This is a genomic window from Streptomyces sp. NPDC014733, assembly GCF_043083385.1.
Lineage (GTDB): Bacteria > Actinomycetota > Actinomycetes > Streptomycetales > Streptomycetaceae > Streptomyces.
The window spans coordinates 57,672-115,061 of the sequence record NZ_JBIBYO010000016.1 but is presented as its reverse complement, the minus strand read 5'-3'; the positions used below and the strand labels follow the sequence as shown (position 1 = coordinate 115,061).

Here is a 57,390-nt window from a genome sequence, read left to right as displayed (position 1 = left end):
GGTCACGACCCAGAAAAGCCAGTAGGTCCAGCCGGTCACAAAGCCGATGAAGGGGCCGAGAAATTCGCGTCCGTACTCCGAGAAGGAGCCGGAGACCGGGCGGTACATGAGCAGTTCGCCCAGCGCCCGCATGATGAAGAAGATGACGAGACCGACGATCGCGTAGGCCAGGATGATGCTGGGCCCCGCCTTGGATATCGCCTTGCCCGCCCCGAGGAACAGGCCGGTACCGATGGCGCCACCAATGGCGATCATCTGGATCTGGCGGTTTCCCAGACCCCGCTGGTAGCCCTCTTCCGGGCCTTTTCCAGCGGCCTCATTGCCGTCGTGTTGTTGATCGACCTGCACAGAGGTCATGAGTGGTGCGCCTTTCTCCATACCGACCCGGTCTGTCCGGATCGGGTTCCGATCCCCCCGGATGGAGTTCCTGCACGCCGGCGGTGGCCGGCTCAGCGCTCCCGCAGCGACAGGGGTGGCGTCGCTCACGGCAGGTCGTGAACATCTATCACGGCGCCTCGGAGGGCGACCAGGGACGTGGTAAGGCAAGGTCGCGCGAAAATTAGGACAAAGTCCTAAACAATCGGCAAGGCGCACGCGTGCGAGATGGGATCGTTATCCGGATTTGAGCATTCTCTGAGCGAACGCCTGAGGAATGGTAACCAGGACTCAGGACATGAGCGATTCGACGAGCGTTTCCTGGAGACCGCCGAGCCAGAGGTAGGCCAGCACCATCGGCTTACGGGGGTCGGACTCCGGAAGGCGCAGCAGTTCCCCGCCGTCGTCCTCGTCGGTGACCTCCAGGCGGGTGCCGATGGCGAGCCGGAGGTCGTTGAGCCCGCCGAGCCAGCGGCGGCACTCCTCGGGGGTGAGCCGCAGCACGGCGCCGGTCTCCGGCTCGGGGTGCAGCGCGTCGAGCGACCGGATCAGCGCGAGCGCGTCGTCGCGTTTGCGGGCGCGCAGATCGTTCTCGGTGTAGCGGCGGAACTCCGCGGAGGCGGCGCGTACGTCGTCGTCCGGCACCCGGTCCGGACCGCCGTACGCATCCGGGAAGAGGCGGGCGAGGACGGGGTCGGCGGGCGGTTCGCTCGGGCCGTCCCGGAAGACGGAGGCGAGCAGGTCGTCCGCGGCGTCGCCGCTGTCGTCGCCGGGGCCGACCAGCTCCAGGAGCTGCACGGCGAGGCTGCGCAGGATGGAGATCTCGACCTCGTCGAGGGTGACGGCCGCACCGCCGCCGGGCCGGGGTTCGAAGTGGCCGGCCATCAGCGGTCCTGCTGAAGGGTCGCCCACAGGCCGTAGCCGTGCATGGCCTGCACGTCGCGCTCCATTTCCTCACGGCTGCCGCTGGAGACCACCGCGCGGCCCTTGTGGTGGACGTCGAGCATGAGCTGGTGCGCCTTGTCCTTGCTGTAGCCGAAGTAGGACTGGAAGACGTAGGCGACGTAGCTCATGAGGTTGACGGGGTCGTTGTGGACGACCGTGACCCAGGGAACGTCGGGTTCGGGCACCTCGTAGGGTGCCTCGCTCGACTCGGGGCGCTCGATCTCCACTGGGACACTCACACGCCCCATGCTGCCACCCGGGGCCGGGCCGCGCACAAACGCCCCTGGGCGGGTGAGTCGGACGGGGGTCCGCGGCGGGCGCCGGACACCCGCGTCCGGGGGCCGGCGGGCAGCGCCGCGGCAGGCGCCCGCGGCGGGACGCGGCGCCCGCCGTGAGCGGTATCACGGGCCCGGCCACCAGAAATCGTCAATCTGACGAGTAATGGGGGTAGCATCTTCCGCATGAACACAGCAGACCTGGGGCTGCCGGTGGCGGTGCCGTCGACGGCACTCTTCACCGACCAGTACGAACTCACCATGCTGCAGGCCGCGTTGCGGTCCGGGAACGCCGACCGGCGCTCGGTCTTCGAGGTCTTCACCCGGCGCCTGCCCGAGGGCCGGCGTTACGGCGTGGTCGCCGGCACCGGCCGGGTGCTGGACGCGGTGGAGAACTTCCGCTTCGACGAGACCATCCTGAGCTTCCTGCGCGACCGCGGCATCCTGGACGAGCCGACGCTGGAGTGGCTGGCCGGCTACCGCTTCCGCGGCGACATCTGGGGCTACCCGGAGGGCGAGGTCTACTTCCCCGGCTCCCCGGTCATGCGGGTCGAGGGCACCTTCGCCGAGGCGGTGCTGCTGGAGACGGTGGTCCTCTCCATCCTCAACCACGACTCCGCGGTGGCCGCCGCGGCGTCCCGGATGTCGGTCGCCGCCGGGGACCGCCCGCTGATGGAGATGGGCGCCCGCCGCACCCACGAGCTGGCCGCGGTCGCCGCCGCCCGCTCCGCCTACGTCGGCGGCTTCCACACCACCTCGGACCTGGCCGCCGGGTTCCGCTACCACATCCCCACCGTCGGCACGAGCGCGCACGCCTTCACGCTGCTGCACGACACCGAGCGGGACGCGTTCACCGCGCAGGTCGACACGCTCGGCCGCGGCACCACGCTGCTGGTCGACACCTTCGACGTGACGGAGGCGGTGCGGCTGGCCGTCGAGGTCGCGGGCCCGGAGCTGGGCGCCGTCCGCATCGACTCCGGCGATCTGCTGCTCGTCGCCCACCGGGTGCGCCAGCAGCTGGACGAGCTCGGCGCGGTGAACACCAAGATCGTGGTGACCAGCGATCTGGACGAGTACGCCATCGCCTCGCTCGCCGCCGCGCCCGTGGACGCATACGGCGTCGGCACCCAACTGGTGACCGGCAGCGGCCATCCGACCTGCTCGATGGTGTACAAGCTGGTCGCCCGCGCGCAGAGCGACGACCCGGACGCGCCGCTGCGGCCGGTCGCGAAGAAGTCGCTGGGCGGCAAGTCGTCGGTCGGCGGCCGCAAGTGGGCCGCGCGGCGGCCGGACGAGAACGGCGTCGCCGAGGCGGAGGTCGTCGGCACCGGCGAGGTCCCCGCGGAGCTGGCCGGCCACCAGCTGCTGGTGCCGCTGGTCACCGGCGGCAAGGTGGTGGCCCGCGAGCCGCTGGACGCCGCCCGGGACCGGCACATCGCCGCCCGCGCGCGGCTGCCGCTCTCGGCGACCCAGCTCTCCCGCGGCGAGCCGGTGCTGCCCACCGAGTACCACTGAGCCACCGGCCGCGGCGGACACCCGCCGCGATCCGCCACCCGGGTGGCGCACACCCCCTCCCCGGGTGGCCGGGGCGTGGCTACGCTCGGCCCTACGGGCCCCACGCCTCACCGCTGTCCCGGCCGTTCCGGCCGTCACTCCCTCCGTCGGAAAGGCACCGACCATGCACCGGGCACTGATCGTCGTCGACGTACAGAACGACTTCTGCGAGGGCGGCAGCGTCCCGGTGCGGGGCGGCGGGGACGTCGCCGCCGCCATCACCGATCTCGTGGGCCGCGCCGGGGACACGTACCACCATGTGGTGGCCACCCGCGACTACCACATCGACCCCGGCGCGCACTTCTCCGACCACCCGGACTTCGTGGACTCCTGGCCGGTGCACTGCGTGGCCGGGTCCGAGGGCAGCGGCTTCCACCCCAACTTCGCCCCGGCCGTCTCCTCCGGCGCCGTCGACGCCGTCTTCGACAAGGGCGCGTACGCGGCCGCGTACAGCGGTTTCGAGGGGGCGGACAACCAGGGCACCAAGCTGGCCGACTGGCTGCGCGCCCATGACGTCACCGAGGTGGACGTGGTCGGTATCGCCACCGACCACTGCGTCCGGGCCACCGCGCTCGACGCGCTCCACGCCGGGCTGCACACCCGGGTGCTGCTCGGTCTGACCGCGGCGGTCGCCGCCCCCACCACCGAGCGGGCGCTGGCCCAGCTGCGGGCGGCGGGGGCGGAGCTGACCGGTACGCCGGTGCTGGCCGGGGGCTGACGGGCCGCTCCGGCGCCCGCCGCCGCTGTCGGTCGCGGTGCGGGTCAGGCGGCCCGTGCCGGGCGGAGCAGGGCGCGTATCGGGTGCCAGGACTCGGTGTCGTCGTCCAGGGTCTGGCGCCAGACGACGCCGTCGGGGTGGTGCAGGACGGCGGTCACCTCGTCCGGGGTGGGCGGGCGCATGTTGCCGCGCAGGTAGACGGCGCGCAGGCCGAGGTTGCGCAGCCTGGTCAGGGCGCGCTGGCGGTTGGCGGCGTGGACGAGGACACGCACCCGGCGGTCGTCGCCGCCGGGTCTGGGCAGCGCCAGGGCGACCACCACGCTTCCGCCGGGAAGCTTGATGAAGCCGCCTTGGGACATCTGCATTTCTCCCCCGTGAGGCTGGGTGTCAACAAGAAGTGGTCTCACGCATCTAAACGCGATCGGCCGCCGCCCGCTAGAGGGCGACGGCCGATCATGGTTTGACCTGCGGTTCTCTTACTTCTTTGTGGCGGGGCCCACCTGGAGGGTCACCGTGGAGCCGTCCTTGGCCTCCTTGGTGATCTTGATCCGGGTGTTGGTGTCAGGAACGAGCACCCCACCGGTCGGGTTGGCCTTGTCGTAGTAGACGCCGCTGTGGTCGTCGAAGAGCGTCACGCCCTTCTTCGAGGCGATCTTCACGGCCTTGCCGTCCTTGTGCAGCCGGACGGCGTCCGTGCGCTGTGCGGTGAAGGTCGCGTCGTACGTCTGGAAGCGGTTGCGCATCAGCTTGCCGTCGGCCCACTTCTCGGCCTTCGGGTGCGCGTCGACCGGGAGGATCTGGCCGTGGCCCGGGTGCTCGCCGACGTTGTTGTCCGCCTGCGAGGTGTCCCACAGCCAGATCAGGACGCCGTTCTGGAACGGGAAGTGCTCCACCCAGCCGGGCCGGTCGGTGGTCCAGCCGAAGTTGTACGGACCGGTCTTCAGCGTCTTGTCGTACGAGACGTACTGGCGGTTCTCGGCGAGGTAGTACTGCGGGTAGTCCTTGGTGAAGGACGCGCCGATGCGGGAGAAGCCCTTGGCGGTCCAGCCGTTGTCGTCGCCCTCGGCACCGTCGGTGAAGACCGGCTTGCCGTCGGCGGTGACGGAGAGCGCGTCGGCGGCGAAGCCCTTGAGGGCCAGCCCGCCGTCGGTCTGGTAGCGGAACCGCAGGTCGATCTTCTTGCCGGCGTAGGCGTCGAGCGGGAAGACCAGGTCGCGGTAGGCGCCGGAGGTGCCGGTCAGGCCAGGCTTGTCGCCGCCGTCGCGGGGGATGGCCTTGCCGTCGGCGGTGCCGTCCAGCGCGGTCCAGTCGGCGCCGCCGTCGGTCGAGACCTCGGCGTAGAGGAAGTCGTAGTTCTCCTCGATGTCCCACCAGCCCTTGAGGGCGAGCTGCGCCTTCGTCGCGCCGGTGAGGTCGACCTGGCGGGTGAGGGTGTTCTTGAGGTCGTTGCCCATGTCGCTCCACCACTGGTGGGAGCCTTCGGCGGGCTGGACGATCTCGGTCTTCACCGTCTTCGCGGGCAGGTCGACGACGAGCGCCTGCTTGTCCTTGGTGTTGTACTCGGCGACGCCCAGCTTGTGGGTGGAGGCCGTCGCGGCCTTCGCCTTGCCGTAGTTGAGCCAGCCGAGCTGGAGCTTGTCCCAGGCGCTCATGTCGCCGGGCAGGTCGCCGATCGCGTCCTTGCCGGTGCCCAGCCAGGAGCCGGACGACATCAGCGACCAGAAGTCGACGGAGGACTCACCGCTGCCGGTGGTGTCGTACTCGTCGGGCAGTCCGAGGTCGTGGCCGTACTCGTGGGCGAAGACGCCGAGGCCGCCGTTCTCCGGCTGCATGGTGTAGTCGCCGACCCAGATGCCGGTGTCGCCGATCTGCGTGCCGCCGGCCTTGTTGTCGGCCGGGCCGGTCTTGCCGGCGTCGGTGCCGTACGCGTACCAGCGGTGCGCCCAGATGGCGTCGGTCTTCTGCGCGCCGCCGCCGGCCGACTCGTCCTCACCGGCGTGCACGATCTGGAAGTGGTCGATGTAGCCGTCGGGCTCGTTGAAGTCGCCGTCGCCGTCGTGGTCGTAGCGGTCCCACTGGTCGTACTGGGCGAGGTCGGCCTTGATCTGCTCGGCGGTGCGGCCGGCGGCCTTCTGCTGCTCGGCCCACTTGTTGACGCCGTCGCGGACCAGGTCCCAGGCGTTGGCGCAGTTGGTGTCGCCGCAGTAGTTGGAGCCGTAGCGGGCCTCGTTCCAGTCGACCTTGACCCAGTCGGTGACCTCGCCGTCGACGGAGTAGCGGCCGGACGACTGCTTCTCGTAGTACTTGGCCAGCGACTCCTTCTTCTTGTCGTGCGAGAAGTAGAGGTCCTGGAAGTGCTGGCGGTTGAAGTCCGGCTGCCAGGCGGTGCTGTTGTCGTCCTTGCGGTCCGGCTGCGCGATGGTGTTGTGCGCGGGGCCCGGCGTGCCGCCGTACTTCTTCACGGGCGGCTGGGGGCCGTCGCCGTCCGGGTCGTACACCGTGGTGTCGTCGACCTTGTCGCCGAAGTCCACCAGGATCGTGAAGATCTTGTCGGTCTTCTCCCGGGCCAGCTCGACGTACTTGCTCTTCCCCAGCTTGACGACCTGTGAGGCGCCCTTGCGGGTCGGCTTGGCGTCGCCGTCCAGGACCTGCTTGACGGCCTCCTCGCGGCGCGCGGCCTGGCGCTCGCTGAACGGGCCCTTGAGGTCGTGGTCGGTGCTCCGCTCGGGGGCGGGGTCGTGCCGGCGGGCGGCGGCCGGGTGGGTGTCGGGGGCGGCGACGGCCGCCCCGGACGACAACGAGGCCGCCCCGATCGCGGCGATTGCCGTGGCCAGGACGGCCGGTCGGAACACCCTTCTTCGCTCTCTCACTTGGCGCTTTCCTCCCCTTCGCGCGGGCATCTTGAAGGGAATTTGACCGGAGAGGCGCCGGAAAAGACAGATCTTGACTTGAACACGACAGCGACGTACGTTATCCGATCGGCGTGAGGCGATCACCGGACGCGACGGCGCCCCGGCGGGCCGTCGGCCACCGGGGCGCTCGCAGATGAGAAGACGTCAGGCGGCCGATACCACCACCGTCTTGGCCGCCTTGTCGTGCAGACACTGCTGGTACGGCTTGTCCCACGTACACCACAGGACGTTGACCAGCCAGAAGATGAAGCCGCAGCACGGCACGATCTCCGGCAGGGTGTAGACCGCCGCCCGCACCCACCCCGCCTGCGTCGTCGGCACCGAGCCGTTGCTCAACATCGCGACCCGGATCTTCATCGCCATCTTGCCGACCGTCTGCCCCCGGTGGGTCAGCATCAGCCCCTCGTAGACCAGGTACACCAGCATCGTCACGCCGGAGACCGTCGCCTGCTTGCTCGTCTCGGCGTTGCTGGTGCTGGTGTAGTCGACCCAGCCGACGATGCTGCTCATGATCAGCGACATCGGTACGCCGATGATGATCGCGTCGATGATCCGCGCCACCAGCCGCCGCCCGCGCCCGGCGAGCGGCGGCATCCCGGCCAGCGGATCGGCGGCGCCGTACCCGCCGCCGTAAGGGTTGTCGGCGTACCGGCCGCCGTAGGGGTCGTGGCCGGAGGAGCCGCCCCCGTAAGGGTCGTGGCCGTACGGACCCGGCGGCGGGCCGCCGCCCGCGGAGCCGCCGGACTCCGGACCGCCACCCGCCGGCGGCTCCTGCGGCTTCTTCAGGAACGGGTCGTCCTCCGGCGGTTCACCGGCTCCGGGCCCGGGCTGCTCGCTGCTCATGGCCCCGAGTCGACCCCCTACGGGCCCCGGCCGCATCCGGCGGGATCCGTTCGGGGGACGACACGCCGGGCGCCCGGGCGCGCCGGTTCCGGGTCCGCGGACGGCGACGGCCCCCGGCGGAAGGCCGGGGGCCGACGGGGCGTGCGCCCGGTCCGGGCGCCGCGTGGCGGGTCAGTCGGCGGCGACGAACGTCCGCGCCGCCTTGTCGTGCCAGCACTGGCGCCACGGCTTGTCGAAGAGGCACCAGGCCGCGTCGAGCACGCCGACGACCAGGAAGCCGAGGACGCCGAAGACCAGCCAGCGCTTGATCAGGGACATCAGCTCGGGGGTGTCGTGGCTCTCGATGTCCACGACCCGCACCCCGCACAGCTTCTTGCCCAGGCTGCGGCCCCACTTGAGGGTCGGCAGCAGCTCGATCAGCCCGCCGCCGACCACCACCGCCGCCAGCACCGCGAGGAAGAGCGGGGCGGTGCCGCCGTCGAGCAGATAGACCGTCACCTCACGGCCGGACTCCTTGGCCGCCGTGATCTTCGCGTCGAAGTGGTCCACGGCGCCGCCCCACAGCGGCAGCGCGACGAGGACCGTCAGCACCGCGAGGAGGGCCAGATCGATCAGCCGGGCGGCGAGCCGCCGGCCGAGCGCCGCCGGGTGCGCCTGCTCCATGGCGAACGGGTCGGCGGTCGGCGGCTTCCACGGGATGACGCCGTCGTCCTCGGCCGGTCCGCCCGCCGGGCCCGCGCCGCCCGGGAACGGGAAACCGCCACCGGCGGCCGGTCCGGGCTGTGCTCCCGGCTGCGGGCCGCCCTGCGGCGGCACCGGGCCGGGCCCGGCCGGCACCTGCGGCGGGTTGAACGGGGCCTGCCGGGGGTGCGGGTGCTGCGGATGCGGCGGGTACGCCGGTCCGCTCGCGCCCGCCCCGGGCATCGACTGCGGCCCGCTCGGCGCCGACGCGGCGGGACCGGCGGGGGCCTGGCCCGCGGCGGGAGCGGAACCGGCGGCCGGGGCCTGACCGGGGGCGGGGGCCTGGCCGGGGGTGGGGGCCGCGCCCTGACCTGCCGGGCCGCCCTGGCCCGCGGCGGGCCCGGGCCGCTGGGGCAGCCGGATCGCCATCGTGCCGCCGTCCTTGGGCGCCGGGCCGTCGCCCGGGCGGACCGCGCGGATCGTGGTGGTGCCCCGGTCGCGGGCGGGCGGCCGGACCGCGCGCATGGTGACCGTGCCGTCGGAGCGCGACGGCTGCTCCGGCTCCGCCTCGCCCTGCGGCCCGGCCCCGTCGCCGTCCTGAGCGCGAGGCGACGGAACGGCGCCCCGGCCCTCCCCCTCACCGGACGCCGCGTCGGGCGCGCCCCACGAGACGGGTCCGGCGGCGCCGGTGCCGCCCTGCCGGGCCGCGTCGGCACGCCAGGCGGAGGCGGGTGCGGGGCCGCTGCCGTGCGGACGGGCCGGGTCGTCCCAGGAGTGCGGGGTCCCGTCGCCGGTGCCGGAGGTCCCCTCGCCGGCGCCGGGGAGGGCCGGGCCGGCCTCCGCGGGGGCGGCGGGCGGCGCGGACGCCGGGGCGGGCGCGGGGGCGGGCGCGGCGCCCGGGGGCGGTGCGGGCATCGCCTCGCCCTCGGCCGGGGCCGGGCGGCTGGTACCCGGCACCCATGCGGTTCCGTCCCAGTACCGGATGTAGCCGGGGATGGACGGGTCCGGGTAATACCCCCCTGCCGGTACGTTGCCACCACTACCGGGGGATTCCGCCACTGTCCCCAACTCCCCTCGCGTCCCACGCCTGTGCTCTGTGTGCCGTCGCCCACCGGCCGGCCTCCGGCCGCGCCGCGCGCGGGCCGGACGCCGCACCCGGGCCCTCGGCCCGGCCGTCCGCCGCGCCCGGTTGCCGCGGGGGCACCGTGTCCGGCGTCGATCGTCCACGGAGGAGGTTAACGAAGAACCGCGGGGCGGCAGAGCGCGCGTCACACAGGGATCCGGGCCCTCGAACGCGAGCCCGAGACGTCCCACCCCGGACAATCGCGGACGAACCCGGGTGTTCCCGCGCCCACGGACGCGTCACGGGGTCCCGTCCGCCCCGTTCCGTACCGGCCGTTCACCCGTCCGGAACCACCTGGAAGAAGTCCGCGGAAAAGTCCGCGAAAAAAATTCTCGAAGTCGCGTAAGGATCCGTGGCCCCCCGCTCTCTATCCCAGTGCGGGCGGAACACAACGGGGCCCGTACAGCGAAGCGGAGAGGTGGAAATCCGATGCACAGCGTGGTGGAGCGAGAGTTGGAACTCGGTCTGGTCGTCTCGCCGGAGCAGAGCGTTCCGGTGCCGGCCCGGCTGGCCTACCGCACCGACGACCCGTACGCGGTCCACATCACCTTCCACATCGGCTCGGACGCGCCCGTCAACTGGACGTTCGCGCGTGAACTGCTGGTCGAGGGCGTGTTCCGGCCCTGCGGTCACGGCGATGTGCGGGTCTGGCCGACGAAGGTGGACGGCCGCAGCCTGGTCTGCCTGGCGCTCAGCTCGCCGGACGGGGAAGCGCTCCTGGAGGCGCCCGCCGCCGCGGTGTCGGCGTGGCTGGAGCGCACCCTGCGGGTCGTCCCCCCGGGCTCGGAGCAGGAGCACCTGGGCATGGACAAAGGACTGAGCGAGCTGCTGGCGATGGCGACGGGCGACGCGCCGTGGGCCGGGGAGCCGTGGCCGTCGGACGAGACCCCGGACGCGGGTGCGTGAGCCGTGCCCGCCCCCGTGCCGGGCGCCGGATCACGTCTCCCCCGCCCGGCACCCCTCTCCCCCGCCCGGCCCGCTCCCGGGTCAGCCGCGGTACGCCTCCAGCAGCCGCAGCCAGACCTCGCTGATCGTCGGGTAGGCGGGGACGGCGTGCCAGAGGCGTTCGAGGGGGATCTCGGCGGCCACCGCGAGGGTCGCCGAGTGCAGCAGTTCACCGACCCCGGGGCCGACGAAGGTGGCCCCGAGGACGATTTCGCGGTCCAGGTCGACGACCATCCGGGCGTGCCCGCGGTAGCCGTCGGCGTAGAGAGCGGCGCCGGCGACGGCGCCGAGGTCGGCGTCGACGGCGCGGACCCGGTGCCCGGCGCGCTCCGCCTCGGCCAGGCTCAGGCCGACGGCCGCGGCCTCGGGGTCGCTGAAGACGACCTGCGGGACGGCGGCGTGGTCGGCGGTGGCGGCGTGCGCGCCCCAGCGGTCGGTCTCCAGGATCGGCACGCCCTGCGCGCGGGCGACGAGGGCGGCCCCGGCGATCCGGGCCTGGTATTTGCCCTGGTGGGTGAGGAGGGCGCGGTGGTTGACGTCGCCGACGCCGTAGAGCCAGTCGTTGTCCGCGAGGTCGGTGACGCGGCAGGTGTCGTCGACGGTCAGCCACGAGCCCGGTGTGAGGCCGACGGTCTCCAGGCCGAGGTCGTCGGTGCGCGGCGCGCGCCCGGTGGCGATCAGCAGTTCGTCGGCGACGATCTCCCCGCCGGAGTCCAGCTCCACGGTGACCGGCCCGCCCGGCGCCTCCCGGCGCACCCGTGTGACGCCGGTGCCGGTACGGAGCATCACCCCCGCCTCGGCGAGCGACTCGGCGACCAGCACTCCGGCGAACGGCTCCATCCGGGGCAGCAGCCCGTCGCCCCGTACGAGGAGGGTGACCGAGGCACCGAGGGCCCGCCAGGCGGTGGCCATCTCGACGCCGACGACGCCCCCGCCGACGATGACCAGCCGGCCCGGCACGGACGCGGCGCTGGTGGCCTCGCGGCTGGTCCAGGGCTCCGCGTCGGCCAGCCCGGGGATCGGCGGCAGCACGGCACGGCTGCCGGTGCAGAGGGCGACGGCGTGCCGGGCGTGCAGCGTCCGTCCGCCGTCCACGACGACTTTCCGCGGCCCGGCCAGGCGGCCCTGACCGCGCACGAGCGGCACCCCGATCGACTCCAGCCACCGCACCTGCCCGTCGTCCTTCCAGTGTGAGGCGAAGGCGTCGCGGTGGGCGAGGACGGCGTCGGCGTCGAGGGGCCCGGCGGCCGCGTCCTTGAGGCCGGGTACCCGGCGGGCCTCGGAGCGGGCGGTGACCGGACGCAGCAGCGCCTTGCTCGGCATGCAGGCCCAGTAGGAGCATTCACCGCCGACGCGCTCACTCTCGACGATGACGGCGCTCAGCCCGGCGGCGTGCGCCCGGTCGGCGACGTTCTCGCCGGTGGGGCCTGCGCCCACCACGATCACGTCGTACGTCTCGTCGGTCCGGGTCGCTGCGCTGGCTGGCATCGGCTGATCGCTCCCTGAGTGGCGCGACGGCCGGGCGCTTCCCGGCCGGGTGCGGTCGCCGCCGCCGGAGGCGGCGGGCTGTTCCATCGTGCGTCGGGGCGCGACGTACCGCACCGCCACGGGGCGAAAGTTTCCCGCTCGCCCCGCCAGCGCACGACCGCGGTCATACGGCCACCGCCACGTACAGGGTGCGGTTACCCGGGCGGACGTGCACCCCGTGAATGGTGGCCGGACCTACTCCGATACCACGTAGCGCCACAAGCCGAGCGGGCTCTGGCCGAGAAGTACGGCGTGGGGTACATGACCGCCCGGCGGGCCGCGAAAGATTCGGGAACGGGGGCTGATCGTGACCGTCCAGGGCAAGGGGACGTTCGTCGTCGACCCCGTGCCGGGGCCCTCTGACGACTCCGCGGCGAGTGGATGAGAGCGCCCCGCCCGCCCCTCACCGGGACCGGCGAACAGGCGGGGCGCGACGGTCGTACGGGGCCGGTTAGCGCCTAGGTCATCGCGTGCGGCTTGGACAAGCACACGGCAGCGTGTACGGCGTTCCAGTCGCCTGGTCCACCACGACCACACCGCCGGAGCACCGGCGTGCCGGATGCCTGCCCCACTTGCTGCGCGGCGGCCGAGGGTGCCCTCCCGCTTCCACGACTTCCCGGTATGCCGTCACCGCTCGCTGCCACGCAGGGTTGGTCCACTCCGTCATGCCATCGCCTCCCGGTTTCCCAACGACCGTACGGCCGTTGGGAAACCGCGACCAGAAGAGCGTCAGTTCGGGCCGGTGTTGGAGCAGTCAGCGCCGCAGCCGGCGGGCGGCGGCTCGGTGTGCTCGCAGGTTGCAGCGACCGGGATCGTGTTGTCGGCCGGCCCGTTCCACATCAGCGGGTCGGGCTTGTACCCAGCCACCTTGATCGCTTCCTGAGTCCGTGCCAGCACACCGGGGTTGTGGCGTGTGACGTCGGGGCGCTCCGGCACGTGGTGCACGAACCGGTGCAGCGACCGGCACAACTCGGCGTATACGGTCGTGTGCAGGATCAGGGCGTGCCAGCCCTCATCCACGACCCGCGACGGCTTGAGGCGGGCGCGCGGCGCCGCCGAGCAGGCCGCAACGAACTTCAACGCCTCCTCCGTGATCGCTTCCGCGACGTTCTCTGCCATGCCCTCGTTGTTGCGCTGCACCGTGCCGGCGACTGCGGTGAATGCCTCTGGGGTGATGAGTTCGCGGGCACTCTTCACCTCCAGCGGTGTCGTGTGCTGTTGTGTGATGGTCACCGTGTACTTCCTTCCATTGGATGGTGCGGTGATGGCGCTCCGTCCCCGGCCGGTTGTCTGGCCAGAACCGGGGACGGAGCGCGCAGGGCGGGGCGGTGCCGGTCAATCACTACGCTCCCGACACGGACCGCCCTTTCGCGACAGGCGAAGACGGAAGTCGCCCGGTGTGCGGGGTCTGCCCTTCAGGACGGCAGGCAGCACACGCCGTGGGCGACGCAGCGCGGTCGATCACGGCACCGGCTGCGTCAGCCGCGGCATGTTCGATCGGCGCGCCGGGCTGCTCGATCCCGGCGAGGGCGGGCGCACCGTGGGCGGCAACGATCGCGGCGGGGATGCCGGCAGCGACGAGCGCCGGGCCGGCGAACGGCGGCCGCATCCGATCCGGTTTCGCGTGCCGCGTGCTCATCGGCAGGCCGTCTCCTTGGCGGCCTTCCTCTTGTCAATGGCCATTTCAAGTTGGAGCGCGTACACCTCCACCTGTCCCGGCTCCAGCTTGAGGACGCTGGGCTCGGTGTGGCCGTCCCGGTGATGCACCGTCACCGCGAATGTCGCGCGGCCCTCGCGGTGGTCGTACGAGACATCTTTCCGATCCAACGTGATGTGGCTGATCACAACTGTCTCCGTCCGGTGGTCAATCGGAGTGCAAGCCCGTCCTCACGCGGATCGGTGCAGGATGGGCTGGTCAGCCGCCGCAGCTGTGCAGCAAGGAGGTTGCGGATCGCCGGCGGGAACGCTGCGGCGACTGACAGTGACAGGATGCTCACTGCAAAACAGAGGAAGTACCCCACGCCGGGGTACTTCGTGACTGCCACTCATCTTGACGACGGCTTGCCTCCCCGTCAGGCCAAGCCTTGGCCCATCCACGCGGCGAGCGTCCGAACGTCCTGGTCAACACGGCGGTACTGCTGGGCGAGGAGCCGTACCGCCTCGCGGGCCATGGGGTGATATCGGGTCTGCTGAGGCGCCACTTGGCGGGCGTCCTGCAATGCCTTCAGGGCCTTGTCCCGATCGCCGACGGCAAGGAAGGCACGCGCGGCATCGATGTGGTGATGTCCCCGGCGGGTGCGCGGTAGCGACGGGGGCAGACGCAAAGCGCTCGCTCTCTTCGCAGCCTCGTCAGCGTTCTTGAGTTCGACCTGCGCAGCGATGTCATGTACGGCGACGTTCGCCGGGCCGAACGTGAGGTGGTAGCGCACCCGGTCTGTTCGGTCGGGGATCTGCGCGGCGAGCCGGGAAGCCTCTGCGAGGTGGTGTTCTGTGGCCTGCTCGTCTCGGGCGCGGGAAGCGAGCGTGGCCTCACGCAGGCGCAGGCTGCCCAGCAGCGTCACCGCTGACGACGAGGATGCGCTTGCCTCTTCGGTGAGTTGGTCGCGAGCGTGGGCCAAGAGCCGGAGCCCGGCGCCGTACTCGCGGGCAGCTTGGAAGCCTCCGGCTCGTGACCACTGGGCGAGCGCAACCGACAACGGATCGGCTGAGATGCCTGCTGCCCAGCGTTGCCGGTCGTCCAACTGCCCGGCGAGGTCCGCATATCCGAGCCGGTAGGCGAGGCAGTGCGCCATGTAGTACGCGGAAGACAGCATCTTCGCGGCCTGACGCTTCCGGTCGCCTTCCAGCAGGTGCACCGCGGCCGTCAGCTCTTCCAGCAGCTCGGGTAGCGCCAGGCCGAGACGGGTGTACCGGGCCGCTGCACGGTGCCGGGTGGCCTCGTCAAGGTCACTGGCAATGTCCGCCAGAAAGCGCGGTGTGGTTCGCCACTCCGGAGGCAGATCGAATGCACGCACCACGGTCCGGATGGCTGCGATGGGGACGTGTGCCTTCTCGTCAGACCGTTGCCGTCCCCGGTAGGGCTGGCCGGTCAGCTCTTCGACGCTCACGGCGAGTGTTCTGGCTGCGGTGGCGAGAAAGCCGTGGGTGGGCAGGCGTTCGCCCCGCTCGACTTTGCGGATGTTCCCCAGGGAGAGGTGGGAGTGCTCGGCGAACTCGCGCTGGGTGTAGCCCGCGAGGTTCCGGTAAGAGGCGATCCTCGCCCCAATGCTCTCGTCGGCATGATTGGGCATACTGGGCTCCGTTTCGACTTCACCGCTCGAAACGGTACCCGCGCCGGTTGGGCCGGGATACGCGTACGGCCTGCTTCAGCGCCTCCGGCGCGGGCCACTCGCCGCGGCTGCTGCCCTGGGCCACTCTCGACGAGGACGGCTCCTCCATCACCACGCGAATGCGCTGAGTCAAGTAACTCAGCGACAGCTTCGGGCGCGCCTACTGCTTCCCGCGCTCGGCGAGCGCCCGGCTGATGCCAGGGCGGCGGTCGGCAGGTAGCAGGGCAGGAGCCGGTGGCTCGTGGTCTGCCGGGCGCGGCCCCAGCCCTCAGAACAGCTTCCCCGGATTGAGCAACCCCAGCGGGTCGAAGACCTGCTTGACGGAGCGCTGCAACTCCAGGCCGACGGGGCCCAGTTCGCGGGCGAGCCACTCCTTCTTCAGGACGCCGACGCCGTGTTCGCCGGTGATCGTGCCGCCCAGCTCCAGGCCGAGGGCCATGATCTCGTCGAAGGAGGCGCGGGCCCGGCGGGACTCGTCCTCGTCGGCGGGGTCGAAGCAGACGGTGGGGTGGGTGTTGCCGTCGCCGGCGTGGGCGCAGACGCCGATGGTCAGGTCGTACTTCGCGGCGATGGCGGCGGTGCCGTCGAGCATCGCGGCGAGCTGGGAGCGGGGGACGCAGACGTCGTCGATCATGGTGGACGAGCGGACGCGTTCCAGGGCGTGGAGGGTGACCCGGCGGGCCTGGAGCAGCAGCTCGGACTCGGCCTCGGTGTCGGCGGGCACCACCTCGGTGGCGCCCGCGGCGGTGCACAGCGCGCCGAGGGCGGCGAGGTCGGCGGCCGGGTCGGGGGTGTCGAAGGCGGCGAGCAGCAGCGCCTCGGTGGTGTCGGGCAGGCCCATCCGCGCGTAGTCGTTGACGGCGCGGACGCAGGTGCGGTCCATCAGCTCAAGCAGCGACGGGGTGTGGCCCTGGGCCATGATCGCGCAGACCGCCTCGCAGGCGGCGGCGGTGGACGGGAACTCCGCGGCGAGCGCCAGCTGCCGGGGCGGCTGCGGCTTCAGGGCGAGGACGGCGCGGACGACGACGCCGAGGGTGCCCTCGGAGCCGACGAAGAGGCGGGTGAGGTCGTAGCCGGCGACGCCCTTGGCGGTGCGGCGGCCGGTCGACAGCAGCCGGCCGTCGGCGAGGACGACGTCGAGGCCGAGGACGTACTCGGCGGTGACGCCGTACTTCACGCAGCACAGGCCGCCGGAGGCGGTGCCGATGTTGCCGCCGATGGAGCACTCCTCCCAGCTGGAGGGGTCCGGCGGGTAGTACAGGCCGTGCTCGTTGACCGCGCGGGAGAGGGTGGCGTTGATGACGCCCGGCTCGACGACGGCGGTGCGGTCGACGGGGTTGATCTCCAGGATGCGGTCCATCTTGACCAGGGAGAGCACGAGGCAGCCGTCGGTGGCGTTGGCGGCGCCGGACAGGCCGGTGCGGGCGCCCTGCGGGACGACGGGGACGCGCAGCGCGGTGGCGGTGCGCATCACGTGCTGGACCTCTTCGACGGTGCGCGGCAGGACGACGGCCGCGGGGCTCCCGGCGTCGCAGAAGCCCGCCATGTCACGGGCGTAGGCGCCGGTGACGTCCGGGTCGGTGAGGATCGCTTCGTCGGGGAGGCCGGCGCGCAGCTGGGCGAGAAGGTCCATGGCGTCAGCGTCGCATCCGCGGCGGCCGTACGGAAGAACGTGACAGGGGCGGAACCCGGCCATCCGTGGGGCGGCTGTGGCGACCGGCCGCGGGCGTGCGGCGGCGGCCCGCCGCCCCGCCCGCCGTGCGGCGGGGCGGGGCGGGGCGGCGGGCCGGGCGCGGGCCGGTACGGCGCGGGGAAGCTCCGGCGGCGCCGCGGCGGGCGGGCCGGTGGCGGGTGGCGCCACCGGCTGCCGGTCAGAGGTTGCCGCGGCGCTCCTGCTCGCGCTCGATCGCCTCGAAGAGGGCCTTGAAGTTGCCCTTGCCGAAGCCCATCGAGCCGTGCCGCTCGATCATCTCGAAGAAGACGGTCGGCTTGTCCTGGACCGGCTTGGTGAAGATCTGGAGCAGATAGCCGTCCTCGTCGCGGTCGACGAGGATCTTCAGCTCACGCAGCGTCTCGACGGGCACCCGGGTCTCCCCGGCCCACTCGCCGAGGGTGTCGTAGTACGAGTCGGGGGTGTCCAGGAACTCCACGCCGGCCTCGCGCATGGCGCGGACGGTGGCGACGATGTCGTTGGTGGCGAGCGCGATGTGCTGCACGCCCGGGCCGCCGTAGAACTCCAGGTACTCGTCGATCTGGGACTTCTTCTTGGCGATGGCCGGCTCGTTGAGCGGGAACTTCACCTTGCGGGTGCCGTCCGCGACGACCTTCGACATCAGCGCGGAGTACTCGGTGGCGATGTCGTCGCCGACGAACTCCTTCATGTTGGTGAAGCCCATGACGTTGTTGTAGAACGCCACCCACTCGTTCATCCTGCCGAGTTCGACGTTGCCGACGCAGTGGTCGATGGCCTGGAAGCGGCGCGGGCCGGGCGCGACGAGCGGCTCGGCGGCGACATAGCCCGGCAGGTACGGGCCGGTGTAGTCGCGGCGCTCGACGAGGGTGTGCCGGGTCTCGCCGTAGGTGGCGATGGCGGCGCGGACGACGGTGCCGTGCTCGTCCTTCGTCTCGTAGGGCTCCTCGATGCCGGTGGCGCCGTGGGAGGTGGCGTAGGCGTACGCGGCGCGGGCGTCGGGGACCTCGATGGCGAGGTCGACGACGCCGTCGCCGTGGGCGGCGACATGGTCGGCGAGGAAGCGGCCCCAGTCGGAGACCGGCTTGATCACGGAGGTGAAGACGAACCGGGCGCCGCCGGATTCGAGCACGTAACTGGCGGTCTCACGGCTGCCGTTCTCCGGTCCGGAGTAGGCGACGCGGGTCATGCCGAAGGCGGTGGCGTAGTAGTGCGCGGCCTGCTTGGCGTTGCCGACGGCGAAGACGACCGCGTCCATCCCCTTGACCGGGAAGGGGTCCGCCTGCCGGGCCGTGCCGGGGGTGGGCTGAGTGTGCATCGTGTCTGCCATGGCCGCAGATTCCCTCCGATCCACAAGGTGCGCAATAGTTCGCGCATCTGCTGGGCACTATGCCTAGCGGTCGGGCGGTTCGGCCGGGCTATCTGTACAGGATGACCATCGGTATCGGAGGGATCCGCAGTGGCGATCGATCATTTGGACGGGCGGCTCATCGAGCTGTTGGCGCGCGAGCCGCGGATCGGGGTGCTGGAGGCGTCGCGGCGGCTGGGCGTGGCGCGCGGCACCGTCCAGGCGCGGCTGGACCGGCTTCAGTCGAATGGAGTGATCAGGGGTTTCGGCCCGGAGGTGGATCCGGCGGCGCTCGGCTACCCGGTGACCGCATTTGCCACTTTGGAGATCAAACAAGGCCAAGGTGCGGACGTACGTGCTCACTTGACGACCGTTCCTGAGGTGTTGGAGCTGCATACAACGACCGGACATGGGGACATGCTCTGCAGGCTCGTCGCACGCTCCAACGCCGATCTCCAACGTGTGATCGACCGAGTGGTCGGTTTTGATGGCATCGTGCGGGCCTCTACGGCAATCGTGATGGAAAATCCGGTTCCGCTGCGCATCATCCCTCTGGTGCAACAGGCATCGGAGGACTGACGGAGGAGGGTGCCAGTGAGCTTCTGGGAGTACGTCGGCAGCCGCCACGCCCAACTGCTGACCGATGCGGCACAGCACGCCAGCGCGGTCTTCCAGTGCATGGTGGCCGCCACCGTCCTGGGCGTCGCGCTGGGCGTCGCGACCTACCGCACCGAATGGGCCGGCAATCTCGCCACGACCGCCACCTCGACGATCCTCACCGTCCCCTCACTGGCCCTGATCGGTCTGCTCATCCCGATCGTCGGCCTCGGCGTCGCCCCGACCGTCATCGCCCTGACGCTGTACGGGCTGCTGCCCGTCGTCCGCAACGCCGTCGTCGGGCTGCGCGGGGTGGACGCCACACTGGTGGACGCGGCGCGCGGCATCGGGATGTCCCGCGCCGCCCAGCTGCTCCGCGTCGAACTGCCGCTGGCCTGGCCGCCGATCCTCACCGGCATCCGCGTCGCCACCCAGATGCTGATGGGGATCGCCGCCATCGCCGCCTTCGCGTCCGGTCCGGGGCTCGGCAACGAGATCTTCCGCGGCATCGCCTCGCTGGGCAGCGCCAACGCCCTCAACCAGGTGCTCTCCGGCACGCTCGGAATCGTCGTCCTCGCCCTCCTCTTCGACGCCGCGTACGTCCTCATAGGACGGCTGACCATCCCCAGGGGGATCCGTGCCTGAGACGTCCGTGCCCACCGCCGGGAGAACCGCCGCGCGCGCCGCCGCCTCCGGCGCCGGGATCCGGCTGGAGAAGCTGACCAAGCACTACCCGGGCAGCCCGGCGCCCGCGGTGGACGATGTCACCATGGAGATCAACGCCGGTGAGCTGGTCGTCCTCGTCGGCCCGTCGGGCTGCGGGAAGTCCACCACGCTGAAGATGATCAACCGGCTGATCGAGCCGACCTCCGGCCGGATACGCATCGGCGACCGCGACGTCACCGGAATGGACCCGGTCAAGCTGCGCCGCACCGTCGGCTACGCCATCCAGTCCTCCGGCCTCTTCCCGCACATGACCGTCGCCCAGAACATCGCGCTGGTACCGAAGATGACCGGCTGGCCCAAGGCGAAGATCAAACACCGGGTCGAGGAGATGCTGGACCTGGTCGGGCTCGACCCGGGGGAGTTCCACGGCCGCTACCCGCGCCAGCTCTCCGGGGGGCAGCAGCAGCGCGTCGGCGTCGCCCGGGCGCTCGCCGCCGATCCGCCGGTGCTCTTGATGGACGAGCCGTTCGGCGCCGTCGACCCGATCACCCGCGACCACCTCCAGGACGAGCTGATCCGGCTCCAGCACGAACTGCACAAGACGATCGTCTTCGTCACCCACGACTTCGACGAGGCGATCAAGCTCGGCGACCGGATCGCGGTGCTCCGCGAGCGCTCCCACATCGCGCAGTTCGACACCCCCGAGGCGATCCTCACCAACCCCACCGACGACTTCGTCTCCGGCTTCGTCGGCGCCGGCGCCGCCCTCAAGCGCCTCAACCTCACCCGCGTCCGCGACGTCGGCGTCGTCGACTTCGCCACCGCGGGCGTCGACGACCCGCTCCAGTCCATCTTCGACCTGCTGCGCGACGGCGACACCAACGAGGTGCTGCTCCTCGACCGCCACCGCCGCCCGTACAAATGGCTGCGGCGCGGCGACCTGATGCGCGCGAAGGGCACCCTGGCGCGCGCCGGGACGCTGGTGCACGACACCGTCACCCGCGACGCGACGCTGCGCGACGCGCTGGAGGCGGTGCTCACCGACAACGCCGGGCGGGTCGCGGTCACCGGGCGGCGCGGCGAGTACATCGGCGTCGTCGACATGGAGACGCTGATGAACAACGTCCACGAACTGCTGGAGGCCGACCGCCTGGAGGCCGTCGAACACCGACACCAGCTGGAGGAGGCGCGGGCCCGCCGCACCCGCATGGCCCAGGAGGGATTGGGCGAAGGCGGCGCGGGGGCCCCGGCATGAGCCCCCGCGAGGAGCGCCGCGCCCCCAGGGACGAGCGGCCGCCGGGCGAACACGAGGTGCACGGCCTGGCGTTCCGGGACGAGGTCCACGAGCGGGAGCACGAGGCCGCGGCGCCCCGGGGATCCTCGGCGCCGCCCCAGGGGCTGCGCCGGATCACCTGGCAGCGGGCGCTGGGTATGCCGCTGTTCCTGGCCGCCACGCTGCTCGGCACCTGGCTGTGGTTCCGCGGCGCCCGCCTCGACTCCATCGCCCACCAGGCCGTCGACAACGGCAAGATCGGCCTCGCGGTGCGCCAGCACGTCCAGCTGACCGCCGTCTCCACCTTCTTCGTACTGATCATCGCGATCCCGCTGGGCATCGCGCTGACCCGCGCCAAGCTGCGCCGCGCGACCCCGTTCGCGGTCGCCGCCGCCAACCTCGGCCAGGCGGTGCCCGCCCTGGGCCTGCTGGTGCTGCTCGTCATCTGGCTGGGCATCGGCGCGAAGGCGGCCGTCATCGGCATGGTGATCTACGCGGTGCTGCCGGTCCTCGCCAACACCATCGCCGGGCTGCGCGCCATCGACCCGACGCTGACGGAGGCGGCCCGCGGCATCGGGATGTCCCCGGCGGGCGTGCTCACCCGCGTCGAACTGCCGCTGGCCGTCCCGCTGATCCTCGCCGGGGTGCGCACCGCGCTGGTGCTGAACGTCGGCACCGCCACGCTCGCCACGTTCGGCGGCGGCGGAGGTCTGGGCGACCTGATCTCGGCGGGCATCATCACCCAGCGGATGCCGGTGCTGGTCCTCGGTTCCGTTCTCACCGTGGCGCTCGCGCTGCTGGTCGACTGGCTGGCCTCGCTCGCCGAAGTGCTGCTGCGGCCGCACGGTCTGGAGGTATCGCGCTGATGGCCCCGAGCCCCGGGCACCGCCCGTACCGCCGCCCGCGCCGTACCGCCCGCGCCGCCACCCTGGCCGCCGTCGCCGTCCTCCTCGCGGGCTGCGGGCTGGTCAGCGGCAGCCCGATGACCGACAACGTCCGCCCCGGCACCCTCGGCCGCGGCCAGCCCCTCAAGGGCGCGCAGCTGACCGTGACCTCCAAGGAGTTCACCGAGAACATCATCCTGGGCCAGATCATGGGCCTGGTCTTCGAGGCGGCTGGCGCCACCGTCATCGACAAGACCAACATCCAGGGCTCCATCGGCGCCCGCGAGGCGGTCCGCTCCGGCACCGCCGACGGCATGTACGAGTACACCGGCACCGGCTGGATCACCTACCTCGGCCACGAGAAGCCGATCACCGACCCGCACCGGCAGTGGGTCGCGGTCCGCGACGCCGACCGCGCCAACCGCCTCGTCTGGCTGCCGCCCGCCCGTCTCAACAACACCTACGCCTTCACCCTCAACCGCGCCAACGCCCGCAAGTACGGCGTCCGGACGCTCTCCGACATGGCGGCGCTGCTCAAGAAGGACCCGAGCGCGGTCACTCTCTGCGTGGACAGCGAGTTCGCCGCCCGCAACGACGGACTGCCCGGCATGGCCGCGCGGTACGGCATGAAGCTCCCGCCCGGCAACATCCACAAGATGACCAGCGGCGTCGTCTACACCCAGACCGCGCAGGGCACCGCCTGCACCTTCGGCGAGGTCTACACGACCGACGGCCGGATCAAGGCGATGAACCTCACCGTCCTCGCCGACGACAAGCACTTCTTCCCGAACTACAACGCGGCGCCGTCGATGTACGCGCCGACGATGAAGAAGTACCCGGAGATCGCCGCGCTGCTCAACCCCGTCACCGCGGCGCTGGACAACACCGTCGCCCGGAAGCTGAACGGCCAGGTCGACGTCGAGGGCAAGGACCCGCACGAGGTCGCCAAGGAGTGGCTGCTCTCGAAGGGGTTCATCAAGGAGGGGTGAGGCCCGGGGAGCGGCGCCGGGGCCGCACGCCTCCGGCACCCGGCCCGCCTCAGCAGCTGGGAACCGCCCCGCCGCTCTTCAGCGCCTTGAGCGACTTCAGCGCGCTGTCGAGCGAGGTGACGGGGATCAGCCGCATCCCGTCGGGCCGCTCCGCGAGCGCCTGGGAACACTCGGCCTCGGGGACGAGGAAGAGGCGGGCGCCGTCGCGGTGCGCCGCGCGCATCTTCAGCGGCACCCCGCCGACCGGGCCGACCGTGCCGTCGGTCTCGATGGTGCCGGTGCCGGCGACGGTCCGGCCGCCGGTCAGATCGCCCCCGGCGCCGTCCCCGTCGAGCTTGTCGATGATCCCCAGCGCGAACATCATCCCGGCGCTCGGCCCGCCGATGTCCGCCAGCCGCAGGGTGACCTTCACGTCGCGGGCCGACCGGTGCAGATGGCCCAGCGCGGCGCCGACCGCCGCGTCCTGCGACTTCCGCATCTCGTCGGCGTTGTGCCGCGCGACCTCCTTGACGCTGTTGCCCACCGGGTAGACCGACTCGGACGGCATCACCGCCTCGTCCGTGCGGAACCAGCCCCGGACCACGTCCGGCAGATGCACCGAGGCGTCCGGCCCGGTGGCGACGATCGCCGTCATCCGCAGCTGCCCGCTGGTCCGGCGGGTGTCGGCACCGGAGATGGTGATCACCGGTTTCCCCTTGTTGTCCCCGAGGACGTTCGCCGTCGGCCCCGGGTACGCCAGTGAGTACGGCAGCGGCGCGAGGGCGGCGGTCAGCAGCAGGGCGAGGACCAGGGCGGCACAGATCGACAGTGCACGGACGCGGGAGGACACCCCGCCACCCTAGAGGACCGGTGCCCCGCGCCCCGCACCGCACGCCCGGCCCGGGGCCCGGCCCGCGGGCGCGCGGACGGCGGCCGGGCGGTTCAGCGCAGCGCCTCCGCGACCTCCCGCGCCGCGTCCACCACCCGCGGCCCGATCCGGTCGGAGACCGCGTCGGCGAGCATCACCACGCCCACGCTGCCCTCGATACCGCTGACCCCGAGCAGCGGCGCGGCGGCGCCGCTCGCGCCCGCCTCCAGCTCGCCGTGGGTCAGCGCGAGCCCGGCGTCCTGGATCCGGCCCTGGCGCGCCTTGAGGATCGCCCGTCCGGCGGCGCCGCGGTCCAGCGGATGCCGGAACCCGGCCCGGTACGCCACGTGGTAGTCCGTCCACGTCGGCTCCACGACGGCGACGGCCAGCGCCTCGGTGCCGTCGACGAGCGTGAGATGCGCCGTGGCGCCGATGTCCTCGGCGAGCGCGCGCAGCGCGGGCAGCGCCGCCTCCCGCACCAGCGGGTGCACCTGGCGGCCCAGACGCAGCACGCCCAGGCCGACCCGGGCTCTGCCACCGAGATCGCGGCGGACCAGCGCATGCTGCTCCAGTGTGGCCAGCAGACGGTAGACCACGGTGCGGTTGACCCCGAGCTTGTGGGACAGCTCGGTGACGGTCAGGCCGTGGTCGGTGTCGGCGAGCAGTTTGAGGACGCGCAGTCCCCGGTCGAGCGTCTGGGAGGTCTCCGCGGTCACGACGCCCCCTCCTGGTCGAAGTGGCGGCATCATCGGCGCGGGGGCGCTGCGGTCCCGGTGCAGCGCGCGCTAGAGGCCGCCGGCCGCATGCACCGGCTGCGCTCCGCGGCGGCGCTGCCACGGGGCGTGTGCGTGACGGGACAGTAGCGAGCCAGTCCGGTCAGCGGAAGTCCCCGTCCAGAATCCGGTCTTTCCCGTCCGGAATGCCCCCTATATCCCGCCCGACCTGCGGGTAACTTTCCCTGTGCGCACGGCGGTTGACGCGGAGAGGCGGTGCGCCCGGCGCACCGCCTCCCCCTCACTCCGTCCGCCGCGCACTCACTTCATGCGCGTGGCCCACTCCCGGACCTTCTTGATCCGCTCCGTGAGCTGCCCGGCCGTGGCCTCCGCGCTCGGCGGACCGCCGCAGACCCGGCGCAGCTCGGTGTGGATCACGCCGTGCGGCTTGCCGCTCTGGTGGACGTACGCGCCGACCAGCGTGTTCAGCTGCTTCCGCAGCTCCAGCATCTCCTTGTGGCTGACCACCGGACGCCGCTCGGCCGGCAGCTCCAGCAGATCGGCCTCCTCGGCCGGCTTCTTCTTGCTGTGCGCGATCTGCCGCGCCTGCCGCTTCTGCAGCAGCATCTGCACCTGGTCCGGCTCCAGCAGCCCGGGGATGCCGAGGTAGTCCTGCTCCTCCTCGCTGCCCGCGTGCGCCTGCATGCCGAACTCGGCGCTGTTGTAGAGCACCCGGTCGAAGACCGCGTCCGACTCCAGCGCCTCGAACGAGAACTGCTCCTGCTCGCCCGTGTCCTCGTCCTGCGCCTGGTTGGCCTCGTCCATCTCCTTCTCGGACTCGGCGCACGGGTCCTCGTCCCCGTCCTTCTTCGGCTTGTCGAGGACGTGGTCGCGCTCGACCTCCATCTCGTTGGCGAAGCCGAGCAGCATCGGGACGGTCGGCAGGAACACCGACGCCGTCTCGCCGCGCTTACGGGACCGCACGAAACGGCCGACCGCCTGCGCGAAGAAGAGCGGCGTGGAGATCGTCGTGGCGTAGACGCCGACCGCCAGGCGCGGGACGTCGACGCCCTCGGACACCATCCGGACCGCGACCATCCAGCGGTCGTCGGAGGCGGCGAAGTCGTCGATCCGCTGCGAGGCGCCGCTGTCGTCGGAGAGCACCAGCGTCGCGCCGTGCCCGGTGATCTCCCGGATCAGCTTGGCGTACGCGCGCGCCTGCTCCTGGTCCGAGGCGATGACCAGCGCCCCCGCGTCCGGGATGCTCTTACGGACCTCGGTGAGCCGCTGGTCGGCGGCGCGCAGCACGTTCGGCATCCAGTCGCCGCGCGGATCCAGCGCGGTCCGCCAAGCCTGCGAGACGGCGTCCTTGGTCATCGGCTCGCCGAGCCGCGCGGCGATCTCGTCGCCCGCCTTCGTGCGCCAGCGCATGTTGCCGCTGTACGACATGAAGATCACCGGGCGGACGACGCCGTCGGCGAGGGCGTTGCCGTAGCCGTAGGTGTAGTCGGCCGACGACCGCCGGATGCCGTCGTTGCCCTCCTCGTACGTGACGAAGGGGATCGGGTTGGTGTCGGACCGGAACGGCGTACCGGTCAGCGCGAGCCGCCGGGTGGCCGGTTCGAACGCCTCCAGGCACGCCTCGCCCCACGACTTGGAGTCACCGGCGTGGTGGATCTCGTCGAGGATGACCAGCGTCTTGCGCTGCTCGATGCGGTTGCGGTGCAGCATCGGACGGACGCCGACACCGGCGTACGTGATCGCGATGCCGTGGTACTCGCGGCCCAGCGGGCCCGCGCTGTAGTCCGGGTCGAGCTTGATCCCGACCCGCGCCGCCGCCTCCGCCCACTGCTTCTTCAGATGCTCGGTGGGGGCGACGACGGTCACCTGCTGCACGACGTGGTGGTGGAGCAGCCACGAGGCGAGGGTGAGCGCGAAGGTGGTCTTTCCGGCGCCCGGGGTCGCGACGGCGAGGAAGTCCCGGGGCTGGGTCTGGATGTACCGGTCCATGGCCGCCTGCTGCCAGGCACGCAGCTTGTTGGCGGTACCCCAGGGGGCCCGGCCCGGGAAGGCCGGGGACAGGTGGTGATTGCTGGTGGCGCTGGTGGTGGTAGTCACGGTCTCCGTCGGCTGGCTCGGCGATCGGCAACCGCGTCAGCCTACCCGTGCGGGGCGGCGGGTCGCGGTGTTCCGGCCGCCCGGGCCCCGGGGTTGGGACCCACCTCACACCGCGCCGCACCACCCCGCAGGCCGGCCCCGGCACGCCCCCCGCGGGCCGCCGTTCGCCCTCCCCTACGCCGTCTCCGCAGGCCGGAGCCGTCCCGCCAGGGCCGCCCCGAGGGCCGCCACCACGGCCATCGTGGCGAAGACGGCGAGGAAGGCGGCGGGGTGCGAGACGGCGGAGGCGTGGGTGGCCGCCGGGGCGGTCGGGGAGCCGCCGCCGAACGCGACGAAGAGGGCGCCGCCGAGACCGACGAGGACGACGTTGCCGAGCGCGTCCGCCATCTGCAAGGAAGCGGAGTTGGCCCCCGCCTCCTCGGGCCGCGACAGCTTCAGCAGCAGCACCCCGCCGCTGGAGATGTTCAGCCCCATCCCGAAACCGCCGAGCGTCCAGGCCACCGCGACCGTCCACACCGGCACCGCCTCGGACAGCACCAGCGGCACCGCCGCGATCGCCACCGCCAGGAACGCCATCCCGACGCCCATCAGCCGCTCCCGGTGCGCCTCGCACCGCGGACGGCTCTGGACGTACGAGCCGAGCGCCCAGGTCAGACCGCCGCCGGTGAGGGAGAGCCCGGCGAGGGTCGCGGACAGGCCGCGCTCACTGACCAGCAGCAGCGGGATGAAGCTCTCCGCGGCGACCAGCGCACCGGCCGCAAGACCGCGCATCAGCACCACCATCGGCAACCCCCGCGCCGCCCGGAACGTGCCCCGCGGCAGCAGCCGCCGCACCGCCGGCACCAGCAGCGCCAGCCCCGCGGCGGCCGGGATCACCGCGTACGCCGTGAGGTGGCCGCCCGCGTACTGGAGGAGCCAGGCGCCCGCCGCGACCGCCAGGGCGAGCAGCGCGCGGCGGCTGCGCACCACCGCGAGCAGCCCGCCGTCCGGGCCGGGTGCCTCGCGTGGCAGGGCGCGCAGCGCGGGCAGCATCACCGCGAGCGGCAGCAGGATCAGCACCGGGATGGCGAGGAAGACCCAGCGCCAGCCGAGGTGCTCGGCGACGCTCCCGGCGGCCAGCGGGCCGACGATCACCGGCAGCACCCACGCCGCCGAGAACGACGCCATCACCGCCGGCCGCAGCCGCTCCGGATAGGCCCGCCCCACGACGACGTACAGCGAGACGATGACCAGCCCGCCGCCGAGCCCCTGCACCCCGCGCCCGGCGACGAACAGCCCCATGGCCGGCGCCGCGCCCGCTATGACCAGTCCGGCGCCGAACGCGGCGATACCGGTGAAGAGCGGCACCAGCGGCCCGCGGCGGTCGTTCCACTCCCCCGCCAGCGCCATCGCGAAGAGGCTGGTGGTGAAGAACGACGAGAAGGCGAAGGCGTACAGCCCGATGCCGTGCAGCGCCCGGGCGGCGACCGGCATCGCGGTGTTCACCGCGCTCGCCTCGAACGCGATCAGCGACACCACCGAGACGATCCCGAGGGTCAGCGCCCGGTACCCCCGCCCGAGCACGCCCCCGTCCGGCGCGGCCCCCGGCGGCCCGGAATCCAGGGCGCGCCCGTCCCCTGCGGGGTCCGGACCTGCGGCGGAGCGCGGCGGAGCGGCTGGGGTGGCGACATCGGTGTCGCGCGCGGGGTCGACGGTCATCGGGCCAGCGTAAGGGCCGACACACCGGATGGCCCCTGTCCCCGGACGGGACATCGGACCGGGATCCACCTCGGACGCGGGACCTACGCCCCGGCCCGCACGCGCCCCGGTACGCGCCCGCACCCGCGCTCCGCGCGCGCCTCCCGTGAACCCCGTATGTCCCCGTGTTGCGGCCTCATGGCAGACCGCCCCGGCCCCTTCCCGGGCCCGCGCGCAGCTGCCTAGAGTCGGTGCATCGCCTCATCCCGGCCGTGTGCCCGAGTGGTTGAGGGACTCGCCTGCAAAGCGAGTTACGCGGGTTCGATTCCCGCCACGGCCTCCGGTCCCTCGATCAGGGACTCACCGAGGGCGGTCCCGCTGCGGGTGGACCGCCCTCGGTGGCGTTCGTTCCCCGGGGCGGCGCGCCGTCGCGTCGTCATGCTCCGCGCGCCGTCCCGGAACGGATGCCCGTACGCCCTGAAGGCGGCCCCGACCTCGGCGGGGACCGCCTTCAGGCGCGTTCCGGGCCTTACGCCTGTGCCCCCTGCGGGACGCCCTGGGCGCTCTGCGCCACCGCCGCCTGCGGGCGGATCGGGAGGCGGCCGATGGGACGGCCGGTGGCCGCGCGGACCGCGGAGGCGACCGCGGCGGGGGCGGTCACCACCGGCACCGCGCTGGCCGCCTTCGCGCCGAACGGGGCGACGACGTCGCGCTCCTCGACGAGGTTGACGATGCGGATGTCCGGCGCGTCCAGCGCGGTCGGCAGGGCGTAGCCGGTCAGGTCCGGGTGGCGGACCTGACCGCGCGTGGTGCGCAGGTTCTCCATCAGCGCGGCGCCCAGCCCCTGGGTGACCCCGGCCTCGATCCGGGCGCGCAGCTGCCGGGGGTTGAGCACCCGCCCGACGTCCTGCGCCACGGACATCTCCACCACGCGGATGGTGCCCAGCTCGATGTCGACGTCCGCGACGCAGCGGATCGCGCAGAACGCCATCCCCACGAACGCGTCGCCCTGCCCGGACTCGTCCAGCGGCTCCGTCGGATGCGGACGGCACTGCGCGGTGGCCCACAGCTCCTTGCCGTCCAGCGCCTCCGCGACGGTGGTGGAGAGCACCCCGTCGTACGAGGTGATCTTGCCGTCGGTGATCTGGAGCAGCTCGGTGGACATCCCGAACTTGTGGGCCAGCGGCTGGAGGAGCTGCGTACGGACCATCTTCGCCGCCCGCTCGACGGCGCCGCCGGAGACCCAGGTGTGGCGGCCGTGGCAGGCGCGTCCGGCCGGCGGCTGATCGGTGTCGGCGCCCGCGACGTGCACCTCCTCGACGCCCAGCGTCTCCTGCACGATCTGCCGCGCCAGCGTGGAGAAGCCGCTGCCGGTCTCCACGGCGGCGCAGATGACGGTGGCGACCGAACCGCTGACCTTGACCGTCGCGGTGGACACCTCGTCGGCGCCCTCCGCACCCAGCATGTGCACCATGCCCAACGCGTAGCCGACACCGCGGCGCACCGCGCCCGGCTCGCCCGCCCCCTCCAGACCGCCCGGCAGCAGCCACTCCGCGGCGGGGGTGTCCTTGGGCAGGTCCGGCAGCGGCGCCTCGGTGACCGAGCGCAGCAGCTCGGCGACGGGCGCGGGGCAGGTCACCGTCTGGCCCGTGGGCAGCAGATCACCGGTGGCCATGACGTTGCGCCGCCGGATCTCGTCCGGCTCCAGGCCCAGCCGCGCCGCGAGCTTGTCCATCTGGCCCTCGTGGGCGGCGCAGACCTGCATCGCGCCCTCGCCGCGCACATGGCCGGAGGGCGGGTTGTTGGTGCGCACCGCCCAGCCCTCGATGACGGCGTGCGGGACGACGTACGGGCCGCAGGCGAAGGAGACGGCGGCGGCCAGCGCCTCGGCGGAGGTGTCCGCGTAGGCCCCGGCGTCCATCAAAATCTGCGCCTCGACCTTCACCAGCTTGCCCTCGGCGTCCGCGTGGTGGCGGTAGCGGAGCAGCGTCGGGTGGCGGTGTGCGTGGCTGAGGAAGGACTCCTCGCGGGTCGCGGCGAGCTTGACGGGGCAGCCGGTGCGCAGCGCCAGCAGGCCCAGGGAGAGCTGGATGCCGGGGTCCTCGCGGTCGGCGGTGGCGCCGGGCACACCGGTCACCACGACCTTGACGCGCTCGGGGTCGAGGCCGAAGGAGGCGGCGGCCAGATCGCGGTCGGTGTGCGGGTCGGTGGAGGCGGTGTAGATCTCCACGCCGCCGTCGGGCCGCGGCACCGCGAGCCCGGCCTCGGCGCCGATGGGCGCGGGGTCCTGACGGCCGATGCGGTACAGCCCCTCGACCATCACCTCGCCGACGGCCTCCGGGTCGCCGAAGCGGAGCGGGATGTGCCGGATGAGGTTGCCGTCCGGGTGCAGCGGCTCGGCCTCGAAGGCGAGTTGCGGGTCGGTGACCGGGTCGAGCAGCTCGTACTCGACGGCGATGGCGGCGGCGGCCAGCCGCGCGGTGTCCGGGTGGTCGGCGGCGATCGCGGCGATCGGCTCGCCGTGGTACCGCACCTCGTCCTTGGCGAAGACCGGACGGTCGGCGACACCGCGGCCGTGCCCGGCGTCCCCGGGGATGTCCGCATGCGTCACGACGGCGCGGACGCCGGGGAGTTCGGCGGCCTGCCGGGTGTCGAGGGAGACGATCCGGGCGCGCGGGTGCGGCGAGCGCAGCACCGCCGCCCACAGCAGCCCGTCGGCCCAGAGGTCGGCGGCGTACGGGAAGGTGCCCTGGGTCTTGGCGGACGCGTCGGCGGACGGCAGGGAGACGCCCAGACCGTGCGGCGGCGGCTCGACGGGCGGGATCGGCACCCCGGCGGCCGGGGTCGCGGTGGCTGCGTCGGTCGTGCCGCTCATGCGGGGCCTCCCGTCCGGTGCGGTGCGTCCGGACCGTGGGGTTCGTCGGGATCGTGGCCGGCGGGGGCGCCACCGTGCTCGGCCGGGGTGTGCGGGCCCTGCTCGTGCGCCCCGTGCGGGGCGGGTTCCGCGGGGCCCGTCTGGTGCGGGATGTGCGCCGCCTCCTCGGACGCCTCCGCCTCCGCGGCCTCGGCGGCCTGGCGGCGGGCGGTGACGACGGTGTCGACGGCGTCCAGCACCCCGCGGTAGCCGGAACAGCGGCAGAGGTTGCCGCAGAGCGCCTGCCGGGTCTCCAGCTCGCTGGGGGCGTGGTTGCCCTCCAGGAGGTCGTGCACGGTCATCGCCATGCCCGGGATGCAGAAGCCGCACTGGACGGCGCCCGACTCGGCGAGGGCGCGCTGCACGTCGGAGGGGCGGCCGTGCTCGGCGAGCCCCTCGACGGTACGGACCTCACTGCCCGCGGTGGTGGCGGCGGGCACCAGGCAGGAGGCGACCAGCCGCCCGTCCACCTGGACGGAACAGGCCCCGCACTCCCCCTGGGAGCAGCCGTCCTTGGCCCCGGCGAGCCCGAGCCGTTCGCGCAGCACGTAGAGCAGCGATTCGCCGATCCAGGCGTCGGTGACCGGCCGGTCGGCGCCGTTGACCCGCAGCACGTACGAGGCGTGCGGGTGCTCCTCGGCGTACGCGTCGGCCCCGGCGGTGTCCGGAGCGGAGTCCGCCAGTACCTGCGGCACCGCCTCGGCCACGGCCTCGGGAGCCGCCTGCGGCACGTCCGGCCCCTGACCGGTCCGCTCCGGGCCGGCGGTCTCGGGCGCCGTGGTCTCCGGACCCTCGGCGGCGGTGGCCTCGGGCCCCCCGGGCGCCTGCGCCGGGTCCGGGGCGTCGTCCCCGGACGGTCCGGGCACGGCCTCGACGCCTTCGGCGGGCTCAACCGCCGCGGCCGGCACCTCGGTCGCCTCGGCACCCGAGGGGGCCGCGGGGTCCGGGAGCGCGCCCTCGGGAACGGTGGCGGGGTGGTCGCCGGGCGGCGGTGCCGCGGGCCCGTCGTCCGTGGCGGGGGCGGTCTGCGGCACCGGGACGCCGTGCGGCGGCGTGCCGTGGAGGGCCTCGCCCTGCTCGGCGACGGGCTCGTGCGCGGGCGGTGCCGGTGCGTCGGCCACGGGGGGCTCCGGCACCGGGGCACCGGCGGCGGGCAGGCCGTCGGCCACGGGCTCGGCGTCCGGCAGCGGGGCGGGCGGCTCCACGGGGACGTACGGGCCACCCACGGCGAAGGGATCCGCGGCGAAGGGGTCCACGGCGGAGTGGTCGCCCGGAGCGGCGGACGGCTCCGGGGCGAGGGGCATCTCCCCTACGGGCGGCGCCGGTTCCGGCACGGCGTCCGTGCCGTGGTCGGCGGCGGGCACGCCGTGCTCGCCGGGAGCGGGCGCGCCGTGCCCGGCCGGGGCGTCCGCGCCCGGCTCGGCCGTGAAGGGGGCGCCGAGTCCGGCCGAGGCGGGCGCGTCCGCCTCGCCGGGGGCGTGCGCCGTCTCGGTGTGCGCCGCCTCCGGGTGGGCCGTGTCGTCACCGGGCGTGCCGTACCCGGCGTACGTCCCGTAGGCGCCGTCGCGTACCGCGTCGAGGGGGAACTCGCCGGAGACGTCGGGCTGTTCACCGGCGGCCGGGACCGTCCAGGAGCCGTTGTCCGCCGGGGTGTCGGCCGGCCCGCCCGGCGCCTGCGGGGCGGGCGCGGAGCCTTCGGCCGGCGGCCACTGGGCCAGTGCGTCGGCGGGCAGCGACCAGTGGCCGCTGCCGCCGCCGGGCGTCACGGGCGCCGGGGCCTCCGGGGTGCCGGTGGCGTAGGCGTCGCCGGTGCCGTGGGCGGTGTCGTGGGGCGCGCCGTGATCGGTGCCGGCCTGCGGGTACGGCTCCTCGGCGATGCCGCCGAACAGCGGGTCCTGCGGGGCGGGACGGCCGCCGTAGCCGCCCTGCCCGCCGTAGGTGTCACCGGACGGGCCGTACCCGTACGGGTCGGGCGCGGGGTGGCCGGTCTCCTGACCGCCGTAGGTGTCGCCACCGGGGACGGCGGTGTCGTAGCGGTACCCGGTGGACGGGTAGCCGCCCGGGGTGTGCGGGGCCCGGCCGTCGTCGACGAGGTACTCGCCGGACTCCTCCAGGACGTCGTCCGGGGCGCCCGGAACCGTCCACTGCCCGGTGCCGCCGGCCGCGTCCGTACCGCCCGCGACCGGCCATTCGACGTGGTCGCCGCCCCAGGGGGTGCCGTGCGGCGGCGTGCCCGTGGGGCCGGCGGGGCGGTCGCTGTGGGCGGGGTAGCCGGCTGACGGGTCGGCATACCCGGCGGCGGGGTCGGCGAACGGCATCGTCCACTGCCCGGTGGCCGTCGGGTCGGTGCCGGCGCCGGGGATCGGCGGGGTGAAGGAGGCCGGGGGGACGTAGCCGTGACCGGGCGCGGCGAGCGGGTCGGCGCCCGGGGGGTAGTAGTCACCGCCGCCGAGGGCCGCGGTGGTGAACCCCTCCGGCAGCTGCACGAAGGCCGTGGCCTCCTGCTCGTACTCGCCGCCCTGCGGCAGTGGCTGCCAGCCCTGCTCGGGCTGCGGGCTGCGGTTGTCGTCGCTCACGAGAGCGCCCTCCCAAGTGCGCGGCGGGCCAGGGCCGCCACCGTACGGCGCAGATGCAGCGCGGCGGGCGGCAGGGTCTGCGGCTCGGAGCCGTCCTGCGGCGGCGCCGGGTCGGGGATGCAGGCGGCCGCGACGTAGTCGCCGAAGGCCGTCAGGGCCTCCGGGACCAGGGCGCGTTCACCGTCCCAGTCGATGAGGGAGGCCACCCACTGCTCGGCCTCCAGGGGCCGCAGCGGCATCGCCGCGACCGCGCCGACGGCGCACCGCACCCCGCGCCGCGCCGGGTCGAGGACCAGCGCGACGGAGGCGGTGGCACGGCCGGGGCCGGTGCGCCCGGTGGCCTTGAGGAACGTCTGCGGGGCGTGCAGCAGCGGCACCCGGACGTAGCCGACGAGTTCGCCGGGGCGCAGCATCTCGCGGCCGGCCAGCAGATGGCTCACCGGGATCTCGCGGCGGCCGCCTCCGGGGCCCGCGATGATCAGGTTGGCTTCCAGAGCGGCGAGCACCGGCAGGGTGTCGCCGGTCGGCGCGGAGCTGACGATGTTGCCGCCGAGCGTCCCGGCGTTGCGGATCTGCGGGGGGCCGGCGGCGCGCGCGGCGGCGGCCAGACCCGGGATCAGCGCGGCGAAGTCGGGGCGCCCCATGCGGGCGAGGGTGAGTCCGGCGCCGAGGAGGGCGTGGCCGTCCTGGTACTGCCAGCCGCGGATTTCACTGATCCGGGCGAGGCCCACGAGGCCCGCGGGTCTGAGGAGTCCGGCGTTGACCGCCGCCATGAGGTCCGTGCCGCCCGCGACGGGTACGGCGGCGGGCATGGCGGCGAGGGCCGCCACCGCCTCGTCCAGCGAGGCCGGCAACGTCACCGTGTGCGACGCCTGCGGTGCGTGCGTGGTCAAGCCAGCTGCCCCTTCCCCGGTGTCCCGGCAGTTCCGCTCGCCGTACGGTACGTGCTCACGGTCCGGACGTGGCAACTCTGGCACATTCTCGCGGGCGCACGGCGCGAGGGTCCGCGAAGCGGTGTTCCGTCCCGAACGGTGCGCTGATCCGGTTTCGTCCGGCCGCGGCGGGCCCGTACGGCGGCGGTGGCGCGGGTCCTGACGGGGGCACCGGGGCGCCCGCGGCACCCGGGGCCGGCCGGTCGTCCGGCCCCGGGAGGGGCGCTCCGCCCGTACGGCGGCTCACACGTTCGGGGGCGGCCCGTCGATCGGGCGTCCGAGCAGACCGGGGCGCCGCTGCCAGGGGTGGGGGCCGCCGGGCGGGCGGTAGGCGACGCCGAGCGCGTCGAGGCGCGGGTAGTGGGCGGTCATCCGGCGGGTGAATTCCTGGTAGTCGCGGTCGGCGGAGCCGGGCAGCCGGGACCAGGCGACCTCGGCGAGCGCCACCAGCCGTGGGAAGACCTGGTAGTCACGGCGCTCCTGACTGTCCATGACCTCCGTCCAGACGTTCGCCTGGGTGCCGAGCACCCGCTCCGCCTCGGTCTCCGTGAGGGCGTCGGGGACGGGTTCGAAGCGGTAGACGTCCTCCAGGGTGCGGACGAAACCGATCGGCACCGGCTCGTCCGGGCCGGCGGCCTGCCGGTGGTCCAGATAGACCTGCTGTTCGGGGCACATGACGACATCGTGACCGGCGCGGGCGGCGGCGACGCCCCCGGCGTAACCGCGCCAGGAAGAGACCGCGGCACCCTCCGGGAGGCCGCCCTCCAGGATCTCGTCCCAGCCGATGAGGCACCGGCCGCGGTCGGCGAGCCAGCGGGCGAAATGGCCGAGGAACCAGCTCTGGAGGCCGTCCTCACCGTCGACGCCCAGCTCGGCGATGCGCTTTTGCGCGGTGTCGGACGCCTTCCACTGCTCCTTGAGGCACTCGTCGCCGCCGAGGTGGACGTAGCGCGACGGGAACAGCTCCAGTACCTCCTCCAGCACCTCCTCGTAGAAGCGGACGGCGTTGTCGGTGGGGGCGAGTACGTTCGGGTTGATGCCCCAGGTGTCCCAGACGGAGAGGGAGGTCGTGTCGATGACGTCGGTGTTGCCGAGTTCCGGATACGCGGCGATGGCCGCCTGGGAGTGGCCGGGGATATCGATCTCCGGGACGACGGTGATGTGGTGGCGCGCGGCGTAGGCCACGATCTCGCGCAGGTCGTCCTTGGTGTAGTGGCCGCCGTGCGGGATGTCGCTCCACAAGGGGGAGGCGCGGTGGCCGAGTTTGGTCCGGGCGCGCCAGCCGCCGGTGCGGGTGAGTTCGGGGTGCCGGTCGATCGGCATCCGCCAGCCCTGGTCGTCGGTGAGGTGCAGATGCAGGACGTTGAGTTTGTGCGCGGCGAGCAGGTCGATCCAGCGCAGGACGCCGTCCTTGGGGGTGAAGTGCCGGGCGACGTCGAGCATCATGCCGCGCCAGCCGAAGCGCGGGGCGTCCTCGATCCGCAGCGGCGGCAGTGACAGGGCGCGGGGGCCCGGGGTGAGGGGCGCGCGCCGGAAGACGTCCGCGGAGTCGGTGGCAAGGAGCTGACGCAGCGTCTGGGCGCCCCAGAAGACCCCGGCCGGGCCGCCGCCGTCGATCGTGAGGAGGGCGCCGTCGGCGGCGAGGCGGTAGCCCTCGGGGCCGAGGCGGCTCGCGGTGTCCGGGTCGGTACGCAGCCGGATGCGGGTACGGCAGCCGTCGTGGTGCGGGGGCAGCGGCAGGGCGGTGGCGGCGCCGAGTGCGGTGCGCAGCCAGTGGGCGGTGGATTCGGTGCCGGGTCCGGCGTCGATGCCGGTGGCCGCATCGAGGACGCAGGCGTCGCCGTCCGGGAGCGCTTCGGCCCGGAGCGGAAGCGGAATGACGGCGTGGTCGGGTGTGCCGGGGTGTCCGGTGGGATGGGATGGCATTCCGTGGCCCTTCAGTCCTTCACCGCGCCGCCGAGGCCGGAGACCAGTCGGCGCTGTACGAGTACGAAGAAGACGAGGACGGGGAGGGTCATCACGGTCGATGCGGCCATGATGCCGCCCCAGTCGTTCTCGTCGGGTTTGAAGAAGACGAGCAGCGCCATCGGCAGGGTGGAGTTCTCGGTGGCGCTGATCAGGAACGACTTGGCGAACAGGAAGTCGTTCCAGGTGGAGATGAAGGAGAAGACGCTGGTGGCGACGAGCCCGGGGAGGACCAGCGGGAAGAGGATCCGCCACAGGAAGCGGGCCCGGCTCGCGCCGTCCAGGGCGGCGGCCTCCTCCAGGCTCTCGGGGACGGCCCGTACGAAGCCGCGCAGCATCCAGATGGCGAACGGCAGCGAGAAGGCGAGGTGCGGCAGGATCAGCGAGCCGAGGGTGTTCAGGCCGATACCGGGCACGGCGGTGCCGAGGTCGCGCAGGAGGAAGAAGAGCGGGATGGTCAGCGCCTCGACCGGCACCGTCTGCGCGATCAGAAACATGATCAGCAGCGTGGTGCGGAAGCGGAAGCGGAACCGCGTCACGGCGGTGGCGGCGAGGAAGGCGATCAGCGCGGAGGCGACGACCACCGTCCCGGCGACGAGGAGGCTGTTGAGGAAGTAGCGGCCGAAGTCCTGCTGCTGGAAGACGCGCCGGAAGGCGTCGAGGGAGGGCGCGAGTGTCCAGGGGCGCGGGGAGTCCGACTGCACCTCGGCGTCGGGTTTGAAGGCGGAGAGGACCATCCAGTAGAGGGGGAAGGCGACGACACCGGCGATCAGCAGCGTCGCGGCCTCGGCGGCGAGCCGCCAGGGACGGCGGGGGCCACGGCGGGGACGGGCGGGGCCACCGGTGCGGGCCGGTCCCCCGGTGCCGCCCGGGCCCGCGGTACGGCCGGTGCGGGCCGGTCCCCCGGTGCGGGCCGCCGGCACCCCGGCCGCCCGGCTTCCGGCCGCCGGCGCGCGGACCTCCCGGGTGCGCGGTTCGCTCACAGCTCCTCCCCCTGGCGGCGCAGCAGCCGCAGATAGACGAGGGTCACGCCGAGCAGGAGCAGCAGCATGACGACGCCGATCGCCGCGCCGAGGCTGTACTGCGAGGAGGCGAAGGCCCGTTGGTAGGCGTAGACGTTGAGGACGAGGTTCTGCCGGGCGACGCCGCCGCCGTCCGTCATCACGTAGATCTGCGTGAAGAGCTTGAAGTCCCAGATCACCGACTGGAGCGTGACGACGACGAGGATCGGCCGCAGCATCGGCGCGAGGACGCTGCGCCAGATCCGCCAGGCGGAGGCGCCGTCCAGCGCCGCGGCCTCCACGATCTCGGCGGGGACGGCGCGGATCCCGGCGTAGACGGTGATCATGACGAACGGGAAGGAGCACCAGACGACTTCGAGGAGGACGAGCGCGAACGCGGTGTAGCGGTCGTAGGTCCAGGAGAAGTCGGCGAAGCCGCTGAATCCCAGGGCGGTCAGCGCCTTGTCGACGGGGCCGAAGTCGGGGTCGAAGAGGAAGAGCCAGACGGTGGAGCCGGTGATGGCGGGCGTCGCCCAGGCGCCGAGCCCGGCGAGCATCAGGGCGAGCCGGGGCAGCGCGCGGACCCGGGTGAGCAGGACGGCGAGGGCGCAACCGGTGGCGAGGGTGGCGAGGACACAGGCCGCGGCGAAGACCACGGTGGCGAGCAGGACCGACCAGAACTCGCCGTCGCCGAAGAGCGTGGCGTAGTTGCCCAGCCCCTGGAAGGTGGTCGGTTCACCGCCGCTGACCTGCGCCTGGGTGTATTCGAGGAAGGAGATCAGGCCGAGCTGGTAGATCGGGTAGACCAGCAGCGCGCCGAGGACGGCGAGCGCCGGGGCGAGGTAGAGCCAGGGTGTCCAGCCGCCGTGGCGCCGGGCGGGGCCGCGCGGCGCGGCACGGGGGCGGACGCGGGCGGCGCGGGGGCCGCTGCGGAGGGCGGTCATTTGCGGAAGGCCCCGTCCATGGCGCGGGCCGCCTCGGCGGACGCCGCGTCGACGCTCTTCCGTCCGCTGACGATCTGCTGGTACATCGTGGGCAGCACCAGCGAGGCGTCGACGGTGGCCCAGCCGGGCGTGACGGGCACGAACTCCGCCCCGGCGTCGAGGGTGTCGACGAACGGCTTCACGTAGGGCTGCCGCTTCGCCGCCGCGGCGCGGACGTCGGTGAAGGTCGGCAGGAAGCCCATCGCGTCGAAGAGCCCGCGCTGGGTCTCCTTCCCGGCCAGCCGCTTCATCAGGTCGACGGCGAGGGTGCGGTGGGAGGTGCTGCGGAGCACGCCGATGTTGTTGCCGCCCGCGAACGCCGGGGCGATCTCGCCCTTCTTCCGCCCGGGCAGCGGGACGACGCCGTAGGCGCCCTTGACCTTGCCCGCTGCGACGGCCCGGTGGTTGAAGTCGCCGCCGATGGCCATCCCGGCGCGTCCGGCGGCGAAGGCGGTGACGGTGTCGTTGCCGTTCATCCCGGCGCACTTGGCCGCCGGGCAGTTGTCGTCACCGAAGAGACCGGTGTACGCGGCGATGCCCTTCCTGGCCGCCGGGGTGGTGACGGCGGCGGTGAAGGCGCCGCCCTTCTCGGTGGCGAGGGCGCCGCCGGCCGACCAGAGGAACGGCAGCGCGCCGTAGGTGTACGCGCCGCCGACGGCGAGCCCGTACATCTCGGGGTGGGCCGCGCGGATCTTCCGCGCGGCGGCGGCCATCTCGTCCTGGGTGGCCGGGGGTTGGAGGTGGAGTTCCTTGAAGAGGTCGGTGCGGTAGTAGAGGGCGCGGACGCCGACGAAGAGCGGGGCGCCGTAGATCTTTCCGGCCACGGTCACCGAGCGCCGGGCGGTGGGGTCGGTGTCCTTCGCCTCGGCCCAGGCGCCGAACTCCTCCGTCACGTCGGCGAGTCCGCCGTCGGCGACGTATCCGGCGGTGTCGGTGTTGCCGTACTCGATGACATCGGGCGCGCCGGACGGGTCGTTGAAGGCGGCCTTGACGCGCTGGGCGCGGGTGTCGACGGGGATGTAGTCGATGGTGACCTGCACGCCTTGGTGCGCGGCGGTGAAATCGGCGACGGCCTGCCGGACCACCTTCTCCTTGGGGGCGTTGCCGACCTCCCGGAAGAGCCAGACCCGCAGCGTGCCGGTCCGGGAGTCGCCTCCGGCGGCGCCATCCGAGGTGGCCGGGGCGCATGCCGTGGCGGTGAGCGCAGTCAGGGCGAGCGCCGCTCCGGCGGCGGCCAGACGGGCGGAGAGGTGCATGACGGGACCTCCAAGAGTGTTGCAACATACGCAACGAGCGTTTCGCAGTGCACAACTCAGAGGAGATTAAGGCGCGTTGCCCGGTCGGACAAGGGTTCGCCAGAGGTCTCCACCAGTCACCCGCCCACCGGGCCACCGGGCCCGCACCCCACCGGTCCGCCCGCCCCCGGACACGGCGAAGGGCCCGGGTTCACGAAGAACCCGGGCCCTCACCCGCGTACTGCCGCGGCGCACCGGCCCCGCACGGCGGGCCGTGGCCGCGCCGGATCGCCCCGGCCGGCGTCGCGGCTACTTCTTGCCGTCGCCGCCCTTGCCGTCCTTGCCCTTGTCGCCACCGGCGCCCATGGACTCGTAGATCTCCTTGCACATGGGGCAGACCGGGTACTTCTTCGGGTCACGGCCCGGCACCCAGACCTTGCCGCAGAGCGCCACGACGGGGGTGCCGTCGAGCGCGCTCGCCATGATCTTGTCCTTCTGGACGTAATGGGCGTAACGCTCGTGATCGCCGTCACCGTTCGACACCTGCGGCGTCGGCTCTACGAGGGTTCCCGTTCCTGCCCCGCGCTCGGGCTCGGGCTCAAGAGTGCTCATACCTGCCAAGAGTACCCAGGCTCCCGGCGTGTCGTGAGCGCCGGGCGCTCACCAGGTGAAGGCCCAGACCGGCGGCGGCGACCCCGGCCGCCGCCCACGGCAGCACGGACGGCGCCAGCCCCGCCGAGAGCGCGAGCCCGCCGAGCGCCGAGCCGACCGCGGAGCCCAGGTAGAGCGCCGAATTGTTGAGCGCGAGGGCGACCGTGCCGCGCTCCGCGCCCGCCGACAGCAGCCGGTGCTGCTGCGGCACCTGGAACGCCCACCCGACCGCGCCCCAGGCGACCAGCAGCGCCGCCGCCGCGGGCAGCGCGACCGGGGCCACCACCGGCAGCAGCGCCTGCGCCACCACGATCACCACCAGCAACCCGCCGGCCAGCGCCCGCACCCGGCCCGTACGGTCCACCAGCGGCCCGGCGGCGACACTGCCCAGCACCCCGCCGGCACCCCACGCCCACAGGTACGGCGTGACCTCGCGGACGCCCCCGGACGCCGCGAGCACCGGCGCGAGATACGTGTAGAGCCCGAGACTGGCGACGGCGGCGAGGAACGACACCCCGACGACGGGCGCCACCGCGCGATCGGTGAGCGCGGTCAGCCGGGCGCGCAGCGGCACCGCGGGCCCGGCCGGAACCGGCGGCAGCAGCGCGGCCAGCCCGGCGAGGGCCAGCGCACCCAAGCCGGTGACCAGCCACATCGTGGCGCGCCAACCGGCACGCTCGGCGAGCAGCACCCCCAGCGGCACACCGAGCACGGTGCCGGTGCTCATCCCGCCCATCACCAGCGCCAGCGCCCGCCCCCGCCGCTCGGGCCCCACCAGCGCGGCGGCGGCGGCCGTGGCGAGCGCCGCGTAGACCCCGGCTCCGGCACCGGCGACGATCCGCGCCCCGAGCAGCGTGCCCAGGGTCGGGGCCACGGCGGTCAGGGCGTTGCCGAGCGTGAAGAGCGCCAGCGCGGCGAGGATCAGGGCGCGCGGCCGCACCCCGGCGAGCAACCCGGCGACCAGCGGTGCGGCGAGCGCGTAGGCGAGGGTGAAGGCCGTCACCAGTTGCCCGGCGAGCGCCACCCGGGTGCCGGTGTCCGCGGCGATCACCGGGAGCAGCCCGGCCATCACATAGGCGTCCAGGCCGAGGGTGAACGCCCCCAGCATCAGCAGTCCCACTCTGCGCACCGCGCTCAACTCCCCAGTCATGCCGGGGCGTCGATCCCCGGAACGGGCCGGTCACGGAGGGACCGGCGGTCGGCGCCCTGCGTCGACCGGGGAAACGTAGGCACTCTCCGGATAGCCGGGGAAATGCCCGCGGGCGGGCATTTATGCTGGTGCGGCATAAGTGGTACGGCATAACCGGTACGGCCCGGACGGACCACCCGGGCGGCCGACGCCCCGCCCGTCCGCGGGAGAAGAACAGCCAGGAGAGCGACACGATGACCGGCCCCACCGAGCCCCCGCCCGCCGGGCCGCCGCCCGCCGAACCCGCGGCCGCCGCCCGTCCGGGCACCGCGGGCCGGGCCGCCGCGGCGGACGCCGGGACCGGCGCCCCACCGGAGCCCCGGCCCGCCGAAGCCGCTGCCGCCCCCTCCTCCGACGCCCTGGACGCACTCGGCGCCCTCGACGGGTGCGCCGGGATCGAGCTACGGCATCTGCGCGGGTTCCTCGCGGTCGCCGAGGAGCGCAGCTTCACCTACGCCGCGGCCCGGCTGCGGATCGGGCAGCCCGCGCTGACCCGCACCGTCCGCGCGCTGGAAACGGCGCTCGGCGTCCGGCTGCTGGACCGCACGACCCGCCGGGTGGAGCTGACCGCCGCGGGCCGCGGGCTCCACGCCGACCTGGCCCCGCTGCTGCCCCGGCTGGCCGCCGCCCTGCGCGCCCCCGCGCAGGCCACGCCGCTGCGGCTCGGCTTCACCTCCCTGCTGCCCACCGCCTGCACCGAGCTGAACGCCCGCTTCACGGCCGCCACCGGCACCGGCGTACGCCTCGTGCGGCGGGACGCGCCGCTCGCCGGGCTGGAGAGCGGGGAGGCCGACGTCGCCGTGGTCCGCGGCGCGCTCCCCCGCGGCGCCGCGGTCCGCACCGCGGTGCTGCTGCACGAGCCCCGGGTCGCCGCGCTGGCCCGCACCGCAGCCCCCGGTCCGGCGGACCGCGGCCCGGGCGGTGACGCCGACGCCGAGGCGCTGCGGGTCCTCGCCCGGCGACGGGTCCTCGACTGGACGGAGCTGGCCGGGCTGCCGCTGGTGGTCAACACCGTCACCGGCTCGACCGGGCCGGAGCTGTGGCCCGAGGGCCGGCGGCCACGCCTGGCGTGCACCGCCGGGAACGTCGACGAATGGCTGGAGGCGGTCGCCGCGGGCCACGGTGTCGGGGTGGCCCCCGACTCCCTCGCCCGCCGCCACACCCACCCCGGCCTGCGCTACGTCCGCCTGAAGAACGCCCCGCCGGTCACCGTCCGGCTGGCCGTCCCCGCACGCGGCGCCCACCCCCTGGCGGAGCGCTTCCTCGCCCTGGCCCGGCCGGGCGAGGAGCCGGAGCCGACGGGCTGACGGGCCGCGGGCCGGCGACGGAGCCGACGGACGGCGGACGGGGCGGCCCGGCAGCGGGGCGCCGGGCCCGGCGGCTCAGTTCAGCGACGGGTCGTCCGGGTATGTGGCGACCATCGCGAGTTCGTTGCGCTGGCGGCGCAGCACCGCGCGCCACAGGTGTTCGGGGTCGGGGGACGAGACGTCGCCCGGCTCGGAGTCGACGACGTACCAGGCGCCGTCGTTCAGTTCGTCCTCCAGCTGGCCCGGGCCCCAGCCCGCGTACCCCGCGAAGATCCGCAGACTGCCCAGGACGGTGGCGAGCAGCTCCGGCGGGGTCTCCAGGTCGACCAGGCCGATCGCGCCGTGCACCCGCCGCCAGCCGACGGGCTCCTCGCCCGCCGCGCCGCCGCGCCGGGTGTCGTCCGGCCGCGGCCCGGCGGCGGCGGTCCCGCCCGGGCCGGGGCGGACCCCGCTCTCCAGGGTGGGGACGTCGTCCGCGCCGGCGAGCCCGCCGGGCATGACCGCCACGCCGAGTGCGGAGTCCAGCGACACCGGACCGCCCTGGAAGACCACGCCGGGCTCGCCCGCGAGCGCCGCCCAGGGCGCGAGGATGTCGCCGACGCCCACCGGGGTGGGACGGTTCAGGACCACGCCGAGGGAGCCCTCCTCGTCGTGGTCGAGGAGCAGCACCACCGCGCGGTCGAAGTTCGGGTCGGCGAGCGCGGGCGTCGCGACGAGCAGCCGGCCTGTGAGCGAGGACACCTCGGTCATGGCGACATGATCCCGCACTTCCGGCCGGAGCGGGGAGTCAATGCCCACACCTGTACGAGTGCAGGGCAGGGCGTACGGCGGCAGCACCGGCGCACACCACCCGCCCCGAATGCCACATTCAGGACAAAGGGCCCATTTTCGGCCAACTGGCGATTACAGAACAAAGAATGATCGTAGCCGAGCGTGTTGTGACAAAGCCCTTACAGGCCGGAAGCCCACTCGCGCCGCCTGACACCCCCTCCGGCCCCCTTACCATTTCTGCTTGGCCCTGCCCGTCTCCAGGAACGCGAGATCCATGACCGTCTCTACTGACGACGTACTCCTTGTCCACGGCGGCACCCCGCTGGAGGGCGAGATCCGGGTTCGCGGTGCGAAGAACCTCGTACCGAAGGCCATGGTGGCGGCCCTGCTCGGCAGCGGCCCCAGCCGGCTGCGCAACGTTCCCGACATCCGTGACGTCCGCGTGGTGCGCGGCCTGCTCCAGCTGCACGGGGTGACCGTGCGGCCGGGCGAGGAGGCCGGTGAGCTGGTCCTCGACCCGTCGCACGTGGAGAGCGCCAACGTCGCCGACATCGACGCGCACGCGGGCTCCTCGCGCATCCCGATCCTCTTCTGCGGCCCGCTGCTGCACCGCCTCGGCCACGCCTTCATCCCGGGCCTGGGCGGCTGCGACATCGGCGGCCGTCCGGTGGACTTCCACTTCGACGTCCTGCGGCAGTTCGGCGCGACGATCGAGAAGCGCGCCGACGGGCAGTACCTGGAGGCCCCGCAGCGGCTGCGCGGCACCAAGATCCGGCTGCCGTACCCGTCGGTCGGCTCGACCGAGCAGGTGCTGCTGACCGCCGTCCTGGCCGAGGGCGTCACCGAGCTGTCGAACGCCGCGGTGGAGCCGGAGATCGAGGACCTGATCTGCGTGCTCCAGAAGATGGGCGCGATCATCTCGATGGACACCGACCGGACCATCCGGATCACCGGTGTCGACAAGCTCGACGGCTACACCCACCGCGCCCTCCCGGACCGCCTGGAGGCCGCCTCCTGGGCGTCCGCGGCGCTGGCCACCGAGGGCAACATCTACGTCCGTGGCGCGCAGCAGCGGTCGATGATGACCTTCCTGAACACCTTCCGGAAGGTCGGCGGCGCCTTCGAGATCGACGACGAGGGCATCCGCTTCTGGCACCCGGGCGGTTCGCTGGACGCCATCGCGCTGGAGACCGACGTCCACCCCGGCTTCCAGACCGACTGGCAGCAGCCGCTGGTCGTGGCGCTGACCCAGGCGTCGGGCCTGTCGATCGTCCACGAGACGGTCTACGAGTCGCGGCTCGGCTTCACCTCCGCGCTCAACCAGATGGGCGCGCACATCCAGCTCTACCGCGAGTGCCTGGGCGGCTCCGCCTGCCGCTTCGGGCAGCGCAACTTCCTGCACTCCGCGGTCGTCTCCGGGCCGACCAAGCTCCAGGGCGCCGACCTGGTCATCCCCGACCTGCGCGGCGGCTTCTCGTACCTGATCGCGGCGCTCGCCGCCCAGGGCACGTCCCGGGTGCACGGCATCGACCTGATCAACCGCGGCTACGAGAACTTCATGGACAAGCTCGTCAGCCTCGGCGGCAAGGTCGAGCTGCCGAACGGCGGCCCGCGGGACTGACCCCGCCGCACCGCGCCACGAAGGCCGCCCCCGCTCCCGTACGGAGCGGGGGCGGCCTTTTCCGCCTTGTGCACGGCCCGTGACCGGCCCGCTGGCGGCGCCCGGCCGCCGTCCCGTCCCCTTTTGCCCGGAGCCGCCCGTCCGGTCCGCAGCGGGGCGCCTGCGGGCGCGTACGGGCGGCTGCGGGCGCCCGGCGCACCACGGGGAGCGTGCGCCGGGCGGGATCGCGCCCCGTGCGGCCGCCTGCGGGGACGACGAAGGGCGGCCGCCCCGGGGAGGGGGCGGCCGCCCTTGAGGCCGTGCTGAGGGGCTTACTTGCCCTTGGCGGCTTCCTTGAGCTTGGAGCCCGCGGAGACCTTCACGCTGTAGCCGGCGGCGATCTGGATCGGCTCGCCGGTCTGCGGGTTACGAGCGGTGCGAGCGGCACGGTGGGTGCGCTCGAAGGTCAGGAAGCCGGGGATGGTGACCTTCTCGTCGCCCTTGGCGACAACCTCACCGACGGTCTCGGCGAGAGCGGCCAGAACGGCGTCGGCGTCCTTGCGGGTCACCTCGGCACGATCGGCCAGAGCGGCCACCAGCTCACTGCGGTTCATTTTTGTACTCCCGTGTTCTTCTTGCCAATGGGCGTGCCCTGCGGCCGAGCCGCGTATCAGGCACAGCGAAGCCGATGCTGCCAGGGCCCTCGGACAGTCCCCGGACCCGGGTCTGCTGCCAGACCCTCGCGCCCGGTTACGCATCCTGCCCCCACCTGCGGCGGTAAAGCCAATCCGGCACCCTGGCGGGTCACACGGAAAGCGTCAGCGCCACGGTCGGCGTGACGTTCCGCACCCGTAACCGCTCGGAGCCCACCACGCGGGGTGGCCGGCCGATTGCCGTCCGCCACCCTAGGGGCCGCCCGGCGTGGCCCGTCCGCGACGCGCCGTGCCGGGGGCCCGTGGGGCGTCAGAGCGCCGTGGTGGCCGTCACAGCCTCGTCCCCGGCCTTCGCCGCGTCCTTCACCGCACCGGCCACGGCACCCGCGACCTTGTCGTTGAAGACGCTGGGGATGATGTAGTTCGGGTTGACCTCGTCCTCCAGGACGACGTCGGCGAGGGCGCGCGCGGCGGCCAGCATCATCTCGGTGTTCACCGTGCGGGACTGGGCGTCCAGCAGACCGCGGAAGACGCCCGGGAAGACCAGCACGTTGTTGATCTGGTTCGGGAAGTCCGAGCGGCCGGTGGCCACGACGGCGGCGGTCTGCCGGGCGATGGCCGGGTCGACCTCCGGGTCGGGGTTGGCCAGCGCGAAGACGATCGCGCCGTCGGCCATCTTCGCGACGTCGTCGCCGTCCAGGACGTTCGGGGCGGAGACGCCGATGAAGACGTCCGCGCCGACGACGGCGTCCTTGAGGGTGCCGGTGACGCCGTCCGGGTTGGTGTTGTCGGCGATCCAGCGCAGCGGGGAGTCCGGGTCGGCGGAGACCAGGTCCGCGCGGCCCGCGTCGACGACGCCGTGGATGTCGGCGACGACGGCGTGCTTGACCCCGGCGGCGATCAGCAGCTTGAGGATGGCCGTACCGGCGGCGCCGGCGCCGGACATGACGACGCGGACGTCCTCGATCCTCTTGCCGACCACGCGCAGCGCGTTGGTCAGGGCGGCGAGCACGACGATGGCGGTGCCGTGCTGGTCGTCGTGGAAGACCGGGATGTCGAGGGCCTCGCGCAGACGGGCCTCGATCTCGAAGCAGCGGGGCGCCGAGATGTCCTCCAGGTTGATGCCCGCGAAGCCCGGCGCGATGGCCTTGACGATCTCCACGATGGCGTCGGAGTCCTGGGTGTCCAGGCAGATCGGCCAGGCGTCGATGCCGGCGAACCGCTTGAACAGGGCCGCCTTGCCCTCCATGACCGGCAGCGCGGCCTTGGGGCCGATGTTGCCGAGGCCGAGGACGGCGGAGCCGTCGGTGACCACCGCGACGCTGTTGCGCTTGATGGTCAGGCGGCGGGCGTCCTCGGGGTTGTCCGCGATGGCCTGGCAGACGCGGGCGACGCCGGGCGTGTAGACCATGGAGAGGTCGTCACGGTTGCGGATGGGGTGCTTCGACGACATCTCGATCTTGCCGCCGAGGTGCATCAGGAACGTACGGTCGGAGACCTTGCCGAGCGAGACGCCCTCGATACCGCGCAGCTTCTGGACGATCTCGTCCGCGTGCGCGGTGGACGTCGCGGCGATGGTGACGTCGATCCGGAGTTTTTCGTGGCCGGAGGCGGTCACGTCGAGGCCGGTGACCGACCCGCCGGAGGACTCCACGGCCGTGGTGAGCTGGCTGACGGCGGTGCCGCTCGCGGGAACTTCCAGTCGCACCGTCATCGAATACGAGACGCTAGGCGCCGTTGCCATGGCCGACTTCCTCTGCTTTCCCTTGTTTCCCTATGCGCTGTCCCAGGAGCTCGGATGCCCTGCGCATCATCCGATCGTCCCACCTACCAGCCGGTACACGGTAACCAGCCCCGCTTTACGGAAAGGCTCTTCCACCATACGAGAGCGCGGGGGTGGGCGGAAGCCCCGCCGGACGGGGCGGTGCGGCGTGCGTCACGCGCCTGGAGCGCTCCGGGAACGGCAACGGGCGCCCCTCCCTGAGGAGGAGCGCCCGTCACTGCGGTCTGAGACACCGACCCGCCATGCTCGCCTCGCGGCAAGTGGTCGCTCGTAGCGACGATGGTTGGGCCCGGGGGCTTGGATCGGGCCGGTGCCACGGACAAGGCTAACAAACCCTCCCCGGATGCGAATCCCGTGGCCCGCCACCTTTTTCCGGTACGGGCCCGGACCACCCGGGCGGCCGTCAGTCGCGCAGCAGGTCGGGGACCCCGTCGGCGTCGGGCTCGTCGCGGTCGCCGGAGAGGACCGTCAGCTGCTGGGTGGCGCGGGTCAGGGCGACGTAGAGCACCCGCAGCCCGGCCGGGGACTCGTCGGCGATCTCGGCGGGCGCCACCACCAGCGCCGCGTCGTACTCCAGCCCCTTCGCCTCCAGGGAGCCGAGGGCGACGACGCGGTCGCCGAGCGGGGCCAGCCAGGCGCGGGCCTGCTCGCGGCGGGCCATCGCCACGACCACGCCGACCGTGCCGTCCACCTCGGCCAGCAGCCGCCGGGCCTCCTCGACGGTGGCGGCGGCCAGCGCCGCGTCCACCGCCGCCGCGCCCCGGCCCTCCGGGGACGCCACCGCGAACCGCGGCCGCAGGCCCGTCGAGCGGACCGCGTCCGGGGCTTCCATCCCGGGCATCGCCAGCGCCAGGACCTTGGCGGACAGCTCGGCGATCTCGGCCGGGTTGCGGTAGTTGACGGTGAGCTGGAAGCGGCGGCGCGGGCGGGTGCCCAGCGCCTCGTCACGCGCCTCGGCGGCCTCGTCCGGGTCGGACCACGACGACTGGGCCGGGTCGCCGACGACCGTCCAGGTGGCGTGGCGGCCGCGGCGCCCGACCATCCGCCACTGCATCGGCGTGAGGTCCTGCGCCTCGTCGACGATCACATGGGCGTAGTCGGTGCGCTCCTCCTCCAGCCGCTCGCGGCGGCTGCGGCCCGAAGGGCTCCGGTCGGCGGCCGTGGTCAGCTCGTCCAGGCCGGTGAGCTGGTCCAGCGGGTCGGCCTCGCGGGGGCGCGCCGGGCGGGCCGGGGCGCCGAGGATCAGCTGGAGCTCGTCGAGGAGCGCCACGTCGTGGACGGAGAGCGGGCCGTGGCCGCGGGCGTCGAGGCGGCCCAGGGAGCGGGCCAGCTTCCGGACCTCGCGCGGGTTGAGGACGCGGCGCGCCCAGCGGCCGAGGGTGCGTTCGTCCGCCATCGCGGCGAGCACCCCGCGCGGCGTCAGCTCCGGCCACCAGGCGTCCAGGAACTCCTGGAAGACCGGCTCGGTGCTGACGTCCTCGTCGAAGCCCTGGCGGGCCTCGGCGGCCAGCTCCGGGTCGAAGTAGCGGCGGCCGGCGCCGGACTTCGCCCACAGGGCGTCCAGCAGGAGCCGCCGGGCGCGCGGGCGGAGCAGGTTGACGGGCGCGGTGCCGCCGAGGGCGGTGCGGCGGATGCGGCCCAGGTCGGAGGCGTCCAGCTCGATACGGCCGCCGAAGGCCACCACCCGGAGCCGGTCCGGCGGGCCGGCCGGGGCCTGCGCGGCGTCGGCCTCCTCGTCCAGGAAGGAGAGCTGGGTGTCCCGCTGCGGGGCCGGGGCGGCGGGGGCGGCCGCGTCCAGGGCGCCGCGGGCCGCCTTGCGCAGCAGCTTCTGCATCCGGGCGGAGCCCTTGATCCGGGCCACGTCCGGCGGGTCGTAGGCTCCCCCGTCGCCCGGCCGCCGCCCCTCGGCGAGGCCCTTCGGGCCGCCCCCGCTCGTGGCCTCCGCTCCGTCGACGAGGGAGCCGAGCGCGCGGATCGCGACCTGGCCCTCCTCGCCCAGGGACGGCAGGACGCCCTCGGTGTAGGCGACCAGCAGCGGGGTCGGCGAGACGATGAGGATGCCGCCCGCGTAGCGGCGGCGGTCCTGGTAGAGGAGGTAGGCGGCGCGGTGCAGGGCGACGGCGGTCTTGCCGGTGCCGGGGCCGCCCTCGACCTCGGTGACGGACGCGGCGGGCGCCCGGACGACCAGGTCCTGCTCGGCCTGGATGGAGGCGACGATGTCGCGCATGGTGTGGCTGCGGGCCCGGCCCAGCGCGGCCATCAGCGCGCCGTCGCCGATGACGGCCAACTCCTCGCCGTCGAGCGTGGCGGCGACGTCGGGACGCATCAGGTCGTCCTCGACGCCGAGGACCCGGCGGCCCTTGGAGCGGATGACGCGGCGGCGGACGACGCGGCCGGGCGCGACGGGCGTGGCCCGGTAGAAGGGGGCGGCCGCCGGGGCGCGCCAGTCGATGACCAGCGGGGAGTAGTCCGCGTCGAGGACGCCGAGCCGGCCGATGTGCAGCGTCTCGGCGATGGTGGCGCGGTTGTTCGTGACGGCCCCGTCGGCGGGCTCGACGGAGGTGAAGGCGCCGTCGGGGCCCTTCTTGCCGTCCTTGCCGGGGAGCAGGTCGATCCGGCCGAAGAGGAAGTCCTCGTACTCGGAGTTGAGGCGGTTGAGGTGGACGCCGGCCTGGAAGACCTGGGCGTCCCGCTCGGCGAAAGCGCCGGGCGTGCCGACCTGGCCGCGCTTGGCGGCGTCGTCCATGAGGAACTCCGCCTCGTGGATCTTCTCCTCCAGGCGCCGGTAGACCCGGTCGAGGTGCGTCTGCTCCGCGGCGATCTCGCGCTCACGGAGCCCGGCGGGCGCGGCGGCGGAGCCGGAGTCCGCGGCGGGCTCCGGGGCGACGGCGTCCGAAGAAGTGTGCTCCGGTGTGTGATCCGGTGCGTGCGTGGCGTTCTGCGCGGCCACCCAGGCCCCCTTCTGGTGTGCGTAGGGCAGCCGTCAACCGTACGCGACGCGGGCACCGCGCGCATCTGATCCGGCGTGCGGCGGGGCGGGGAAGGGCTGGTGGGGAGGGGCGGGGGCCGTCGGGGCGAGGGCCCGGGAGGCGTGCGCGCGGGGCCGTCGGGGCAAGGGCCCGGGGAGCGTGCGCGCGGGGGTGCGGCGGCCGGAGCCCGGGATGCGACGGCCGGGGCCCGGCCCGGGGGCGATCGGGTGTGCGGGGCGGGGCCGCCAGCGCCCGGGGGACGGGGCGGGGCCGCCAGCGCCCGGGGGACGGGGCGGGGCCGTCAGCGCTCGGGTGACGGGGCGGGGCCCCGGGACGCGTCCGCTGCCGGGCCCGCCGCCCCGGGGTCGCGAGGTCCCGCTGTCCCGGGCAGGCGCGGCTCCGGCGGCACAGGGCTACGCGGCTCCGGCGGCACCCCCTCGGCTCCCTCAGCCACCTCAGCCCCCTCGGGCCCCACCGCCCCCACCACTCCCCCGTCCCGGTCCGCCGCCGCGCGCTTCCGGTGGCGGGCGACCCGTTCGCGGTTGCCGCAGACGCCGCTGGAGCACCAGCGGCGGCGTCGGCCGCGGGAGGTGTCCAGGAAGAGGAGGCGGCAGTGGGCGCCCTCGCACCGGCGGAGCCGGTCGCGGGTCGCGCGGTCGGTGAGGAGGTCGACGGCGTCGCGGGCGACGGCGGCGAGCAGCGCCGCGCGGTCGGCCGGGCGGGCGAGCTGCGGGGCGAGGGCGCCGTCCGGGCCCCGTACCGCCTCGACGGCGGGCGGACCGGCGGCCGCGGCGGTGGCGTTGAGCAGGTCCAGGTCGATCACGGCCTCGCCGCCGGAGAGTTCGGCGTGCAGCACCCGCCGCACCACCTCGCGCAGCCCCCGGAAGCGCGCCACCCAGCGGCCGTTGACCCCGTCCAGCGCGGTGTCCGGGGGCACCGCCCCGGACCCGGTCAGCCAGCGTCTCAACTGCTCGGGACCGGTGAGGAGTTCGCCCGCCTTACCGGAGGTGGCCAGCAGGTCCAGGCAGATCCGCCCGCAGTCGAACCGCAGGCCCTCGTCAGGCGCCGCCATGCTCCTGATCACTCCTTCGGAATCGAGGATGCGACACCAGAGTGCCCGGCGCGACGGGCCGCCGTCACCTCCCGCGCCCGCACGGCCGGTCCCCCGCGCCGCGGCCCCGCCCTCCTCCCGTACCGGCCAACGGGACCGTCGCGCCGGACCCGTTGGCACCGCCGCGCACCGCTCGTCGCCGCACCCGCCCGATCTATACATTCCGCGTATACAGCTGGTGTACAGTCCGGCCGTGGCGCCGCGGACGGCCCCCGCCTCCGCCCGGCCCGGCTTGCCGTGTCGCCCGCCGGCGCCCGGCCCGCCCGCATCCGAAGGACGAAGGTCACATGTCGCGCACCACCTTGCACACCAACCGGTCGAGCCTGTCGCACAAGGTCGGCTACGCGGTCCGCAACCCGGCGAAGATCGCCCCGTACGTCCGGCGCACCGCGCGCGACACCTGGCTGCGGCTGCGCCATCCCGGCCATGTCGCCTACTACCGCGCCGTGATGGCGTCCGACGCGGGCCGCAACCCCGAGGCGGCGGTGGGCAGTCAGACCCACGAACGCTGGCTGGCGCTGGGGCAGATGCAGTTCGACTACCTCGTGGAGCACGGGCTGACGCCGCAGCACCGGATGCTCGACATAGGCTGCGGCAACCTCCGGGCCGGCTGGCGCTTCATCTCCCACCTCGACGCGGGCCACTACTACGGCATCGACATCTCGCCGGACATCCTGATCTCCGCCAAGAAGACCCTGACCACCTACGAACTCCAGGAAAAGCTCCCGCATCTGACGATCACGCAGGACCTGAAGCTGGACTTCCTGCCGTCCGGCCACTTCGACATCGTCCACGCGCACAGCGTCTTCTCCCACTCGCCGCTCTCCGTCATCGACGAATGCTTCGCGCACGTCGGCCGGGTGCTGGCCCCCGGCGGCTTCTTCGACTTCACCTTCGACCGCACCGAGGGCACCGAACACCAGGTGCTGCGCGAGGACTTCTACTACCGCACCGAGACCCTGATCCGCCTCGCCGGGAAGCACGGCCTCCGGGCCCGCTTCATGGACGACTGGGAGACCCGCAAGCACGGCCAGTCCAAGATCCGGGTGACGAATCCGGAGTGAGGACGCACACGGTGTGCGGCCGGGGCACCCCCGCGGCGCACCGGGGTTTCCCTACGGGTGGCGGGTGCCGCCCGTAGGGGACACCTCTGCCCCCGTACGGGGCCGGGGCCGCTCCCGTACGGGAGATCCCTGACCCCTTACGGGTCCGGGTCACTGCCGCCCGGCCCTCCCGTAAGGGCACCTCCGCCCCCTTACGGGCGCGCTTACGGGCGCGGCCGGGCCGGCCCCTACGCTCCCCCGTACTTCTCCGCCCCCGCCCGCGGATCGAGCGCCAGCCGGTACCCGCGTTTCACGACCGTGTGGATCAGCTTCGGGTCGCCCAGCGCCGTCCGCAGCCGGGCCATCGCCGTCTCGACCGCATGCTCGTCCCGCCCGGCGCCGGGCAGCGCACGCAGCAGGTCGGCGCGGGAGACCACCCAGCCAGGGCGGCGGGCCAGCACCCGCAGCAGCGCCATCCCGGCCGGGGGCACCGGCCGCAGCGCACCGTCGACCAGCACCGCCCGCCCACGGATCTCCAGCCGCCGCCCGGCCACCGGCAACCGCCGGGCCCGGCCGGGCAGTTCCCGGCAGAGCATCTGCACCAGCGGCCCGATCCGGAAGCGTTCGGGCTGGAGGACGGGGATGTCGTACGCCTGGAGCGGCAGTGCGGTGACCGGCCCCACGCACGCCGCCGGGACCTCCCGCGCCAGCGCCGCCACCACCGCGTCGCGCATCCCGCGCTCCGCCGCCCGGCGCAGCAGCGAACTGGCCGCCGGTGCGCTGGTGAACGTCACCGCGTCCAGCCCGTGCCCGGTCAGCGCGGACAGCAGCCGGTCGACCGGCCCCAGGTCGTCCGGCGGCAGCCACCGGTAGACCGGCACCCCGACGACCTCCGCACCGGCCGCCCGCAGCGCCTCGACGAAACCGGGGAGCGGCTCACCGTGCAGCTGGACCGCGATCCGCTGTCCGCGGACCCCGCCCGCCAGCAGCCGGTCGAGGACCTCCGCCATCGACTCGGACGCCGGTGACCATTTCTCGGTCAGCCCGGCGGCCCGGATCGCACCGCGCACCTTGGGGCCGCGGGCCAGCAGCTCCACCCGGGCCAGCCGGTCGAGCAACTCCTCGCCCAGGCCCCAGCCCTCGGCCGCCTCGATCCAGCCGCGGAACCCGATCCCGGTGGTCGCGATGACCACGTCCGGCAGGCGGTCGAGCAGGTCACGGGTGGCGGTGAGCAGTTCGGAGTCGTCGGCGAGCGGCACGATGCGCAGCGCCGGGGCGTACACCACGTGCGCCCCGCGCCGCTCCAGCAGCGCTCCCAGCTCCTTCGCCCGCCGCGCCGCGGTCACCCCGACGGTGAACCCGGCCAGCGGCGGCACCTCGCCCGTCCCGTAGGGGTCACCCGGTCCGGGACCCGCGTCGGCCGTCCCGTAGGGGCCGCCCGCACCGGCGTCCGGCCCCCGCTCCGCGTCCGTCCCCGTATCCCGCCGTGCCTCGTCCATGGTCGTCGTCCCGCTCCGCCCCCGCGTGGTGTGGCCCCCGTCCGCCTCCGGACCGCGGCTCGGGCGGTACCGGAACACCGAGTCTGCCAACGTCTCGTGTCGGCCGCGGACCACCCGGATTTCCCACCTGTTACCGGACGGTTGCCGCCACCGGCGCCGCGACGGCCGCCCGCCCCACGGCCAGGCCCCGGCACGCCGCCGGAGACCGCGCCGGACGTATACGACCCGTCGTGCGGCGGAACGCGAGCGGAGGCGGGCGACACCACCGCACATGCCCCGATATCACGGGATATTCAGGGGCGATCCGCGGGGAACCCGGCCGGTAGACTCCCTCCCCGGCCGGACCGGCCGACCGGACCGCTCGACCAGAGTGCCCGATCGGGCCGCCGACCGGATCCACACACAGGGGGACATACATGAAGTGGTGGGAGTGGGCGGTCCTCGGCCTCGCCCTGCTGGTGCTCGGCTGGTTCGCCATCGGCGGCCTCGTCCGCTCGGTGCGGCAGACGGCCGGTTCGCTGACCGACACCTACCGCAGACTCCGCGAACTGTTCCGCTGAGCCGCCACCTCCCGTAGGGGACGCCACCAGAGCCCGCAGGGGACACGCCCGGCCCCGTACGGGACGGACGAAGCACCGTACGGGACGGACGGACATCCCGTACGGGACGGGACGGTGATCCGTACGGGCCCGGCCACCGGCCGGGAGCACCCACCACACGTCGGAAGAGAAGAGGGGGACGCATGATTCCGTTTCTGGGGATCTTCCTCGTCGGTCTGGGCGCGGTGAGCGCCTTCCAGCTGCTGCGCGCCCGCAAGCGCGTCCACGCCATGATCACCACGGAGACGCTGTCCGCGCGGGAGCTGGCGCAGCTGCACCGGGCGGCGGTCGACGCCGTCGGGCCGGGCGCGTTCCGGCAGCTCGCCGAGGTCGCCGGGGTCACCCGGCCATCCGCCGCCGGCCCGCTGACCTCGGAACTCTCCAGGACCGAGTGCGTCTGGTACCGCACCCGCATCACCCGCCGGTTCGAGACCCGCGGCAGCCGCCCCCACCAGCGCCGCCGCCGCAACGAGGTGGTGTCGGACTTCCTCAGCCCGACGCCGTTCCTCGTGGAGGACGCTTCCGGCCGCACCACCGTGCTGCCCGGGGACCGGATGATCGACCACGCCCCGAAGACCCACGACCGCTTCGAGGTCTACCGGCCCGGCCACAACAAACCGCTCGGCCTCCTCGACATCCCCGGTATCACCCGCAACGAACGCACCCTCGGCTTCCAGCAGGAGGAGTGGACGGTCGCCGCCGGCTCCCGCTTCTACGCCCGCGGGGAGGCGCACGACGACGAGCGCGGCGAGCTGGCGGTCACCGCGCCCGAGGACGGCAGCCCGTTCCTGCTCGCCGCCGTCTCCGAGCAGGACCTCCTCGCCGCCGAACGCCGCAAGGCCACCCTCTTCCGCGTCCTGTCCTTCTGCTGCCTCCCGGTCGGCGCCGTCCTGCTCACCCTGGCGTACGCGCTGTAGCGGCGGGCCCCCTCACGGCTCCGCGCCCATCACCGCCGCGTCCTCCTCCGGCAGCCACACCGCGCCCTCCGGCGGCGACAGCCAGCGGCCCTCGGTGGCCAGGGCACGGGCCGTCTCCCGGAGCGCGTCGAGGCCCGGATGGCGCAGCCCCCGGCGCCACACCAGGCTCACCGGCGAGAGCGGCACCGGGTCCACCAGCGGCCGCAGCACCATCCCGGGCACCTCGATGAACTCCGTGCTCGCCAGCACCGACCAGCCCCGCTTCCGCACCATCCGGACGAACTCCCGCTCCCCGTCGAGTTCCGGGAACGGCGCCGCCATCACCACGCCCCGGCCCGCGAAGAGCCGCGCCGCGAGGTCGGTCCACTCCGTGGTCCGCGGATTGCCGGCGGCCGCGTACAGCGTCTCCCCGGCCAGCGCACCGAGCGGTACGGCCGCCCGCCCGGCCAGCGGATGCCCCGCGTCCAGCAGCACCGCCATCGGCTCCAGCCGCACCGGCTGCTGCGCCAGCCCCGCCCGCGCCCCGGGCTCCAGCCCGGCGTACCGGCCGAAGGACACGTCCAGCCGCCCGGCCGCGATCTCCCGCGCCGCGCCCGCCAGCCCGCCGTGGAAGCGCGCCACCAGCTCGCAGCTGTCCGGCAGCCGCTCCCGGGCCGCCTCCAGGACCTGGTGCGCGGTCCCGACCGGCGCCCCGACGTCGACCAGCAGCGGCCGGTCGGCGCTGTTCCGGAACGCGTCGGTCAGCGCCTCGTGGGCCGCCAGCACCCGCCGCGCGTACGGCAGCAGCCGCTCGCCGTCCGCCGTCAGCGCCACCCGCCGCGTCGTCCGGACGAAGAGGTTCGCCCCCAGCTCCCGCTCCAGCCGCCGCACATCCCGGCTGAGCGCCTGCTGGGCGACGTAGAGCCGGGCCGCGGCGCGGGTGAAGTGGAGTTCGTCGGCGACGGCGGTGAAGGCACGCAGCAGCCGGGGATCGATATCGCGGGGCACCGCGTCAGCCTTCCAGCCGGGCACGGAACTCACAACGGAGTTGTGTGAACGGGGCGTTGACAGGTGTTGGACGCCCCGCGCGGGCCCCGCCACCGTAAAGGGGTGATCCTCTTCCTCGCCGCCCGCCCCGTGACCGCCCGCCCCGCGCGCGCCCGACGCCCCTCCCCGCTCGCCCCCTACGCCCGGCTCTTCGCGCGGCCCGGCGCCCGCGCGTTCACCGCCGCCGGACTGCTGGCACGGCTGCCGATGGGCATGCTGAACGTCAGCGCGCTGCTGATGATCGCCCGGATCCACGGCTCGTACGCGCTGGCCGGGGCGGTCACCGCCACCGCCCTCGCCGCCACCGCGGTCGTCGGGCCCTGGACGGCGCGGCTCGTCGACCGGCACGGCCAGGCCCGCGTCGCCGTCCCGGCCACCGCCCTCGCCGTCGCCGGCTCCCTCGCGCTCGTGCTCTGCGTCCGCGGCTCCGCCCCGGCCTGGACGCTCTTCCTCTGCACCGCGGCGACCGCCACCACCCCCAACACCGGCGGGATGGCCCGCGCCCGCTGGGCGCATCTGCTGCGCGACGACCCGGCCGCCCGGCACACCGCCCACTCCTTCGAACAGGCCGCGGACGAACTCTGCTTCCTGCTCGGCCCGCTCCTGGCCACCCTGCTGTGCACCACGCTCTTCCCGG

The 57,390-nt window shown here is 73.7% G+C and carries 48 protein-coding genes and 1 tRNA gene (2 of these 49 running past the window's edge); 15 read left to right on the top strand and 34 right to left on the bottom strand.

The annotated features are described in order from the left end of the window. From ACF1BH_RS27595 to clpS, 3 genes are all read right to left on the bottom strand, one after another. Positions 1–357, bottom strand: partial view of an amino acid permease gene (locus tag ACF1BH_RS27595; RefSeq protein WP_391646725.1) — the 5' end (the start) only. It extends 1,125 nt beyond the left edge of the window; the window shows 357 of its 1,482 coding nt (coding positions 1–357); the start codon lies at positions 355–357; the stop codon falls past the left edge of the window. 309 nt (positions 358–666) lie between these two features. Next, positions 667–1,260: a DUF2017 domain-containing protein gene (locus tag ACF1BH_RS27590; protein ID WP_391646723.1), complete on the bottom strand. Its 594-nt coding sequence runs from the start codon at positions 1,258–1,260 to the stop codon at positions 667–669. Continuing rightward, positions 1,260–1,568: an ATP-dependent Clp protease adapter ClpS gene (gene clpS, locus ACF1BH_RS27585; RefSeq protein WP_345084787.1), complete on the bottom strand. Its 309-nt coding sequence runs from the start codon at positions 1,566–1,568 to the stop codon at positions 1,260–1,262. Before clpS ends, ACF1BH_RS27590 begins: the two co-directional genes overlap by 1 nt. A gap of 213 nt (positions 1,569–1,781) precedes the next feature. On the opposite strand from clpS, the gene ACF1BH_RS27580 reads away from it, so the two are divergent. Both ACF1BH_RS27580 and ACF1BH_RS27575 read left to right on the top strand, forming a co-directional pair. Then, on the top strand, positions 1,782–3,110 hold the full coding sequence (locus tag ACF1BH_RS27580; protein WP_391646721.1) for a nicotinate phosphoribosyltransferase: 1,329 nt from the start codon (positions 1,782–1,784) through the stop codon (positions 3,108–3,110). A gap of 163 nt (positions 3,111–3,273) precedes the next feature. Then, entirely contained in the window at positions 3,274–3,867 is a 594-nt protein-coding gene (locus tag ACF1BH_RS27575; RefSeq protein WP_391646719.1) for an isochorismatase family protein, read from the top strand. A 44-nt stretch (positions 3,868–3,911) separates the two neighbouring features. On the opposite strand, the gene ACF1BH_RS27570 is transcribed toward ACF1BH_RS27575, so the two are convergent. The 4 genes from ACF1BH_RS27570 to ACF1BH_RS27555 all read right to left on the bottom strand — a co-directional run bounded on the left by ACF1BH_RS27570 (position 3,912) and on the right by ACF1BH_RS27555 (position 9,362). After that, positions 3,912–4,226, bottom strand: coding sequence for a hypothetical protein (locus tag ACF1BH_RS27570; RefSeq protein ID WP_391646776.1), 315 nt, complete (start codon positions 4,224–4,226; stop codon positions 3,912–3,914). Positions 4,227–4,343: 117 nt separating this feature from the next. Continuing rightward, entirely contained in the window at positions 4,344–6,767 is a 2,424-nt protein-coding gene (locus tag ACF1BH_RS27565) for an immune inhibitor A domain-containing protein (protein ID WP_391646717.1), read from the bottom strand. A 156-nt stretch (positions 6,768–6,923) separates the two neighbouring features. Beyond that, positions 6,924–7,622: an RDD family protein gene (locus tag ACF1BH_RS27560; RefSeq protein WP_391646715.1), complete on the bottom strand. Its 699-nt coding sequence runs from the start codon at positions 7,620–7,622 to the stop codon at positions 6,924–6,926. Between the two features lie 171 nt (positions 7,623–7,793). After that, entirely contained in the window at positions 7,794–9,362 is a 1,569-nt protein-coding gene (locus tag ACF1BH_RS27555) for an RDD family protein (protein ID WP_391646713.1), read from the bottom strand. 493 nt (positions 9,363–9,855) lie between these two features. On the opposite strand from ACF1BH_RS27555, the gene ACF1BH_RS27550 reads away from it, so the two are divergent. Next, a complete protein-coding gene (locus ACF1BH_RS27550; protein WP_391646711.1) occupies positions 9,856–10,332 on the top strand; it encodes an SsgA family sporulation/cell division regulator in 477 nt (158 codons plus the stop codon). A gap of 81 nt (positions 10,333–10,413) precedes the next feature. On the opposite strand, the gene ACF1BH_RS27545 is transcribed toward ACF1BH_RS27550, so the two are convergent. The 7 genes from ACF1BH_RS27545 to hppD all read right to left on the bottom strand — a co-directional run bounded on the left by ACF1BH_RS27545 (position 10,414) and on the right by hppD (position 18,247). Beyond that, positions 10,414–11,859, bottom strand: a complete 1,446-nt coding sequence (locus ACF1BH_RS27545; RefSeq protein ID WP_391646709.1) for a dihydrolipoyl dehydrogenase family protein — start codon at positions 11,857–11,859, stop codon at positions 10,414–10,416. 768 nt (positions 11,860–12,627) lie between these two features. Further along, the gene (locus ACF1BH_RS27540; protein ID WP_391646707.1) at positions 12,628–13,131 is read right to left on the bottom strand and encodes a glycine-rich domain-containing protein; all 504 of its coding nucleotides are present in this window, start codon (positions 13,129–13,131) and stop codon (positions 12,628–12,630) included. Positions 13,132–13,240: 109 nt separating this feature from the next. Further along, a complete protein-coding gene (locus tag ACF1BH_RS27535) occupies positions 13,241–13,537 on the bottom strand; it encodes a hypothetical protein (RefSeq protein ID WP_391646705.1) in 297 nt (98 codons plus the stop codon). Then, positions 13,534–13,743, bottom strand: coding sequence for a hypothetical protein (locus ACF1BH_RS27530; protein WP_391646703.1), 210 nt, complete (start codon positions 13,741–13,743; stop codon positions 13,534–13,536). Before ACF1BH_RS27530 ends, ACF1BH_RS27535 begins: the two co-directional genes overlap by 4 nt. Positions 13,744–13,970: 227 nt before the next feature. Continuing rightward, entirely contained in the window at positions 13,971–15,188 is a 1,218-nt protein-coding gene (locus ACF1BH_RS27525) for a helix-turn-helix domain-containing protein (RefSeq protein ID WP_391646701.1), read from the bottom strand. Positions 15,189–15,495: 307 nt separating this feature from the next. Continuing rightward, the gene (locus ACF1BH_RS27520; protein WP_391646699.1) at positions 15,496–16,860 is read right to left on the bottom strand and encodes an FAD-binding oxidoreductase; all 1,365 of its coding nucleotides are present in this window, start codon (positions 16,858–16,860) and stop codon (positions 15,496–15,498) included. 238 nt (positions 16,861–17,098) lie between these two features. Beyond that, positions 17,099–18,247, bottom strand: a complete 1,149-nt coding sequence (gene hppD / locus ACF1BH_RS27515; RefSeq protein WP_391646697.1) for a 4-hydroxyphenylpyruvate dioxygenase — start codon at positions 18,245–18,247, stop codon at positions 17,099–17,101. A gap of 129 nt (positions 18,248–18,376) precedes the next feature. Here hppD and ACF1BH_RS27510 point away from each other — a divergent pair, with 129 nt between their 5' ends. From ACF1BH_RS27510 to ACF1BH_RS27490, 5 genes are read left to right on the top strand one after another with little or no spacing between them, the layout of a single operon-like run. Next, positions 18,377–18,844: an Lrp/AsnC family transcriptional regulator gene (locus ACF1BH_RS27510; RefSeq protein WP_345084828.1), complete on the top strand. Its 468-nt coding sequence runs from the start codon at positions 18,377–18,379 to the stop codon at positions 18,842–18,844. Positions 18,845–18,859: 15 nt separating this feature from the next. After that, positions 18,860–19,507, top strand: a complete 648-nt coding sequence (locus ACF1BH_RS27505; protein WP_391646695.1) for an ABC transporter permease — start codon at positions 18,860–18,862, stop codon at positions 19,505–19,507. Further along, positions 19,500–20,783, top strand: a complete 1,284-nt coding sequence (locus tag ACF1BH_RS27500) for a betaine/proline/choline family ABC transporter ATP-binding protein (protein WP_391646693.1) — start codon at positions 19,500–19,502, stop codon at positions 20,781–20,783. The genes ACF1BH_RS27505 and ACF1BH_RS27500 overlap by 8 nt, the downstream gene beginning before the upstream one ends. After that, a complete protein-coding gene (locus ACF1BH_RS27495) occupies positions 20,780–21,667 on the top strand; it encodes an ABC transporter permease (protein WP_391646691.1) in 888 nt (295 codons plus the stop codon). Before ACF1BH_RS27500 ends, ACF1BH_RS27495 begins: the two co-directional genes overlap by 4 nt. Next, entirely contained in the window at positions 21,667–22,674 is a 1,008-nt protein-coding gene (locus ACF1BH_RS27490; RefSeq protein WP_391646689.1) for a glycine betaine ABC transporter substrate-binding protein, read from the top strand. Before ACF1BH_RS27495 ends, ACF1BH_RS27490 begins: the two co-directional genes overlap by 1 nt. A 49-nt stretch (positions 22,675–22,723) precedes the next feature. Here ACF1BH_RS27490 and ACF1BH_RS27485 read toward each other — a convergent pair whose 3' ends face one another. The 4 genes from ACF1BH_RS27485 to ACF1BH_RS27470 form a co-directional block, all read right to left on the bottom strand. Then, on the bottom strand, positions 22,724–23,503 hold the full coding sequence (locus ACF1BH_RS27485) for a S16 family serine protease (protein ID WP_391646687.1): 780 nt from the start codon (positions 23,501–23,503) through the stop codon (positions 22,724–22,726). Positions 23,504–23,595: 92 nt separating this feature from the next. Then, positions 23,596–24,237 carry a helix-turn-helix domain-containing protein gene (locus ACF1BH_RS27480; RefSeq protein ID WP_345084845.1) on the bottom strand — a complete coding sequence of 214 codons (642 nt, stop codon included), beginning with the start codon at positions 24,235–24,237 and terminating at the stop codon, positions 23,596–23,598. 318 nt (positions 24,238–24,555) lie between these two features. Then, positions 24,556–26,352, bottom strand: a complete 1,797-nt coding sequence (locus tag ACF1BH_RS27475) for a DEAD/DEAH box helicase (protein ID WP_391646685.1) — start codon at positions 26,350–26,352, stop codon at positions 24,556–24,558. Positions 26,353–26,526: 174 nt separating this feature from the next. Continuing rightward, complete coding sequence (locus ACF1BH_RS27470; protein WP_391646683.1) at positions 26,527–28,050, bottom strand: MFS transporter; 1,524 nt, start codon at positions 28,048–28,050, stop codon at positions 26,527–26,529. 247 nt (positions 28,051–28,297) lie between these two features. On the opposite strand from ACF1BH_RS27470, the gene ACF1BH_RS27465 reads away from it, so the two are divergent. Then, positions 28,298–28,369: transfer RNA gene (locus tag ACF1BH_RS27465), tRNA-Cys, on the top strand. Between the two features lie 189 nt (positions 28,370–28,558). Here the strand turns inward: ACF1BH_RS27465 and ACF1BH_RS27460 are convergent. The 9 genes from ACF1BH_RS27460 to ACF1BH_RS27420 form a co-directional block, all read right to left on the bottom strand. Further along, on the bottom strand, positions 28,559–30,904 hold the full coding sequence (locus ACF1BH_RS27460; RefSeq protein WP_391646681.1) for a xanthine dehydrogenase family protein molybdopterin-binding subunit: 2,346 nt from the start codon (positions 30,902–30,904) through the stop codon (positions 28,559–28,561). Beyond that, positions 30,901–33,519, bottom strand: a complete 2,619-nt coding sequence (locus ACF1BH_RS27455) for a 2Fe-2S iron-sulfur cluster-binding protein (protein ID WP_391646679.1) — start codon at positions 33,517–33,519, stop codon at positions 30,901–30,903. The genes ACF1BH_RS27460 and ACF1BH_RS27455 overlap by 4 nt, the downstream gene beginning before the upstream one ends. Continuing rightward, positions 33,516–34,412 (bottom strand): FAD binding domain-containing protein, encoded by an 897-nt coding sequence (locus tag ACF1BH_RS27450; protein WP_391646677.1) that lies wholly within the window; start codon positions 34,410–34,412, stop codon positions 33,516–33,518. Before ACF1BH_RS27450 ends, ACF1BH_RS27455 begins: the two co-directional genes overlap by 4 nt. 282 nt (positions 34,413–34,694) lie before the next feature. Then, positions 34,695–36,377: a beta-N-acetylhexosaminidase gene (locus ACF1BH_RS27445; protein ID WP_391646675.1), complete on the bottom strand. Its 1,683-nt coding sequence runs from the start codon at positions 36,375–36,377 to the stop codon at positions 34,695–34,697. An 11-nt stretch (positions 36,378–36,388) separates the two neighbouring features. Next, positions 36,389–37,192, bottom strand: coding sequence for a carbohydrate ABC transporter permease (locus tag ACF1BH_RS27440; RefSeq protein WP_391646774.1), 804 nt, complete (start codon positions 37,190–37,192; stop codon positions 36,389–36,391). A gap of 203 nt (positions 37,193–37,395) precedes the next feature. Continuing rightward, a complete protein-coding gene (locus ACF1BH_RS27435; protein WP_391646673.1) occupies positions 37,396–38,361 on the bottom strand; it encodes a carbohydrate ABC transporter permease in 966 nt (321 codons plus the stop codon). Continuing rightward, the gene (locus tag ACF1BH_RS27430; RefSeq protein WP_391646671.1) at positions 38,358–39,656 is read right to left on the bottom strand and encodes an extracellular solute-binding protein; all 1,299 of its coding nucleotides are present in this window, start codon (positions 39,654–39,656) and stop codon (positions 38,358–38,360) included. Before ACF1BH_RS27430 ends, ACF1BH_RS27435 begins: the two co-directional genes overlap by 4 nt. Positions 39,657–39,944: 288 nt before the next feature. Then, positions 39,945–40,247 carry a DUF3039 domain-containing protein gene (locus ACF1BH_RS27425; RefSeq protein ID WP_391646669.1) on the bottom strand — a complete coding sequence of 101 codons (303 nt, stop codon included), beginning with the start codon at positions 40,245–40,247 and terminating at the stop codon, positions 39,945–39,947. Then, on the bottom strand, positions 40,234–41,415 hold the full coding sequence (locus tag ACF1BH_RS27420) for an MFS transporter (protein ID WP_391646667.1): 1,182 nt from the start codon (positions 41,413–41,415) through the stop codon (positions 40,234–40,236). The genes ACF1BH_RS27425 and ACF1BH_RS27420 overlap by 14 nt, the downstream gene beginning before the upstream one ends. A 254-nt stretch (positions 41,416–41,669) precedes the next feature. Here ACF1BH_RS27420 and ACF1BH_RS27415 point away from each other — a divergent pair, with 254 nt between their 5' ends. Continuing rightward, on the top strand, positions 41,670–42,782 hold the full coding sequence (locus tag ACF1BH_RS27415) for a LysR family transcriptional regulator (protein ID WP_391646665.1): 1,113 nt from the start codon (positions 41,670–41,672) through the stop codon (positions 42,780–42,782). Positions 42,783–42,857: 75 nt separating this feature from the next. On the opposite strand, the gene ACF1BH_RS27410 is transcribed toward ACF1BH_RS27415, so the two are convergent. After that, positions 42,858–43,532 (bottom strand): YqgE/AlgH family protein, encoded by a 675-nt coding sequence (locus ACF1BH_RS27410; RefSeq protein ID WP_391646663.1) that lies wholly within the window; start codon positions 43,530–43,532, stop codon positions 42,858–42,860. A 295-nt stretch (positions 43,533–43,827) separates the two neighbouring features. Here ACF1BH_RS27410 and murA point away from each other — a divergent pair, with 295 nt between their 5' ends. Continuing rightward, entirely contained in the window at positions 43,828–45,174 is a 1,347-nt protein-coding gene (gene murA / locus ACF1BH_RS27405) for a UDP-N-acetylglucosamine 1-carboxyvinyltransferase (RefSeq protein ID WP_391646661.1), read from the top strand. A gap of 311 nt (positions 45,175–45,485) precedes the next feature. Here murA and ACF1BH_RS27400 read toward each other — a convergent pair whose 3' ends face one another. From ACF1BH_RS27400 to ACF1BH_RS27385, 4 genes are all read right to left on the bottom strand, one after another. Further along, the gene (locus ACF1BH_RS27400; protein WP_004951951.1) at positions 45,486–45,767 is read right to left on the bottom strand and encodes an HU family DNA-binding protein; all 282 of its coding nucleotides are present in this window, start codon (positions 45,765–45,767) and stop codon (positions 45,486–45,488) included. A gap of 349 nt (positions 45,768–46,116) precedes the next feature. Then, positions 46,117–47,550, bottom strand: coding sequence for an NAD-dependent malic enzyme (locus ACF1BH_RS27395; protein ID WP_391646659.1), 1,434 nt, complete (start codon positions 47,548–47,550; stop codon positions 46,117–46,119). 442 nt (positions 47,551–47,992) lie between these two features. Further along, positions 47,993–50,539, bottom strand: a complete 2,547-nt coding sequence (locus ACF1BH_RS27390; protein WP_391646657.1) for a HelD family protein — start codon at positions 50,537–50,539, stop codon at positions 47,993–47,995. A 320-nt stretch (positions 50,540–50,859) separates the two neighbouring features. Beyond that, positions 50,860–51,630, bottom strand: coding sequence for a CGNR zinc finger domain-containing protein (locus ACF1BH_RS27385; protein WP_391646655.1), 771 nt, complete (start codon positions 51,628–51,630; stop codon positions 50,860–50,862). 326 nt (positions 51,631–51,956) lie between these two features. Between ACF1BH_RS27385 and ACF1BH_RS27380 the strand changes: the two genes are divergently transcribed. Beyond that, positions 51,957–52,733, top strand: a complete 777-nt coding sequence (locus tag ACF1BH_RS27380) for a class I SAM-dependent methyltransferase (RefSeq protein WP_391646653.1) — start codon at positions 51,957–51,959, stop codon at positions 52,731–52,733. 227 nt (positions 52,734–52,960) lie between these two features. Here the strand turns inward: ACF1BH_RS27380 and ACF1BH_RS27375 are convergent, their stop codons facing one another. Further along, a complete protein-coding gene (locus ACF1BH_RS27375) occupies positions 52,961–54,211 on the bottom strand; it encodes a uroporphyrinogen-III synthase (RefSeq protein ID WP_391646651.1) in 1,251 nt (416 codons plus the stop codon). A gap of 416 nt (positions 54,212–54,627) precedes the next feature. Between ACF1BH_RS27375 and ACF1BH_RS27370 the strand changes: the two genes are divergently transcribed. After that, a complete protein-coding gene (locus ACF1BH_RS27370; RefSeq protein ID WP_391646649.1) occupies positions 54,628–54,771 on the top strand; it encodes a hypothetical protein in 144 nt (47 codons plus the stop codon). A gap of 182 nt (positions 54,772–54,953) precedes the next feature. Next, a complete protein-coding gene (locus ACF1BH_RS27365) occupies positions 54,954–55,727 on the top strand; it encodes a GIDE domain-containing protein (RefSeq protein ID WP_391646647.1) in 774 nt (257 codons plus the stop codon). A 12-nt stretch (positions 55,728–55,739) separates the two neighbouring features. On the opposite strand, the gene ACF1BH_RS27360 is transcribed toward ACF1BH_RS27365, so the two are convergent. After that, complete coding sequence (locus ACF1BH_RS27360) at positions 55,740–56,714, bottom strand: LysR family transcriptional regulator (RefSeq protein ID WP_391646771.1); 975 nt, start codon at positions 56,712–56,714, stop codon at positions 55,740–55,742. A 102-nt stretch (positions 56,715–56,816) separates the two neighbouring features. Between ACF1BH_RS27360 and ACF1BH_RS27355 the strand changes: the two genes are divergently transcribed. Further along, positions 56,817–57,390, top strand: partial view of an MFS transporter gene (locus ACF1BH_RS27355; RefSeq protein WP_391646645.1) — the 5' end (the start) only. It continues 725 nt past the right edge of the window; the window shows 574 of its 1,299 coding nt (coding positions 1–574); its start codon is at positions 56,817–56,819; its stop codon lies beyond the right edge, outside the window.

Coding starts and splice junctions, on each gene's coding strand:
- ACF1BH_RS27395 (WP_391646659.1), bottom strand. CDS start 47,550: ATGGCAACGGCGCCTAGCGTCTCGTATTCGATGACGGTGCGACTGGAA.
- ACF1BH_RS27550 (WP_391646711.1), top strand. CDS start 9,856: ATGCACAGCGTGGTGGAGCGAGAGTTGGAACTCGGTCTGGTCGTCTCG.
- ACF1BH_RS27590 (WP_391646723.1), bottom strand. CDS start 1,260: ATGGCCGGCCACTTCGAACCCCGGCCCGGCGGCGGTGCGGCCGTCACC.
- ACF1BH_RS27435 (WP_391646673.1), bottom strand. CDS start 38,361: ATGACCGCCCTCCGCAGCGGCCCCCGCGCCGCCCGCGTCCGCCCCCGT.
- ACF1BH_RS27425 (WP_391646669.1), bottom strand. CDS start 40,247: ATGAGCACTCTTGAGCCCGAGCCCGAGCGCGGGGCAGGAACGGGAACC.
- ACF1BH_RS27490 (WP_391646689.1), top strand. CDS start 21,667: ATGGCCCCGAGCCCCGGGCACCGCCCGTACCGCCGCCCGCGCCGTACC.
- ACF1BH_RS27525 (WP_391646701.1), bottom strand. CDS start 15,188: ATGCCCAATCATGCCGACGAGAGCATTGGGGCGAGGATCGCCTCTTAC.
- ACF1BH_RS27575 (WP_391646719.1), top strand. CDS start 3,274: ATGCACCGGGCACTGATCGTCGTCGACGTACAGAACGACTTCTGCGAG.
- ACF1BH_RS27380 (WP_391646653.1), top strand. CDS start 51,957: ATGTCGCGCACCACCTTGCACACCAACCGGTCGAGCCTGTCGCACAAG.
- ACF1BH_RS27470 (WP_391646683.1), bottom strand. CDS start 28,050: ATGACCGTCGACCCCGCGCGCGACACCGATGTCGCCACCCCAGCCGCT.
- ACF1BH_RS27460 (WP_391646681.1), bottom strand. CDS start 30,904: ATGAGCGGCACGACCGACGCAGCCACCGCGACCCCGGCCGCCGGGGTG.
- ACF1BH_RS27410 (WP_391646663.1), bottom strand. CDS start 43,532: ATGACCGAGGTGTCCTCGCTCACAGGCCGGCTGCTCGTCGCGACGCCC.
- ACF1BH_RS27415 (WP_391646665.1), top strand. CDS start 41,670: ATGACCGGCCCCACCGAGCCCCCGCCCGCCGGGCCGCCGCCCGCCGAA.
- ACF1BH_RS27365 (WP_391646647.1), top strand. CDS start 54,954: ATGATTCCGTTTCTGGGGATCTTCCTCGTCGGTCTGGGCGCGGTGAGC.
- ACF1BH_RS27495 (WP_391646691.1), top strand. CDS start 20,780: ATGAGCCCCCGCGAGGAGCGCCGCGCCCCCAGGGACGAGCGGCCGCCG.
- ACF1BH_RS27430 (WP_391646671.1), bottom strand. CDS start 39,656: ATGCACCTCTCCGCCCGTCTGGCCGCCGCCGGAGCGGCGCTCGCCCTG.
- ACF1BH_RS27580 (WP_391646721.1), top strand. CDS start 1,782: ATGAACACAGCAGACCTGGGGCTGCCGGTGGCGGTGCCGTCGACGGCA.
- ACF1BH_RS27565 (WP_391646717.1), bottom strand. CDS start 6,767: ATGCCCGCGCGAAGGGGAGGAAAGCGCCAAGTGAGAGAGCGAAGAAGG.
- ACF1BH_RS27375 (WP_391646651.1), bottom strand. CDS start 54,211: ATGGACGAGGCACGGCGGGATACGGGGACGGACGCGGAGCGGGGGCCG.
- clpS (WP_345084787.1), bottom strand. CDS start 1,568: ATGGGGCGTGTGAGTGTCCCAGTGGAGATCGAGCGCCCCGAGTCGAGC.
- ACF1BH_RS27535 (WP_391646705.1), bottom strand. CDS start 13,537: ATGAGCACGCGGCACGCGAAACCGGATCGGATGCGGCCGCCGTTCGCC.
- ACF1BH_RS27520 (WP_391646699.1), bottom strand. CDS start 16,860: ATGGACCTTCTCGCCCAGCTGCGCGCCGGCCTCCCCGACGAAGCGATC.
- ACF1BH_RS27385 (WP_391646655.1), bottom strand. CDS start 51,630: ATGGCGGCGCCTGACGAGGGCCTGCGGTTCGACTGCGGGCGGATCTGC.
- ACF1BH_RS27400 (WP_004951951.1), bottom strand. CDS start 45,767: ATGAACCGCAGTGAGCTGGTGGCCGCTCTGGCCGATCGTGCCGAGGTG.
- ACF1BH_RS27570 (WP_391646776.1), bottom strand. CDS start 4,226: ATGTCCCAAGGCGGCTTCATCAAGCTTCCCGGCGGAAGCGTGGTGGTC.
- ACF1BH_RS27545 (WP_391646709.1), bottom strand. CDS start 11,859: ATGCCAGCCAGCGCAGCGACCCGGACCGACGAGACGTACGACGTGATC.
- ACF1BH_RS27370 (WP_391646649.1), top strand. CDS start 54,628: ATGAAGTGGTGGGAGTGGGCGGTCCTCGGCCTCGCCCTGCTGGTGCTC.
- murA (WP_391646661.1), top strand. CDS start 43,828: ATGACCGTCTCTACTGACGACGTACTCCTTGTCCACGGCGGCACCCCG.
- ACF1BH_RS27445 (WP_391646675.1), bottom strand. CDS start 36,377: ATGCCATCCCATCCCACCGGACACCCCGGCACACCCGACCACGCCGTC.
- ACF1BH_RS27560 (WP_391646715.1), bottom strand. CDS start 7,622: ATGAGCAGCGAGCAGCCCGGGCCCGGAGCCGGTGAACCGCCGGAGGAC.
- hppD (WP_391646697.1), bottom strand. CDS start 18,247: ATGGCAGACACGATGCACACTCAGCCCACCCCCGGCACGGCCCGGCAG.